Source organism: Streptomyces sp. Je 1-79 (genome assembly GCF_025195125.1).
Lineage (GTDB): Bacteria > Actinomycetota > Actinomycetes > Streptomycetales > Streptomycetaceae > Streptomyces.
On the sequence record NZ_JAMGSL010000007.1, the window covers coordinates 230,687 to 286,544 of the forward strand.

General features: G+C 71.3%; 54 protein-coding genes, 1 tRNA gene and 2 pseudogenes (2 of these 57 cut by a window edge). 20 read left to right on the forward strand and 37 right to left on the reverse strand.

Annotation, left to right across the window (positions count from 1 at the left end):
* Positions 1–129, reverse strand: partial view of an NADP-dependent oxidoreductase gene (locus tag M5362_RS16220; protein ID WP_260228247.1) — the 5' portion only. It extends 813 nt beyond the left edge of the window; only the first 129 of its 942 coding nucleotides appear in the window; the start codon lies at positions 127–129; its stop codon lies beyond the left edge, outside the window.
* Positions 130–345: 216 nt separating this feature from the next.
* On the opposite strand from M5362_RS16220, the gene M5362_RS16225 reads away from it, so the two are divergent.
* Positions 346–1,869 (forward strand): substrate-binding domain-containing protein, encoded by a 1,524-nt coding sequence (locus M5362_RS16225; RefSeq protein WP_260228248.1) that lies wholly within the window; start codon positions 346–348, stop codon positions 1,867–1,869.
* A gap of 38 nt (positions 1,870–1,907) precedes the next feature.
* Positions 1,908–3,779: a serine/threonine-protein kinase gene (locus M5362_RS16230; protein WP_260228249.1), complete on the forward strand. Its 1,872-nt coding sequence runs from the start codon at positions 1,908–1,910 to the stop codon at positions 3,777–3,779.
* Between the two features lie 143 nt (positions 3,780–3,922).
* Here M5362_RS16230 and M5362_RS16235 read toward each other — a convergent pair whose 3' ends face one another.
* Positions 3,923–5,209: an adenylosuccinate synthase gene (locus M5362_RS16235; RefSeq protein WP_260228250.1), complete on the reverse strand. Its 1,287-nt coding sequence runs from the start codon at positions 5,207–5,209 to the stop codon at positions 3,923–3,925.
* 142 nt (positions 5,210–5,351) lie between these two features.
* Here M5362_RS16235 and M5362_RS16240 point away from each other — a divergent pair, with 142 nt between their 5' ends.
* The 3 genes from M5362_RS16240 to M5362_RS16250 all read left to right on the forward strand — a co-directional run bounded on the left by M5362_RS16240 (position 5,352) and on the right by M5362_RS16250 (position 7,060).
* On the forward strand, positions 5,352–6,161 hold the full coding sequence (locus M5362_RS16240) for a diacylglycerol kinase (protein WP_260228251.1): 810 nt from the start codon (positions 5,352–5,354) through the stop codon (positions 6,159–6,161).
* Positions 6,162–6,251: 90 nt separating this feature from the next.
* Positions 6,252–6,743 (forward strand): DUF2975 domain-containing protein, encoded by a 492-nt coding sequence (locus M5362_RS16245; protein ID WP_260228252.1) that lies wholly within the window; start codon positions 6,252–6,254, stop codon positions 6,741–6,743.
* A complete protein-coding gene (locus M5362_RS16250; RefSeq protein WP_260228253.1) occupies positions 6,743–7,060 on the forward strand; it encodes a helix-turn-helix transcriptional regulator in 318 nt (105 codons plus the stop codon). Before M5362_RS16245 ends, M5362_RS16250 begins: the two co-directional genes overlap by 1 nt.
* Before the next feature lie 68 nt (positions 7,061–7,128).
* Here the strand turns inward: M5362_RS16250 and M5362_RS16255 are convergent, their stop codons facing one another.
* Complete coding sequence (locus tag M5362_RS16255) at positions 7,129–7,638, reverse strand: GbsR/MarR family transcriptional regulator (RefSeq protein WP_260228254.1); 510 nt, start codon at positions 7,636–7,638, stop codon at positions 7,129–7,131.
* A gap of 62 nt (positions 7,639–7,700) precedes the next feature.
* Here M5362_RS16255 and M5362_RS16260 point away from each other — a divergent pair, with 62 nt between their 5' ends.
* Entirely contained in the window at positions 7,701–8,606 is a 906-nt protein-coding gene (locus M5362_RS16260; protein WP_260228255.1) for an ABC transporter ATP-binding protein, read from the forward strand.
* The gene (locus tag M5362_RS16265) at positions 8,603–10,189 is read left to right on the forward strand and encodes an ABC transporter permease (RefSeq protein ID WP_260228256.1); all 1,587 of its coding nucleotides are present in this window, start codon (positions 8,603–8,605) and stop codon (positions 10,187–10,189) included. The genes M5362_RS16260 and M5362_RS16265 overlap by 4 nt, the downstream gene beginning before the upstream one ends.
* Before the next feature lie 64 nt (positions 10,190–10,253).
* Here M5362_RS16265 and M5362_RS16270 read toward each other — a convergent pair whose 3' ends face one another.
* The 16 genes from M5362_RS16270 to M5362_RS16345 form a co-directional block, all read right to left on the reverse strand.
* A complete protein-coding gene (locus M5362_RS16270; protein ID WP_260228257.1) occupies positions 10,254–11,456 on the reverse strand; it encodes a cytochrome P450 in 1,203 nt (400 codons plus the stop codon).
* Positions 11,457–11,473: 17 nt separating this feature from the next.
* Positions 11,474–12,133, reverse strand: coding sequence for a response regulator transcription factor (locus M5362_RS16275; protein WP_308354878.1), 660 nt, complete (start codon positions 12,131–12,133; stop codon positions 11,474–11,476).
* On the reverse strand, positions 12,130–13,428 hold the full coding sequence (locus M5362_RS16280) for a sensor histidine kinase (protein ID WP_260228258.1): 1,299 nt from the start codon (positions 13,426–13,428) through the stop codon (positions 12,130–12,132). Before M5362_RS16280 ends, M5362_RS16275 begins: the two co-directional genes overlap by 4 nt.
* Before the next feature lie 197 nt (positions 13,429–13,625).
* Positions 13,626–14,495 (reverse strand): alpha/beta hydrolase, encoded by an 870-nt coding sequence (locus M5362_RS16285; protein ID WP_260228260.1) that lies wholly within the window; start codon positions 14,493–14,495, stop codon positions 13,626–13,628.
* Positions 14,496–14,598: 103 nt separating this feature from the next.
* Complete coding sequence (gene kynU / locus M5362_RS16290; RefSeq protein ID WP_260228261.1) at positions 14,599–15,813, reverse strand: kynureninase; 1,215 nt, start codon at positions 15,811–15,813, stop codon at positions 14,599–14,601.
* Entirely contained in the window at positions 15,806–16,654 is an 849-nt protein-coding gene (locus tag M5362_RS16295) for a tryptophan 2,3-dioxygenase family protein (RefSeq protein WP_260228262.1), read from the reverse strand. Before M5362_RS16295 ends, kynU begins: the two co-directional genes overlap by 8 nt.
* Positions 16,655–16,766: 112 nt before the next feature.
* Positions 16,767–17,672 (reverse strand): DUF3152 domain-containing protein, encoded by a 906-nt coding sequence (locus M5362_RS16300; RefSeq protein WP_260228263.1) that lies wholly within the window; start codon positions 17,670–17,672, stop codon positions 16,767–16,769.
* Positions 17,673–17,858: 186 nt separating this feature from the next.
* Complete coding sequence (locus M5362_RS16305; RefSeq protein ID WP_260228264.1) at positions 17,859–18,272, reverse strand: DUF3151 domain-containing protein; 414 nt, start codon at positions 18,270–18,272, stop codon at positions 17,859–17,861.
* A gap of 14 nt (positions 18,273–18,286) precedes the next feature.
* The gene (locus M5362_RS16310) at positions 18,287–19,741 is read right to left on the reverse strand and encodes an MFS transporter (RefSeq protein WP_260228265.1); all 1,455 of its coding nucleotides are present in this window, start codon (positions 19,739–19,741) and stop codon (positions 18,287–18,289) included.
* Between the two features lie 41 nt (positions 19,742–19,782).
* Positions 19,783–20,949 carry a MalY/PatB family protein gene (locus tag M5362_RS16315; RefSeq protein ID WP_260228266.1) on the reverse strand — a complete coding sequence of 389 codons (1,167 nt, stop codon included), beginning with the start codon at positions 20,947–20,949 and terminating at the stop codon, positions 19,783–19,785.
* Positions 20,950–21,027: 78 nt separating this feature from the next.
* Positions 21,028–22,050 carry a class II fructose-bisphosphate aldolase gene (gene fbaA / locus M5362_RS16320; RefSeq protein WP_260228268.1) on the reverse strand — a complete coding sequence of 341 codons (1,023 nt, stop codon included), beginning with the start codon at positions 22,048–22,050 and terminating at the stop codon, positions 21,028–21,030.
* 212 nt (positions 22,051–22,262) lie between these two features.
* Positions 22,263–22,811, reverse strand: coding sequence for an orotate phosphoribosyltransferase (pyrE, locus tag M5362_RS16325; RefSeq protein ID WP_260228269.1), 549 nt, complete (start codon positions 22,809–22,811; stop codon positions 22,263–22,265).
* A 10-nt stretch (positions 22,812–22,821) separates the two neighbouring features.
* Complete coding sequence (locus tag M5362_RS16330) at positions 22,822–23,619, reverse strand: aldose 1-epimerase (protein WP_260228270.1); 798 nt, start codon at positions 23,617–23,619, stop codon at positions 22,822–22,824.
* 19 nt (positions 23,620–23,638) lie between these two features.
* The gene (locus M5362_RS16335) at positions 23,639–24,610 is read right to left on the reverse strand and encodes an SRPBCC domain-containing protein (protein ID WP_260228271.1); all 972 of its coding nucleotides are present in this window, start codon (positions 24,608–24,610) and stop codon (positions 23,639–23,641) included.
* Between the two features lie 76 nt (positions 24,611–24,686).
* On the reverse strand, positions 24,687–26,375 hold the full coding sequence (locus M5362_RS16340) for a polyamine aminopropyltransferase (protein ID WP_260228272.1): 1,689 nt from the start codon (positions 26,373–26,375) through the stop codon (positions 24,687–24,689).
* A 75-nt stretch (positions 26,376–26,450) separates the two neighbouring features.
* Positions 26,451–26,969: a DUF2617 family protein gene (locus M5362_RS16345; RefSeq protein ID WP_260228273.1), complete on the reverse strand. Its 519-nt coding sequence runs from the start codon at positions 26,967–26,969 to the stop codon at positions 26,451–26,453.
* A gap of 641 nt (positions 26,970–27,610) precedes the next feature.
* Between M5362_RS16345 and M5362_RS16350 the strand changes: the two genes are divergently transcribed.
* Together M5362_RS16350 and M5362_RS16355 are read left to right on the forward strand one after the other, a co-directional pair.
* Positions 27,611–28,816: a pyridoxal phosphate-dependent aminotransferase gene (locus tag M5362_RS16350; protein ID WP_374214477.1), complete on the forward strand. Its 1,206-nt coding sequence runs from the start codon at positions 27,611–27,613 to the stop codon at positions 28,814–28,816.
* 273 nt (positions 28,817–29,089) lie between these two features.
* Complete coding sequence (locus M5362_RS16355; protein ID WP_260228275.1) at positions 29,090–30,142, forward strand: glycosyltransferase family 39 protein; 1,053 nt, start codon at positions 29,090–29,092, stop codon at positions 30,140–30,142.
* Between the two features lie 16 nt (positions 30,143–30,158).
* On the opposite strand, the gene M5362_RS16360 is transcribed toward M5362_RS16355, so the two are convergent.
* Positions 30,159–30,695, reverse strand: a complete 537-nt coding sequence (locus M5362_RS16360) for a YbjN domain-containing protein (protein WP_260228276.1) — start codon at positions 30,693–30,695, stop codon at positions 30,159–30,161.
* 106 nt (positions 30,696–30,801) lie between these two features.
* Between M5362_RS16360 and M5362_RS16365 the strand changes: the two genes are divergently transcribed.
* The gene (locus tag M5362_RS16365; protein WP_260228277.1) at positions 30,802–31,254 is read left to right on the forward strand and encodes a hypothetical protein; all 453 of its coding nucleotides are present in this window, start codon (positions 30,802–30,804) and stop codon (positions 31,252–31,254) included.
* 7 nt (positions 31,255–31,261) lie between these two features.
* Here M5362_RS16365 and clpB read toward each other — a convergent pair whose 3' ends face one another.
* On the reverse strand, positions 31,262–33,847 hold the full coding sequence (clpB, locus tag M5362_RS16370; RefSeq protein ID WP_260228278.1) for an ATP-dependent chaperone ClpB: 2,586 nt from the start codon (positions 33,845–33,847) through the stop codon (positions 31,262–31,264).
* 121 nt (positions 33,848–33,968) lie between these two features.
* On the opposite strand from clpB, the gene M5362_RS16375 reads away from it, so the two are divergent.
* Positions 33,969–34,382: a pyridoxamine 5'-phosphate oxidase family protein gene (locus tag M5362_RS16375; RefSeq protein ID WP_260228279.1), complete on the forward strand. Its 414-nt coding sequence runs from the start codon at positions 33,969–33,971 to the stop codon at positions 34,380–34,382.
* 129 nt (positions 34,383–34,511) lie between these two features.
* Here M5362_RS16375 and M5362_RS16380 read toward each other — a convergent pair whose 3' ends face one another.
* Entirely contained in the window at positions 34,512–34,829 is a 318-nt protein-coding gene (locus tag M5362_RS16380; protein WP_260228280.1) for a (2Fe-2S)-binding protein, read from the reverse strand.
* A 319-nt stretch (positions 34,830–35,148) separates the two neighbouring features.
* Between M5362_RS16380 and M5362_RS16385 the strand changes: the two genes are divergently transcribed.
* Positions 35,149–36,129 (forward strand): helix-turn-helix transcriptional regulator, encoded by a 981-nt coding sequence (locus tag M5362_RS16385; protein ID WP_260228281.1) that lies wholly within the window; start codon positions 35,149–35,151, stop codon positions 36,127–36,129.
* Positions 36,130–36,131: 2 nt separating this feature from the next.
* Positions 36,132–36,605, forward strand: coding sequence for a hypothetical protein (locus M5362_RS16390; protein WP_260228282.1), 474 nt, complete (start codon positions 36,132–36,134; stop codon positions 36,603–36,605).
* Positions 36,606–36,694: 89 nt separating this feature from the next.
* Here M5362_RS16390 and M5362_RS16395 read toward each other — a convergent pair whose 3' ends face one another.
* The 4 genes from M5362_RS16395 to dnaK are packed head-to-tail and all read right to left on the reverse strand — an operon-like array spanning position 36,695 to position 40,861.
* The gene (locus M5362_RS16395; RefSeq protein WP_260228283.1) at positions 36,695–37,144 is read right to left on the reverse strand and encodes a heat shock protein transcriptional repressor HspR; all 450 of its coding nucleotides are present in this window, start codon (positions 37,142–37,144) and stop codon (positions 36,695–36,697) included.
* A 4-nt stretch (positions 37,145–37,148) separates the two neighbouring features.
* Complete coding sequence (gene dnaJ / locus M5362_RS16400; RefSeq protein WP_260228284.1) at positions 37,149–38,336, reverse strand: molecular chaperone DnaJ; 1,188 nt, start codon at positions 38,334–38,336, stop codon at positions 37,149–37,151.
* Positions 38,337–38,366: 30 nt separating this feature from the next.
* A complete protein-coding gene (grpE, locus tag M5362_RS16405) occupies positions 38,367–39,017 on the reverse strand; it encodes a nucleotide exchange factor GrpE (protein WP_260228285.1) in 651 nt (216 codons plus the stop codon).
* Entirely contained in the window at positions 39,017–40,861 is a 1,845-nt protein-coding gene (dnaK, locus tag M5362_RS16410; RefSeq protein WP_260228286.1) for a molecular chaperone DnaK, read from the reverse strand. Before dnaK ends, grpE begins: the two co-directional genes overlap by 1 nt.
* Positions 40,862–41,124: 263 nt before the next feature.
* Between dnaK and M5362_RS16415 the strand changes: the two genes are divergently transcribed.
* From M5362_RS16415 to M5362_RS16425, 3 genes are all read left to right on the forward strand, one after another.
* On the forward strand, positions 41,125–41,622 hold the full coding sequence (locus tag M5362_RS16415; protein WP_260228287.1) for a sugar transferase: 498 nt from the start codon (positions 41,125–41,127) through the stop codon (positions 41,620–41,622).
* Between the two features lie 143 nt (positions 41,623–41,765).
* A complete protein-coding gene (locus tag M5362_RS16420) occupies positions 41,766–44,069 on the forward strand; it encodes a (Fe-S)-binding protein (RefSeq protein WP_260228288.1) in 2,304 nt (767 codons plus the stop codon).
* A 158-nt stretch (positions 44,070–44,227) separates the two neighbouring features.
* Positions 44,228–45,076 (forward strand): Yip1 family protein, encoded by an 849-nt coding sequence (locus M5362_RS16425; RefSeq protein ID WP_260228289.1) that lies wholly within the window; start codon positions 44,228–44,230, stop codon positions 45,074–45,076.
* 70 nt (positions 45,077–45,146) lie between these two features.
* Here the strand turns inward: M5362_RS16425 and M5362_RS16430 are convergent, their stop codons facing one another.
* Positions 45,147–45,644, reverse strand: coding sequence for a phosphoribosyltransferase (locus tag M5362_RS16430; RefSeq protein ID WP_260228290.1), 498 nt, complete (start codon positions 45,642–45,644; stop codon positions 45,147–45,149).
* Positions 45,645–45,657: 13 nt separating this feature from the next.
* Positions 45,658–46,233, reverse strand: coding sequence for a dCTP deaminase (gene dcd, locus M5362_RS16435; protein WP_017240230.1), 576 nt, complete (start codon positions 46,231–46,233; stop codon positions 45,658–45,660).
* A gap of 393 nt (positions 46,234–46,626) precedes the next feature.
* Here dcd and M5362_RS16440 point away from each other — a divergent pair.
* Positions 46,627–46,697 (forward strand) — tRNA-Gly (locus M5362_RS16440).
* A gap of 138 nt (positions 46,698–46,835) precedes the next feature.
* On the opposite strand, the gene M5362_RS16445 is transcribed toward M5362_RS16440, so the two are convergent.
* Entirely contained in the window at positions 46,836–47,549 is a 714-nt protein-coding gene (locus M5362_RS16445) for a cation transporter (RefSeq protein WP_260228291.1), read from the reverse strand.
* Positions 47,549–47,884 carry a helix-turn-helix transcriptional regulator gene (locus tag M5362_RS16450; RefSeq protein ID WP_260228292.1) on the reverse strand — a complete coding sequence of 112 codons (336 nt, stop codon included), beginning with the start codon at positions 47,882–47,884 and terminating at the stop codon, positions 47,549–47,551. Before M5362_RS16450 ends, M5362_RS16445 begins: the two co-directional genes overlap by 1 nt.
* A 189-nt stretch (positions 47,885–48,073) precedes the next feature.
* Between M5362_RS16450 and M5362_RS33310 the strand changes: the two are divergent.
* Together M5362_RS33310 and M5362_RS16455 are read left to right on the forward strand one after the other, a co-directional pair.
* Positions 48,074–48,310 (forward strand): annotated as a pseudogene (locus tag M5362_RS33310) (alpha/beta fold hydrolase); the annotation flags it as partial.
* 34 nt (positions 48,311–48,344) lie between these two features.
* Positions 48,345–48,818 (forward strand): alpha/beta fold hydrolase, encoded by a 474-nt coding sequence (locus M5362_RS16455; protein WP_260228293.1) that lies wholly within the window; start codon positions 48,345–48,347, stop codon positions 48,816–48,818.
* Between the two features lie 49 nt (positions 48,819–48,867).
* Here the strand turns inward: M5362_RS16455 and M5362_RS16460 are convergent, their stop codons facing one another.
* Positions 48,868–49,530, reverse strand: a complete 663-nt coding sequence (locus tag M5362_RS16460) for a response regulator transcription factor (protein ID WP_260228294.1) — start codon at positions 49,528–49,530, stop codon at positions 48,868–48,870.
* Positions 49,527–50,654, reverse strand: coding sequence for a sensor histidine kinase (locus M5362_RS16465; protein ID WP_260228295.1), 1,128 nt, complete (start codon positions 50,652–50,654; stop codon positions 49,527–49,529). The genes M5362_RS16460 and M5362_RS16465 overlap by 4 nt, the downstream gene beginning before the upstream one ends.
* A 197-nt stretch (positions 50,655–50,851) precedes the next feature.
* Here M5362_RS16465 and M5362_RS16470 point away from each other — a divergent pair, with 197 nt between their 5' ends.
* Positions 50,852–51,271, forward strand: a complete 420-nt coding sequence (locus M5362_RS16470) for a DUF6223 family protein (protein WP_260228296.1) — start codon at positions 50,852–50,854, stop codon at positions 51,269–51,271.
* Between the two features lie 160 nt (positions 51,272–51,431).
* On the opposite strand, the gene M5362_RS16475 is transcribed toward M5362_RS16470, so the two are convergent.
* The 5 genes and pseudogenes from M5362_RS16475 to M5362_RS16495 form a co-directional block, all read right to left on the reverse strand.
* Entirely contained in the window at positions 51,432–52,382 is a 951-nt protein-coding gene (locus tag M5362_RS16475; protein WP_260228297.1) for a sigma-70 family RNA polymerase sigma factor, read from the reverse strand.
* A gap of 18 nt (positions 52,383–52,400) precedes the next feature.
* On the reverse strand, positions 52,401–53,627 hold the full coding sequence (locus M5362_RS16480) for an NAD(P)/FAD-dependent oxidoreductase (protein WP_260228298.1): 1,227 nt from the start codon (positions 53,625–53,627) through the stop codon (positions 52,401–52,403).
* A gap of 225 nt (positions 53,628–53,852) precedes the next feature.
* Positions 53,853–55,124, reverse strand: a complete 1,272-nt coding sequence (locus M5362_RS16485) for an APC family permease (RefSeq protein WP_260228299.1) — start codon at positions 55,122–55,124, stop codon at positions 53,853–53,855.
* 120 nt (positions 55,125–55,244) lie between these two features.
* Positions 55,245–55,532 (reverse strand): annotated as a pseudogene (locus M5362_RS16490) (site-specific integrase); the annotation flags it as partial.
* Positions 55,533–55,734: 202 nt separating this feature from the next.
* On the reverse strand, positions 55,735–55,858 hold the final stretch of the coding sequence (locus M5362_RS16495) for an alpha/beta fold hydrolase (protein ID WP_260228300.1). Its footprint extends 680 nt past the window's final position; 124 of the gene's 804 nt are visible here — the last part of the coding sequence; its start codon lies off the right edge, out of view — the gene reads right to left on this strand; the stop codon is at positions 55,735–55,737.

Here is a 55,858-nt window from a genome sequence, read left to right on the forward strand (position 1 = left end):
CTGGTTCACACCGGCTGCCTTCAGCCGCACGCGGACGCGTCCGGGGACGTCACCGGCCTCGGGCTCGGGCCGGCGGGCCATCCTCAGGACCTCAGGGCCGCCGTAGGCGGTCACTTCGACGACACGCATGGGGTTCCTCTCCGACGAGCCCCCTCGTGGCCATTACACCCACGGTCCACACCCCCGGCAACCGATACTCCGCCAACCCGTCGCCACCCGTCGCCGCCCCGTACGCGACCGAACGGGTCGCCACCGAACGGGTCGCGACTGAACGAAGGGAGAACTCCTGGTGGCGAGAAGCAACCTTCCCCACGGAACCGCACACACGTCCGTACCGTCTCGCTCGTGGACTGGGTTACCGCAGAGAACGTCATCGCCGTGGTCACCGCGCTCCTCGGTGTGCTCGTCTCCGCCGGTGTCGTCGCGTACGAGCGCTCCATGCAGCGGGGCCGGCGGCTCGGATACCGCGTGCAGCTGAACACCCCGCTGCACGTGGCGGACGAGTCCGTGGGCGACCTGACCCTGCGCGACGGCGACATCGGTGATGCCAACGGTTCCACCCTCGTCCTGCTCCGGATCGAGAACGACGGCCTTCGCGAGATCAACCACGGGGACTACGCGCAGTCGAGCGAGCCCGAGGGGCTGAAGATCACCTTCGGCGGCCGGACGGTCCAGGCCGTCGTCGCCACCATCCCTCGGGCGTTCGAGCCGGTGCGCAACGACATGGCGGCCGGGCCGGGGCTGCGCAAGGACGGGGAGGCCGTCCTGATGCCCAAGGTGGCGCTGGAGCGCACGCAGTACTTCAAGCTGCTCGTACTGCTCTCCGGCGGCGTGACCGAGCGCGCGATCCGGATCACCGGCACCCGGGACGTGGTGGACATCCACCGCAACGAGAGCATGAGCGTCGACGACAAGGCGCCGACGTTCAGCCCCGCGGCCCGGAACATCACCCTCGTCCTCGCCGCATGCGTGGTCACCCTCGCGACGATCATCGTCCGCAGCGAGACGCCGCCGCCCATCGGCTGCGCCCGGGGCACGCTCACGGTGACCGGCTCCACGGCGTTCGCCCCGGCGGTGCGCGAGCTGGCGCGGAAGTACGAGAAGGACTGCGAGGGGTCCACCGTCGTGGTCGACGCGCACGGCTCGACGGCGGGGATACGGGAGCTGGCCGCGGCCGGCGCCGCCGCAGGCAAGGGCTCCCCGGCGGTCGTCGCGCTCTCCGACGGACGCAAGCCCGGCGGCTACCCGCAGCTGCGGGAGAGCATGGTGGCCGTCTCCCTCTTCACCCTCGTCGTCAACGACGGGATACCGGTCACCAGTCTCACCCTGGATCAGGTCCGCCGCCTCTACCAGGGCCGGATCACCAACTGGAAGGAGATACCCGGCGGCCCGGACAGACCGGTGCGCCTGGTCAGCAGGGACGCCAACTCCGGTACGCGTGAGGTCTTCCAGCGCCGCGTCCTCGGCCGTAACGAGCCCGCGAACTCCTCACGGGACTGCGAGCACCGGGACGACCTGGAGGCCCCTGTGCTGCGCTGCGAACTCGACAGCACGGAGCAGGTGCTGTCCACGGTCGCCAAGCTGCCGGGGGCCGTCGGCTACACCGAACTCCGTGCCGCGAGCGGGCTGAAGGGGCTGCGCCGGGTGGCGATCGACGGCCGGACGGCGAACGTGGACGAGATAGGCGAGTCGACCTACCCGTACCGGGAGATCGAGTACGCCTACACCTGGGGCGAGCCCCCGGCCGACTCGCTGACCTCCAGTTTTCTCACCTATCTGAGCCGGGGCAGCGGCCAGGACGTCATCCGTACCCACGGGCACCTGCCGTGCGCGACCCCCAAGGGACTGCGGATCTGCGGCGAAGGATGACGCCACGCCGACCAGGGCGTCTGGCATTCTCTAGCGACGTGGAGCCATTGAACCCGGAAGACCCGGTCAGCATCGGCCCGTTCCGTCTGCTCGGACGGCTGGGCGCCGGCGGCATGGGCCGGGTGTTCCTGGCCCGTTCGGCCGGTGGGCGGACGGTGGCGGTGAAGGTCGTGCACACGGAGCTCGCGGCGCAGGACGAGTTCCGTCGCCGGTTCGCCCGTGAGGTCGCCTCGCTGGAGCGCGTCGGTGGCACGGGCACGGCGCCGGTCCTCGGTTCGGACACGGCGGCCGAGGCGCCCTGGGTGGCCGTCGGTTATGTTCCGGGGCCGTCGCTGCGGATCGTGGTGGGCGACGAGTTCGGGCCGCTACCGGCCGTGACGGTACGGACCCTCGCCTCCGGGCTCGCCCGGGCGCTCACCCATGTGCACGCCGCCGGGCTGGTCCACCGCGATCTGAAGCCGTCCAACGTCCTGCTCACCTTCGACGGCCCGCGGATCATCGACTTCGGCATCGCCCGCGCCGTCGAGACGATCACCGACGGCGGACTGACCAGCACCGGCGCGGTGGTCGGCTCGCCCGGCTTCATGTCCCCCGAGCAGGTGCGCGGCGAGAAGCTGACCCCGGCCTCGGACATCTTCTGCCTCGGGGCGGTCCTCGTCTACGCGGCGACGGGCCACTCCCCGTTCGGTACGGCGGACAGCGGTGTCCACGCCACGATGTTCCGCATCGCCCACGACGAGCCCGATCTGACGGACCTTCCGGCCGAACTGGCGGGTCTGGTCCGGGCCTGCCTCGCCAAGGACCCGGCCGCCCGGCCGTCGGCCGCCGAGCTGGTGGAGACGATCACGGTCGCCGATCCCTGGCTGCCGGCGGAGGTGCTGGCCCGCCTCGGCAGGCACGCCGCGCGGGTCCTGGAGGCGGAGGCCACCACCGCCGGCGGCTCGGGCGCTACGGGCGGTACGGCCGGTGCGAGGGCCGACGACCCCACGCCCCCGCCGGCCCCGAAGGCGCCCGAGCGGCGGCGCGGCGCACTGGTCGCCGTCGCGACGGCCCTCGTCGTCGCCGCGGCGGCCACGCTCACGTACGTCTTCTGGCCGGACCCGACCAAGGGCCTCGACGATCAGAAGAACCGTGCGCGCGGGCAGACCGGTGACGTGTCCGCCCGGCCGTCGGGGATCGTGCCGGCCGCGTTCCTCGGCGCCTGGGAGGGCGTCCAGCGCGGCTCGGCCGACCACCCCAGGGAGACGAGCCGGATCGAGATCGGCCAGGGGGCGGCGGGCGCCAAGGCCGCCGTCTACGTCCAGGTGAGCGAGGAGCGGCTGTGCATGGGCCGTTCGCGGCTCGTCTCCGCCGACGAGGACAAGGTGGTCCTCGGCGAGTCCGACGTCACCACGAGCGTCCCCGCCCAGCGCTGCACGCCCGCCGCCCACCAGACCCTCACCCTGCGCTCCCCCGACGTCCTGGAGTGGACCTCGGGAGCCGCGAAGACCACCTTCCGCAAGGCCCGGACCGGCACGAACATCGTGCCGACGCAGTTGGTCGGGCGGTGGAAGATGGAGAACGACCGGCTGATCTACGGCGACAACGCCGAGCGCTACAGCGACGAGGTGACCATCACCCAGGGCCCCGTCGGCGCCACGGTCTACCGCCGTGTGCACGTCTACCCACGCCTCGACGACGAGGGCAACCCGAGGCCGGACTCGGTCAGTTGCACCTTCACGGCGATCCTCGCCGGCTCCGGGACGCCCCTGGTCGTCGGCCCGGGCACCACGGACCCGGACGCCTCGGACCGCGACTGCGAGCGGGCCGGGTACGCCGGCTACCTGACGATCGACCGCTTCAAGGGCCGTGAGCGCCTGCTGGTCTTCCCGATGCTGGACGGGGAGCCGGGCGAGTACTACCGCGGCTAGAAGCGCCCGGGCACGCAGCCAGAGGCGTAGCACGGGCAAGGGCCCGCACCCCGGGGTACGGGGTGCGGGCCCTTGGCGCGGCGGCCGCCTCTCGTGCCCTCCGTTCCGCCCGCGGGACGGAGGGCACGACCGGGCCTGTCCGGCTACTTCAGGAACGAGTTGATCTCGATCGTCTCGGTGCGGCCGGGGCCGACGCCGATCGCGGAGATCGGGGCGCCCGACATCTCCTCCAGGGCCTTCACGTACGCCTGCGCGTTCTTCGGCAGGTCCGCGAAGGTCTGGGCCTTGGTGATGTCCTCGGACCAGCCCGGCAGCATCTCGTAGATCGGCTTCGCGTGGTGGAAGTCGCTCTGCGAGTACGGCAGCTCCTCGACGCGCTTGCCGTCGATCTCGTACGCGACGCAGACCGGGATCTGCTCCCAGCCCGTCAGCACGTCGAGCTTGGTGAGGAAGAAGTCCGTCAGGCCGTTGACCCGGGTCGCGTACCGCGCGATGACCGCGTCGAACCAGCCGCAGCGACGGTCACGGCCGGTGGTGACACCGCGCTCGCCGCCGATGCGGCGCAGCGCCTCGCCGTCCGCGTCGAAGAGCTCCGTCGGGAACGGCCCGGCACCGACTCGGGTCGTGTACGCCTTGAGGATGCCGATGACCCGGCTGATCTTCGTCGGACCCACACCGGCACCGGTGCAGGCGCCACCCGCGGTCGGGTTCGAGGAGGTGACGAAGGGGTACGTGCCGTGGTCGACGTCCAGGAGCGTGCCCTGGCCGCCCTCGAAGAGCACGACCTTGTCCTCGTCCAGCGCGTTGTTGAGGATCAGGGTGGTGTCCGCGACGTACGGCTTGATCTGCTCCGCGTACTGGAGCATCTCCTCGACGATCTGCGCGGCGTCGATCGCGCGGCGGTTGTAGAGCTTGGCGAGGAGCTGGTTCTTGCCCTCGAGCGCCGCCTCGACCTTCTGGATGAGGATCGACTCGTCGTACAGGTCCTGGACCCGGATGCCGACGCGGTTGATCTTGTCGGCGTAGGTCGGGCCGATGCCACGGCCCGTCGTGCCGATCTTGCGCTTCCCGAGGAACCGTTCCGTCACCTTGTCGAGGGTGACGTTGTACGGAGTGATCAGATGCGCGTTGCCGCTGATCAGGAGCTTGGACGTGTCGACGCCCCGCTCGTTCAGCCCGCTCAGCTCGGAGAGCAGGACCGCCGGGTCGACGACGACACCGTTTCCGATCACCGGGGTGCACCCCGGGGAGAGGATTCCGGAAGGGAGAAGATGCAGTGCGTACTTCTGGTCGCCGACGACGACCGTGTGGCCGGCGTTGTTGCCGCCCTGGTAGCGCACTACATAATCAACGGATCCACCGAGGAGGTCGGTGGCCTTTCCCTTGCCCTCGTCACCCCACTGAGCACCGAGCAGCACAAGTGCGGGCACAGGCGTACACCCCTTCCGGGTGGGGCATGTCCAAGGTCAGGGGCCGAGGCCGCCTCACCGGTGTGCCCCGGAATAGACGAAGCCCCTGGCGCAATAGCGCAAGGGGCTCTTGCACAAAGATGCTACCCGAGGAAGGACCGAGGTGTCGGCTCACGACCAGCTGCTGGTGGTCATCGACCCGGTCGCCCGCCGAAATGACGGCGAGTCCGTACGGATCGCGAAAGATGTGTTGTGTGCGGGAGCGGAGGCGAAGATCTGCCTCCCGGACAGCCCGGAGGAATTCTCCCGGGCCCTTGCGCGCCGGGGATCCCGGCGCCCTGTGGTGGTCGGTGACGACCGTGCACTGCTACGGACGGTGACGCTGCTGCACCGGGAGCGTGACCTCGCGGACGGGGCGCTGTCGGTCGTCCCGATCGGCGCACCCGACTCGCTGGAAGTGGCGTACGCACTCGGCGTGCCGCAGAGCGCCGTGGCAGCCGCCCGAGCGGTGCTCGACGGGGTGGTGCACCGGCTCGACCTGCTCGTCGACGACAGCGACGGGGTCGTCCTGGGCGATCTGAGCATCCCGGCCGGACGGCGCCCGGCCGCCCCGGCCCCCGCCACGCCGACCGTCTGGGACACCTGCCGGTCCCTGGTCCGCACCCTGGTCCACCCGGTTCCGGCGCAGACCGCGACCCGCGTCCACCGCCTGCGGGTGGAGGCGGACGGCGTCCTGCTGAGCGACGTGAACGCGCCGGTGGAGGGTGTGAGCGTGCGGTCGTCCCTGTCGGGCCTGGCCGCGATCACCATCCATCCGCCGTCCGCTCCCGCGTTCCACACCGACGCCCGCACCCTGACGGTCTCGGGGCCGGACTTCCGCTACCGCGCGGACACGGTGGTGTCGGGCCCGGTCCGGCGGCGGACGTGGACGGTACGGGAATCGGCGTGGGGGCTGACGCTGCCGAGGCAGTAGGACCCCGGCGGTGCGGTTGCGACGCGCCCCGCTTGCCGAACCTATCGTTTTTCAATAGATTCCCATCGTGACTCGATCGAAGGAGCGACGATGGGAAGACTGACGGTGCTCGCCCTGCGCGCCGTGCTCGCGATGGTGCTCACCGGCACCGTGTTCGTACAGGCACTGATGGTGTGGGCGCTGGTGAGCGGGAGCGACCCGGAGGACGGGTCGCTCCCGCTGACCCCGCTGCGCGTGATCACGATCCTGGGCATGGTGTCGGCCCAGGTCGCCCTGGTCTGCGTATGGCGGCTGGTGACGATGGTGCGACGCGGAACCGTGTTCTCCCACACCGCCTTCCGCTACGTGGACACCGTGATCGGCGCCATCGTGGCGGCCGCCCTCGTGTGGTTCGCGGTCACGGCCCTCAACGCACCGGGCCAGCGGGAGGACCCTGGCGTCACGGTCATCATGGGCGGGGTCGGCCTGGCGATCCTGGGGGTCGCGCTGATCGTGCTCGTCCTGCGCACGCTGCTCGCCCAGGCCGTCGCGCGCGACGTCGAGGCGACGCGGATGCGGGCCGAACTCGACGAGGTGATCTGATGCCGATCACCGTCGACATCGACGTGATGATGGCCCGGCGGAAGATGTCCGTGGGCGAGCTCGCGGAACGCGTCGGGATCACGCCGGCCAACCTGGCGGTGCTCAAGAACGGCCGCGCCAAGGCGGTGCGTTTCACGACGCTCGCGGCGCTCTGCGAGGTACTGGACTGCCAGCCGGGAGACCTGCTGCGCTGGGAGCCCGGGCCCGAGGACGACTCCGCGGCCGGATCCGGGCGCGGGTCCGAGGGTGGGTCCGTGGACGGATCCGAGCGCGGGTCCGAAGCCGGCGCCGCCGCCGAGACAGCCCCGGCCGGCTGACGCCGCCCACCCCCGCCGCGCCGAAGACCGGGGCCGAGGACCGCGACCGCGACCGCGACCGCGCGAACCTACGCCTCGGTCCCGGCCCTCGCCTTGGCCGCCTTGCGTTCCCGCCAGCGGTCCATCATCCCGAGCATCTCCTCCTGGAGGAATTCGAAGAACTCCGCCGTCTCCGCCGTCCGCCTGCCCGCCGCCGTGTCCGGACCGAGGCTCTCCGCGCCGTCGCGGAGCACCTTCTCCCAGCGCGTCAGGACCTGGTCGCGGCGGGTGATCGTCTCGTACCAGACCTCGTTGTGGAGGACATAGCGGTCACGGCGCGAGCCCGGGTCGCGTTCCCGGCTGACCATGCCGACCTGGTTGAGGTACCGGACGGCTCCGGAGACGGCGGCCGGGCTGATCCGCAGCCGCTCGACGAGTTCGGCCGAGGTCATGGACGCCGATTCGGAGACGAGCAGCGCCGCGAAGACCCGCGAGGCCATCCGCTGCATCCCGGCCTCGACCAGTTCGCCGGCGAACCGCTCCACGAATCGGGACACGGCCTGGTCGTCGCCGTCGCTGCTCGTCTTCATCTCGCTCATCCCCCAACTTTATACGCTTCCTTAACTTCACAACTTTGTGAAATCAGCGTACGTTCTGAATCATGACGAAGGCAATCACCGTGGCCGGGCTGCACAAGTCGTTCGGCCGCACGCACGCGCTGGACGGCCTCGACCTCGCGGTCGAGACCGGTGAGGTGCACGGCTTCCTCGGCCCCAACGGCGCCGGGAAGTCCACCACCATCCGGGTCCTCCTCGGGCTGCTGCGGGCCGACTCCGGCGCCGCCCAGCTCCTCGGCCGGGACCCGTGGCACGACGCCGTCGACCTGCACCGCCGTATCGCGTACGTCCCCGGCGACGTGACGCTCTGGCGCAACCTCTCGGGCGGCGAGGTCATCGACCTCTACGGACGGCTCCGCGGGGGACTCGACAAGGCCCGGCGGGCCGAACTGATCGAGCGGTTCGAACTCGACCCGACGAAGAAGGGGCGGACGTACTCCAAGGGCAACCGCCAGAAGGTCGCCCTCGTCGCCGCCTTCGCCTCCGACGTGGACCTGCTCGTCCTCGACGAACCCACCAGCGGCCTCGACCCGTTGATGGAGGAGGTCTTCCAGCGCTGCGTGGCGGAGGAGCGCGGACGCGGACGCACGATCCTGCTCTCCTCGCACATCCTCAGCGAGGTCGAGACCCTCTGCGACCGGGTCAGCATCATCCGCAAGGGGCGGACGGTGGAGAGCGGTTCGCTCGCCGAGCTGCGCCATCTCACCCGTACGAGCGTCACCGCCGAACTGGCCGGCGCCCCCAACGGGCTCGCCCACCTCCCCGGAGTCCACGACCTCGCCGTGCAGGGCCACCGGGTCCGGCTCCAGGTCGACACCGACAAGCTCGACGCGGTCCTGCGCTCCCTGACCGAGTCCGGCGTACGGAGCCTGACGAGCACCCCGCCCACGCTGGAGGAGCTGTTCCTCCGGCACTACGCCGACGAGACGGCCGGGGTGACGTCGCGATGAGCGCGCTCGCCGTGCAGCTGACCGGGGCCGGAGCGCTGGCGCGGCTCGCCCTGCGCCGCGACCGGCTGATGATGCCGGTCTGGGCCGTCGTCACCGGCGGGCTGGTCGCCAGTGGGGTCGGCTCCCTGGAGAGCCTGTACGGGACCCAGGAGCGCCGCGCCGAGCTGGCCGCGTCGATGACCGCCAACAGCTCGATGCGCTCGCTGTACGGGCCGGTGTTCGGCGACTCGCTCGGCGGGCTCGTGGCCTGGCGGTTCGGCACCTTCGCCGCCGTCCTGGCCGCCGTGATGAGCCTGATCATCGTCGTGCGGCACACACGGGAGGAGGAGGAGACGGGGCGTCAGGAGATGCTCTCGTCCGCGGTGGTGGGCCGGCGGGCACCGCTGACCGCCGCCCTGCTCGCCGCACTCGCCGCCAACACGGCGGTCGTGCTCCTCATCACGGCCGGGCTGGCAGGCCAGGGCGCGGCCGGGGCGCTCGCGCTCGGGCTGGCGGTCGGCGGCACGGGCATGGTCTTCGCCACGACGGCGGCGATCGCCGCTCAGCTGACGGAGAGCGCCCGGCTCGCGAAGGGCCTGACGTCCGCCGTCCTCGGACTGGCCTTCGTCCTGCGGGCGGCCGGGGACGCGGGGACGGCCGGGGTCGGTTCGTCGGTGCTGACGTGGCTCTCGCCGGTCGGCTGGGCCGAGAACGTCCGTGCCTTCGCGGGCGAGCGGTGGTGGGTGCTGCTGCTGATCGCCGCGGCCGTGCTCGCGCAGGGGGCGGTGGCGTACGGGCTGGCCGGCCGCCGTGACGTGGGCATGAGTTTCCTGCCGACCCGGCCGGGTCCGGCGGAGGGCCGGCTCTCCACGGCCTGGGCGCTGGCCTGGCGGCTGCAGCGCGGGGCCGTGCTCGGCTGGTCGCTGGGGTTCCTGCTCGGCGGCCTCGTCTTCGGCGGGATGGCCGAGGGCGCGGCCGACATCGTCGGGGACAACGAGCAGGCGCGGGAGATCTTCGAGCGGATGGGCGGCCGGAGCGGTCTGACCGACGCGTTCCTCGCGACGATGGTCGGCATGTTCGGGATGGTCGCGGCGCTGTACGCGGTCGGGTCGGTACTGCGGCTGCACGGCGAGGAGACCTCGCAGCGGGCGGAGCCGGTCCTGGCGAACGCGGTGGGCCGGGTCCGCTGGGCGGCCGGTCACCTGGTGATCGCCTTCGCGGGCTCGGCTCTGATCATGGTTCTGAGCGGCCTCGGCCTGTACGTCTCGTACGGCCGAGAGGCAGGCCCGATCCTGGGCGCGTCGCTGGCGCAGCTCCCGGCGGTCTGGGCGCTGGCGGGGCTCGCGGTCCTGCTCTGGGGCGCGTTCCCCGGGGCGGCGGTGGCCGGGTGGGGCGTGGCGGGCCTGTGCCTGGCGCTCGGCTGGATCGGCCCGGCGCTGGATCTCCCGCGATGGGCCTTGAACCTCTCCCCCTTCGGCCACCTGTCGAAGCTGCCGGGCGGGGAGATGTCATGGACCCCGGTCTGGGTCCTGGCGGTCCTGGCGGCGGCTCTGGTGGCCACGGGCCTGTGGCGGCTGCGCCTCCGGGACCTGACGACCTCCTGACCGGCGAGCACCGAAAAGGGGTCCCCGGCCCCAACTCCCGGAACGGGCCCCCTTCGGGCGGCTCTCAGACCTCCACGAGCAGTTCGTGGACGCCCCTGATCACGTACCCCGGCTTCCACCGCGGCTCCGCCGCCAGGCGGAGGTCCGGGGCGGCCCGCAGGACCTCCGCGAACATCGAGGTGAGTTCCAGACGGGCCAGGGGCGCGCCCAGGCAGTAGTGGATGCCCGCGCCGAACGTGATGTGCGGGTTCTCCGTGCGCGAGAGGTCCAGGACGTCCGGGGAGGAGAAGCGCGCCGGGTCGCGGTTGGCCGAGCCGAAGAGGAGCGCGACCTCCGAACCGCGCGGGATGACGACGCCGCCGACCTCGATGTCGTCGAGGACCCAGCGCTCGAACATCTGCAGCGGGGTGTCGTACCGCAGCAGTTCTTCCACAGCTGTGGACAACATTCCGTCCGGGTCGGCCCGCAGCGCCGCCAGCTGCTCCGGGTGCCGCAGCAGCGTCCACCAGCCGTTCACGGTCGTGTTGACCGTCGCCTCGTGGCCCGCGTTCAGGAGCAGCACGCAGGTGGAGACCATCTCCTGCTCGGTCAGCTCCTCCACGGCGATCAGCGACGAGATCAGGTCCTCCCCCGGATCCTTCCGCCGCCGCGCGATCAGCTCCCGCAGGTACGCGGAGAAGTCCAGCGACGCCCGCACCGCCCGCCGCGCCGTCTCCTCCGAGGGGTTCAGCTCGAACATCCCGCAGATGTCGGCCGACCACGGCCGGAGCATCCCGCGCTCCTCGTCCGTCTCCGGAACCCCCAGCATCTCCGCGATCACGGCGACCGGCAGGGGCTCGGCGACCTCGGCGAGGAAGTCCCCGCCGCCCCGCTCGACCAGGCCGCCGACCAGCTCCGCCGCCAGCCTCCGTACCGTCGGCGCCAGGTTCTCCACCGTCCGCGGCGTGAACGCCTTCGACACGAGCCGCCGGATCCGCGTGTGGTCGGCCGCCTCCAGGTCGAGCAGCCCGTGGTCGTTGAGGGTGTGGAACGGTTCGTGCGCGGCGGGCGGAGCCGTGCGCCCGAACTCCTCGTGCGTGAAGCGGTGGGTGTACGTGCGGCCCAGGCGCCGGTCCCGCAGCAGCGCCGACACGTCCTCATGGTGCGGGATCAGCCATTGGCGGGTCGGCCCGTACCAGTGCGCCCGGCCCGTCGCCCGCAGTTCGGCGTAGGCGGGGTACGGGTCCGCGACGAAGTCGGGCGACCACGGTTCGAAGGGAACGTCCATGGCCGGACGCTACCGGCCTACCCGCCGACCTGCACCAGTCTCGCCTCGTACGCGAAGACCGCCGCCTGGGTCCGGTCCCGCAGCCCCAGCTTCACCAGGATGCGGCTCACATGCGTCTTGATCGTCGACTCGGCCACCACCAGGTGGTCGGCGATCTCCGCGTTCGACAGCCCCTGCGCGATCAGCACCAGGACCTCGGTCTCCCGCTCGGTCAACTCCCCGACCTGCGACAGCGCCGGCGCCCTCGGTGCCTCCGCGGCCTTCGCGAACTCGGTGATGAGCCGCTTCGTCACGGTCGGCGCGAGCAGCGCCTCGCCGGCCGCCACCACGCGTACCCCGTCGGCCAGCTGGCGCGCGGAGGCGTCCTTCAGGAGGAAGCCCGAGGCCCCGGCGCGCAGCGCCTGGTACACGTACTCGTCCAGGTCGAAGGTGGTCAGGACCAGGACCTTCGCGTCGGCGTCCGCCGCGACGATCTCGCGGGTCGCCTCGATGCCGTTCAGCTCGGGCATCCGGATGTCCATCAGGACCACGTCCGGGCGCAGCGCCGCGACCTGGGCGATCGCCTCGCGGCCGTTGACGGCCTCGCCGACCACCTCGATGTCCGGCATCGCGCCGAGCAGCACCGAGAAGCCCTCCCGGACCATCATCTGGTCGTCGACGATCAGTACGCGGATCACTGGTCCGTCTCCTCACGCGTCACGGGGATGAAGGCCGTGACCTCGTAGCCGCCGTCCTCGGTCGGCTCGGCCGTCATCTCACCGTTCAGCATCGTCACCCGCTCGCGCATCCCGGTGATGCCGTGCCCGGCGCCCGGGGAGGGCTTGACCAGGCCGCGTGCCGGACCGTTGACGATCCGCAGGCCCAGGCCTCCGAGGACGTACGAGACCTCCACCTTCGCCCCGGCGCCCGGCGCGTGCCGCAGCACGTTGCTCAGGGCCTCCTGGATGATCCGGTACGCGGAGAGTTCCACGCCCTGCGGCAGCTCCCGCACCGCGCCGGTCACCGTCTGCTCGACGTCGAGCCCGGCCTCGCGGACGTTGCCGATCAGCCCGCCGAGGTCGGCGAGCGTGGGCTGCGGGGCGTCGGGAGCCTCGTAGTCCTCCGCCCGTACGACTCCGAGGACGCGCCGCAGCTCGGTCAGGGCGGCGACCGCGTTCTCACGGATGGTGACGAAGGCCTGCTCCAGCTCAGGCGGCGGGTTCTCGACCCGGTAGGGGGCGGCCTCCGCCTGGATGGCGACCACCGACATGTGGTGGGCGACGACGTCGTGCAGCTCGCGGGCGATGGTGGTGCGCTCTTCGAGCAGCGTCCGCCGGGAGCGCTCCACGGCGGTCACGGTCTGCTGCGCGGTGACGGTCTCCTCGGCCTCGCGGCGGACCTGGACGACGGTCACGAAGAGCATCGCGAGCGCGGCCGGGAAGAGGACCGAGGCGGCGTTGTCGCTGCCGCCGCGGAGGGTGGCGGCGAAGAAGGCGTAAGCGAGGGTGATCACCCACATCCAGGCGGCGGTACGGGGCCGGGTGCGGGCGGCCACCACCGTCATGACCACCACCTGGGCGATGCCGGACGTCGGACCCCACGGCCAGCCGTCGCCGTACGAGCCGAGGAAGGCGACGAAGGGGGTGAAGGACAGCGCCGCCCAGAACGCGAGCACCGGGCGGACCAGCGTCAGCAGCACGGCCACGGCCGGCATTCCGGCGAACACGAGGACGAACACGCCGTTGCCGGGCCCGATGTCCAGCCCCACCGCGAAGACGAAGAACGCGAAGGCGGCCACGATCGCATGCGGCGTCCAGCGGGCCTTTCTGCGTATCCGTTCCGGCAGGCGCCGGGTCACGGGGCCGTCGACCGCCATCGGATTCAGCGGCCGGTAGGCGAACGCGTCATGGAAGAGGTCCTGGCGCAGCCCGCCGAGCGCGCCCTGGGCCAGGCGGAACTCGGGGCTGCGGCTCGTTTCACGGGTGTCTGTCACGTCCGCAACGGTACGGGCGGCGACGGACGCGGTCGTCACCAAGACGGCGGATCCTCCCCCGTCCGTCCCAGGTACTACGCGCCGCCGGGACGGGGTGACCCGACCCGCGTCGGCCGGACCCCCGGCGTCGGCCGGATCCGACGCGTCGGCCGGGCCCCCGAGCCGGTCAGGACCCCCGGCACAGGCCCCCGCCCCGGTCAGAACGCCAGCTGGGCGATCTCCTCCGCGACCACCGCGGACGCGTCCGCCGCCGGGTCGATCAGCGGGAAGTGGCCGACGTCCGGGAGGAGGGTGAGGCCGACCGTCTCGCCCGCCTTCGCCGCCGCCTCCACGTAGGCGTCGGCGACGGCCTGCGGGACGACGACGTCGTCCCGGCCCTGCGCGACCACGGTGGCGATCCCGGTCGGCAGCAGCAGCGCCGGGTCGGCGTGCCGGGCCCGTACGTCGAACTCGCCCTCCCCGCCCAGGAACTGGGTCACCGCTCCCCCGCACACCCCGAGCTCCACGGCCCGGTCGAAGTGGGCGATGGGCGCCAGCGCGACCACCCCGCGCAGCTCGGGCGCGGAAGGCAGCCGCCAGGGCGCGTCCGGCGCGAGGACGTGCCGGGCCGCGGCCCACAGGGCGAGGTGACCGCCCGCGGAGTGCCCGGTGAGCACGATCCGGCGGGAGTCCGCCTGCGGCAGGTGCTCGGCGGCCAGCCGCGGGACGGCGTCGAGCGCGGCGGCCACGTCGTCGAAGGTGTCCGGCCAGCGGCCGGCGACCGGTCCCGTACCGCCCTGACGAGGGAGGGCGCCGCCCCGCCGGTACTCGACGTTGGCGACGGCGAACCCCCGGCGGGCCAGAAAGTCCACGAAAGGGGTCAGATGCTGCCGGTCGTACGGCGCCCGCCAGGCACCGCCGTGCAGGGCGACGACGAGCGGGGCCCGCTGCCGGCCGTCACGCGGCGCGTAGAAGTCGACGACCTGGTCGGGGTGGTCGCCGTACGCGGCGGACGCGTCCGGGGCGACGGCCGGGTGCGAGAACGCCGACGCTTCTTCGGCGGCGTCGCGCGCGGCGGGGTCCGGCATGCTGTTCCAACCTCTCGGGGACGGGGCCGAATTGGCCTGACCTGCGGGGACCGTATCAGCACTGACGCCCCCACAGATCAAGCGATCATCGGACCGTCCGACCTCAGCCGTCGAGGTCGGACCCGGCCTCCGCCAGCACCTCGGCGAGGATCCGCGCCGCCCGCTCCGCGTCGGCGAAGCCGACATACAGCGGGGTGAAGCCGAACCGCAGCACGTCGGGGCGGCGCAGATCGCCCACCACCCCGCGCCGGATCAGCTCCGCCATGACGGCGGGCGCGTCGGCGCACCGCAGCGCGACCTGGCTGCCGCGCTCGCCGTGCGCCTCGGGCGTCAGCGACTCCACCCGGCCCGCCGGGACGTACTCCCGCACGCACTCCAGGAAGAAGTCCGTCAACGCGAGGGACTTCGCCCGCACGTCCTCGATGCCGACGCCGTCCCAGACGTCCAGCGCCGACTCCAGGGCCAGCATGGACAGGATGTCGGGCGTGCCGACCCGGCCCCGGAGCGCGCCCTCGGCGGCCGCGTACCCGGGGGTCATCCCGAACGGGTCCGCGTGGGAGTTCCAGCCCGGCAGCGGCGAGTCGAACGCGGCCTGGTGGCGCTCGGCGACATAGAGGTACGCGGGCGAACCGGGGCCGCCGTTCAGGTACTTGTAGGTGCAGCCGACGGCCAGGTCGACGCTGTGCTCGTCCAGGCCGACCGGCAGCGCGCCCGCGCTGTGGCACAGGTCCCAGACCGCGAGGGCGCCCGCCGCGTGCAGCGCGGCCGTGATCCCGGGCAGGTCGTGGAGGCGGCCGGTGCGGTAGTCCACGTGGTTGACGAGGGCGGCGGCCGTGCGCGGGCCCGCCGCCTCCGCCATGGCGGCGGGGTCGACGGCCACGATCCGGCGGCCGGTCATCCGGGCAGCCGACTCGGCGATGTACCCGTCCGTGGGGAACGTCGTGGCGTCGACGAGGATCTCGTCCCGGTCGTCCGCGCTCAGCCGGGTGGCCGCGACGACCGCCTTGAAGACGTTCACACTCGTCGAGTCGCCGACCACGATCCGGCCCGCAGCGGCGCCGACGAGCGGGGCGATCCGGTCGCCGATCCGCTCGGGCGCGGTCCACCAGCCGCTCTCGTCCCAGGAGCGGATGCGCAGCTGCCCCCACTCGCGGGTGATGACGTCGGCCATCCGGTCGGGCACGTGCGCGGGGAGCGCGCCCAGCGAATTCCCGTCGAGGTAGACGGTCGCGTCGTCCAGGGCGAACTTCTCGCGCAGTTTGGCCAGCGGGTCGTCCCCGTCACGGAGCAACGCGGTCTCGCGCAAGCTCTCAGACATGGCTGCGGGCCGTCCACAGCTCGGGGAAGACGTTCTTCTGCGCCCGCTTCTCCAGCCACGCGACACCCGCAGAGCCGCCGGTGCCCGTCTTGGAGCCCATGGCCCGACGGGTGGCGACGAGGTGGTCGTTGCGCCAGCGCCAGATCAGTTCGGCGACATCGCTCAACGCCTCGCCCAGGCGGACGAGCTCGCCGTTCTGGTCGGTGTCGGCGTAGATACCGGCCCAGATCTCCTCGATCTCGGGCGACGGCTCGTACTTCTTCGCCAGATCGCGGCCGAGCACGGCCTCCGGGACGGGGAGCCCGCGGCGGCCGAGGAGCCTGAGCACCTCGTCGTACAGGCTCGGCTCCTGGAGCGCCTTCTCCAGTTCGGCGTGGACCCGGGGCGCCCCGCGGTGCGGCACCAGCATCGACGCGGACTTCTCGCCGAGCAGGAACTCCATCCGCCGGTACATCGCCGACTGGAAGCCGGAGCCCTCGCCGAGGGCGGCGCGGTAGGAGTTGAACTGCGCCGGGGTGAGCTGGGCCAGCGGCCGCCAGGACTGGTTCAGCGCCTCCAGCTCGCGCACGGAGCGCTTGAGCGCGTCCATCGCCACGGGGATGCGGTCCTCGCGCAGCGCGCGGCTCGCGGTCTCCCACTCGTGGACGATGACGGTGAACCACAGCTCCATGACCTGGGTGGTGACCAGGAAGACCATCTCGCCCGGATCGTCGGAGCGGAGGTGCTGGAGGTGGGTGAGTACGTCCGCCTGTACGTAGTCCTCGTACGGCGTCGTGCCCGCGAAGTCGAGGTTCGGGTCTTCGACCGAACCGGCTCCGGAGGCATCGGGGAAGGTGGACATTTCTGTCTCCTCGATACGCAACTACCGGGTAGCGGTCCGCTCCTTCCGTGTGGCAAGTGGAGCCCCGGTCCCCTCGGGTCCGCGCGCTTCGTCGCACGCGGTCCCATGCGCATCATGGCACGATCGGACCCTCGATGTAGCTCCCGTCTTCGTCATACGGATATGCGTTCGAACGACAGCCCTTGAGCCCCTTGATCTGCTGCATCATCACCGGCGCGGGCTTTCCGGCGCCCGGACAGCTCATGTGCGTCCTGATGCCGAGCTCGTGCCCGACCTCGTGGTTGATGATCAGATGCCGGTACTCGGCGGGGGTCCCGGCGAACGTCGGGGAGCCGAGCAGCCAGCGCTTCAGGTTCACCACGACGCCCTGCGTCGTCTCGCAGTTGAGCTCGCCCCGGGTGTTGAGCCCCTGGGCGAGACAGAGCCTGTCGGCGGTCGCCGGGGTGGCGATCCGGATGACGAAGTCGGCGTTCTCGGTGACCAGCTGGAACCGGCCACGGCCGTGTGCGGCCCAGCCGCGCGGATGGTCGAGGATCTGCTGGATCTCGCCGGCGACCTGGCGGGCGGAGAGGTCGATGCCGCCCTCGACCTGGACGCGGTAGCGGCGCAGGGAGCCGCCGGTGCCGACGGCGTCGCCGGAGGACTGGGCGGTGGTGAAGGTGCCCGAGCCGCTGGCGGGCACCTTGGGCTTCTTGGGCGTGGCCGACGCCTTCGGCCTGGCGGACGACTGCTTCGGCTTCGGCGTCGGGGTCGTGGCCTTCGGGGTGACGGGAATCGCCGTGGTCGTGGCGACCGTGGGAGCGGCCGCCTCCACGGCACCGTCGGCGCCGGAGTCCTGGCCGCCGTTGTAGTGGGCGAGTGCGGCTCCGCCGCCGAGGGAGAGCGTGATCAGCGCCAGCGCCGGAAGGGTGAGCCGTGCTGTGGGGCGCCGCCCGGACCTGCCCCGGCCGCGGCCCCGGCCGCGACTTCGGCTCTGCGTTCGTCCCCGGCCCGCGGGTGCGGCGGCGCGCTTGCCCAAGACAGACTTCTCCCCTGCGTAAGCCGGTTGGGGGGAAGAGGAGTGGGGCCTCTGCGCCGGCTGCTCTCGGTACAACGGTCCGAAGGATCGTAACCGTCGCTTCGAACGGCCTCGAACATTCCCGGAACGATGACCGGTTTCCCCCTGTCCCGCGGGACAGGGGGAAGCCCGCGTCGTGGAGCGGCGTCAGCCCAGCGTTTCCGCGGCCGTCTCCGAGGAGTCACGCAGGAACGTCGAGCAGCGCTCGTACTCGTCCTTCTCACCGATGTCCCCGGCCGCCCGCGCCAGCGCGTGCAGGGCCCGCAGGAAGCCGCGGTTCGGCTCGTGCTCCCACGGCACCGGGCCGTGGCCCTTCCAGCCGCTGCGCCGCAGGGCGTCCAGGCCGCGGTGGTAGCCGGTGCGCGCGTACGCGTACGACTCGATGACGCGACCGCCCTCGTACGCCTCGTCGGCGAGCTGGGCCCAGGCCAGCGACGACGTCGGGTACTTCGCGGCGACGTCCGCCGGCGCCGTGCCGGACGCGAGCAGCTCACGCGGCTCCGGGTCGTCGGGCAGATGGGTGGGGGGCGGTCCCCCCAGCAGGTTCTCGTGGATGGCCATGGGGCCAGTCTGCCTCAGCGGCCACCCTCCCGTGCCGAGCGGTCCCCCGGGTCCAGCGGGGGCGACGTGATCCCGCAGTGGACCTTGCACTCGGGATGGCAGTCGGCCTCCCCGACCGGCTTACGCACCGTCGCCCAGGCCAGGACCGCGCCCGCCACCATCAGCCCCGCGCACATCGGCATCGCCCGCTTGAACGTCTCCCCGAACTCCTCCGCCGAGCGGTACGCCTCCGGCCCCATCCCGGCGAGCGTGGGCAGCGCGGCGACCGCGAGCAGACCGGCCGCCCGGGCCGCCGCGTTGTTGATCCCGCTCGCCAGGCCCGCCCGTGCCACGTCCACCGAGGCCAGGACGGTCGCGGTCAGCGGGGCCACCAGGACGGTCAGCCCGAGACCGAGCACCACCACGGCCGGCAGCACGTCCTGTACGTACGAGGCGTCCTCGCCGACCCGCAGCATCAGGACCATGCCGACGGCGCACAGCAGGGGGCCCAGGGTCAGCGGAATCCGGGCCCCGATCCTCTCCCCCAGCTCGCCCGACTTCGCCGAGAACAGCAGCATCAGCACCGTCGTCGGCAGCAGCGCCGTCCCGGCGGCGAGCGCCGAGTAACCGGACACCACCTGGAGCTGGAGCGCGGCGAGGAAGAAGAAGCCGCCGAGCGCCGCGTACACGCACAGCGTCACCAGGTTGATCACGGTGAACTGGCGGGAGGCGAAGATCGACGGGGGCACCATCGGTTCCGCCCGCCGCCGCTCCAGGACGACGAACGCCGCCCCTACGAGGACCCCCAGCGCCCCGGCCCACCACGCCTCGGCGATCAGCGCGTACGTCACGAGGCCGAGCGCGGCCGCCCCCAGGAAGGCGCCGAGCACGTCGAAGCGGCCGTGGGCGGACTCGTCCCGCGACTCGGGCACATGGCGCAGAGCGACCGGCACGCAGAGCGCGGCCAGTGGCACGTTCAGCAGGAACACCCACCGCCATCCCGGCCCGTCCACCAGCCACCCGCCGACGAACGGCCCGATCGCCGCACCGACCCCGCCGAACCCGGACCAGAGTCCGACGGCCTTGGCCCGGTCGTCCGGGTGGAAGCTCGCCTGGATCAGCGCGAGCGACCCGGGGGTGAGCAGGGCGCCGCCCACACCCTGGAGGGCACGGGCGGCGATCAGCACCCCGGCGTTCGGCGCCAGCCCGCACAGCAGCGAGGCGAGCGCGAACCAGACGGTCCCGATCACGAAGACCCGCCGCCGCCCGTACCGGTCGCCCAGCGCCCCGCCGAGCAGGATGAGCCCGGCGAGCGTCAGCATGTAGGCGTTGACCGTCCACTGGAGCGCGGCCATGTCGGTGCCGAGATCCTCGCCGATGTGCGGCAGGGCGACATTGACGACCGTGGAGTCGAGCAGCGCCATCCCGGAGCCGAGCACGGTGGTGAGGACGATCCACCGCCCCGTCCCCGAGGCGAGCCTGATGTCCATGCCTGCCATCGTCCCCGCGACGGCACGGACCTGCACGTTGTTCAGGCGGTACGGAGCCTGGTCGCCGCACGGATCAGGGCCTCCACGCCCCGTTCCGCCTTCTTTCTCGGACAGCCGACGTTCAACCGGACGAAGCCCGGCTCCCCGTACACCCCACCGGGCATGATCGCGACCTTCTCGACCTCCACCAGCTCCCGCTGGAGCGCGCTCTCGTCGATCCCGAGCGGCCGCAGATCGATCCAGGCCAGATACCCGGCCTGCGGGGGCGTCCAGGTCACCCCCGGCAGTCCCTCCGCGAGCCGCTCCTCGATCAGCCGCATCGTGCCCGCCACATACGCCCGCAGCTCGTCCAGCCAGGGCCCGCCCCGGGTGTACGCGGCGACGTGGGCGGTCAGCGAGAGCACGGCCGGAGAGGCGAGCCCCTCGCCCGTCTCCATCCGGCGGACGAACGCCTCGCGCTCGTCGGGGTCGCCGACGATCCCGTACGAGCCGCTCAGCGCCGGGAAGTTGAAGGCCTTCGTGCCCGACGTGATCAGGGCCCAGCGCCGGCCGCGCCCCGCCTCGACGAACCGGGTGAAGGGCAGATGGCGGTGCCCGTCCGCCACCAGGTCCGCGTGGATCTCGTCGCTGACGACCGCGACCCCGTGGCGCTCGGCGAGGAGCGCGAACTCCGCGAGCTCCTCCTCCCGCCAGACCCGGCCGGTCGGGTTGTGCGGCGAGCAGAGCAACAGCATCCGGCTGTCCGGCCGCGCCAGCTCGCCCTCCAGCGCCTCGGTGTCCCCGACCGGTACGCGGCGCAGCTCGCGCCCGAGGCCGGTGACGGCCTTGCGGAAGCCGTCGTACGTCGGGGTGTGCACCACGACCCCGTCGCCGGGCTCGGTCCACATCCGGATCAGCTGCGAGAGCTGGCACAGGACGGACGGGGCGTAGACCAGCGCCCCGATGTCGATCGCGGTGTCGTGGCGCGTCGCGTACCAGTGGCGTATCGCCTCGCGGAACTCGCCCAGGCGCCAGTCCGTGTAGCCGAACACCCCGTGCTCGACCCGCTCGTGCAGGGCGCGGAGCACCTCGGGCGGGGAGGCGAAGTCCATGTCGGAGATGGTGAAGGGGAGCAGTTCGCCGACGCCGAAGCGGTCCGCGATGCCGTCCCACTGGACCGAGCACGTGCCGCGGCGGTCCGTCTCACGGTCGAAGTCGTACGTCGTCACTCAGGCCTCCTGGGGATGCGAAGGGCCCGACACCACGGGTGCCGGGCCCTTCGTTCACATCGTGGCTACGTCAGCCGACTACTTCAGCTTGGTGCCGGTGGAGCGCAGCGCGCCACACGCCTCGGTCACGCGGGTGGCCATGCCCGCCTCGGCGAGCTTGCCCCAGGTGCGCGGGTCGTAGGTGGACTTCTTGCCGACCTCGCCGTCGACCTTCAGGACGCCGTCGTAGTTCTTGAACATGTGGTCGGCGACCGGACGCGTGAAGGCGTACTGCGTGTCGGTGTCGAGGTTCATCTTCACGACGCCGTTCTCCAGCGCGGTGGCGATCTCCTCGGCGGTGGAGCCGGAACCGCCGTGGAAGACGAAGTCGAACGGGTTGGCCTTGCCGAAGCGCTCGGCGACGCCCGCCTGCAGGTCCTTGAGCAGCTCGGGGCGGAGCACGACGTTGCCCGGCTTGTAGACGCCGTGCACGTTGCCGAAGGAGGCGGCCAGCAGGTAGCGGCCCTTCTCACCCAGGCCCAGGGCCTCGGCGGTACGGATCGCGTCGTCGACGGTGGTGTACAGCTCGTCGTTGATCTCGTGGGTGACGCCGTCCTCCTCGCCACCGGTCGGGGTGATCTCGACCTCGAGGATGATCCGGGCGGCGGCGGCCTTCGCCAGCAGCTCCTGGCCGATGGCCAGGTTGTCGGCGAGGGTCTCGGCGGAGCCGTCCCACATGTGCGACTGGAAGAGCGGGTTCTGACCGGCCTTGACGCGCTCGGCGGAGACGTCGAGCAGCGGACGGACGTAGCCGTCCAGCTTGTCCTTCGGGCAGTGGTCCGTGTGCAGGGCCACCGTGATGTCGTACTTGGCGGCGACGATGTGCGCGAACTCGGCCAGGGCGACGGCGCCCGTGACCATGTCCTTGTTGTACTGGCCGCCCAGGAACTCGGCGCCACCGGTCGAAATCTGGATGATGCCGTCGCTCTCGGCCTCCGCGAAGCCGCGCAGCGCGGCGTGCAGAGTCTGGGAGGAGGTCACGTTGATGGCCGGGTAGGCGAACTTGCCTGCCTTCGCCCGGTCGAGCATCTCGTTGTAGACCTCGGGGGTTGCGATGGGCATTCGTCCGCTCCTTGTGATGTGCGGGTGGGTGCGTTACTTGAACCCTGACCTGGGGCGACGTCATCGTCGGGGCCCATCTTTCCAGACTCTTGTGCGGACACCATGACGAAGGGGCGGAGCGTTTCACGTGAAACACTCCGCCCCTGGTCAAAGCCCCAGGTCAGGGATGGCGCCGGGGCGGCTCCGGGACCTAAGTCACGACTTCGCCTCGATCAGCCGAGACCCAGCTCGTCGAGCGCGAAGGCGTAGAGGTACGGCACGCCCGCCGTGGTGCTGATCTTCTCGCCCGCGCCGGTCGCCCGGTCCACGATCGTGGCCACCGCGACCACCTCGGCGCCGGCCGCGCGCGCCGCCTCGACGGCGGTGAGCGGGGAGCCGCCCGTGGTGGAGGTGTCCTCGACGATCAGGACCCGGCGGCCCTTGATGTCCGGACCCTCGACCTGGCGCTGCATGCCGTGGGCCTTGGCGGCCTTGCGGACGACGAAGGCGTCCAGGCGCTTCCCCTGGGCGGCGGACGCGTGGAGCATCGCGGTCGCGACCGGGTCGGCGCCGAGCGTCAGACCGCCCACGGCGTCGAATTCCAGGTCGGCGGTCAGGTCGAGCATGACCTGACCGACGAGCGGCGAGGCGGCGCCGTCCAGCGTGATCCGGCGCAGATCGACGTAGTAGTCGGCCTCCAGACCCGAGGAGAGGGTCACCTTGCCGTGCACCACGGCCTTGTCCTTGATCTGCTGGAGCAGGTCAGCGCGTACGTCAGTCATGCTCATGAGCTTAGAGCCGCCGCCAGGCGAACGTGGCCGCGATCTCCAGCGGCTCGATCGGGGTCACGTACTGCGGCAGCGTGTTGAGCCCGTTCGGGGGGCCGGACTGCGGCTCCACACAGACCGCCGCCTCCTGCTCGTCGTAGATCACGACCCACTCGGCGCGGCTGGTCACCTTCAGCTCCAGCTGCTCCGGCCAGGTGAGGGTCACGTCGACACCGTCGGGCATGCCGAAGCAGTCGTCCCAGGGGCCGGGGGCGGGGCCGATCCGCCGTCCGGTGGGGAGGTGGTCCTCGCCGCGCTCCTCCTGCCAGTCGGGCGTGAAGTCGAGGCGCACGGGAGCACCGCCGTCGAGGCTCCGGTTGAACCAGGGGTGCCAGCCGGCCTGCGCCGGGAAGGAGTCGGCCAGGGTCTCGACACCGAGCTGGAGCGTGAGGCTCTCCTCGGTGAGTGCGAAGGTCTGGGTGACGCGGCCGGCGTACGGCCAGGGGTCACCGAGCTCACAGGTGAACGCCGCCGTGGCTCCGTCGGTCTCCGCCGTCCGGGCGGCCTTCCACACGGTGTCGCGGCTGGTGCCGTGGATGGCGTGCGGCGGCGCGTTGAGGGGCATCTGGTGCTTCACCCCGCCGCTGCGGAACTGCCCCAGCTCGATCCGCCCGCACCAGGGCACCATCGGGAAGACGCCGTACCGCTCGCCCTGGCGCAGCAGCTCCGTGCCGCCGATGCGCAGGCTCTCGATACGGCAGCCGTTGTCGGGGTTGATGGTCAACTCGGCGTCGCCCGCCGTCAGTCGCGTCTGCTTGCTCACGCCCCGACAGTAGACGGGATCAGCGCCGGCGGCGCAGCGCCCGGCCGACGACCACCGCGGAGGCGAGCGCGAGTGCCGCGGCGGGGGCGATCCAGCGCAGTGTGGCGCCCGCGCTGGTGGACTCGGGGGCGGGGACGGGGGCGTACCGGCCGCGCGGCGGGGCGTGGTCGACCTCCTCGGCGCTGCGGCCGATCATCGTGCGCCGGGCGTGGGCGGCCTCGGCGGCCGGAGGCTCCGCGGGGTACTCGACGGGGGCGTCCTCGAAGTCGCTGCCCTGGAAGGGGTCGAGCGAGGGCGGGGGAACGGGCGTCTCGAAGACCGACGGGCGGTGCGGCTCCTCGACCCCGTCGTCGACGCCGTCGCTGTCGCTGTCGGCCTCGTCCTCGATCCGGGACCCGGTCCCGTCGTCGACCGGGGACTCCGTCCCGCCGTCGATCCGGGACCCAACCCTGTCGTCGGGCCCGTCCTCGGTCTCGGGCCCGGACCCGTCGACGGCCGCCGTCTCCTTCGCCGCACGGCCGTTCATCGCACGACCGTTCACCGCACGGCCGTTCTCCGCGTCAGGCTCCGCGGCGGCGGCCACCGAGGCCACGAACTTCTCGATCAGCCGCTGGGCCGCCGACTCCCGCGCCTCCGGTGAGAGCTCCGCGAGCCGGCCCGCGGACTTCACGGTGCCGGTGAACGTGAGCGTCGTACCGTCCGCCAGCGGGGTGAGCGCGATCGCCAGGGAGAGCTTCACGGAGCCCTTGCCGCGGACCTCGCTGCCCTTGCCCTCGACGGCGAGGACACCGCCCCGTTCAGCCATCCGCAGCGCGCCCCGGTAGGTGATCGTGTTGCCGCCGGCCCGGATCTTGAGCCGGCCGGAGAGCGGGCCCGCCTCCGCGTCGGCGTCCTGCTGGAGGCCGGGCACGCAGCGCGCCACCCGTACGGGGTCCGTCAGGGTCTTGTAAAGGACCTCGGCCGGTACCGGAACGAACACCTCATGCTCCATGGAAACCGAGCCTACTCAGACCGGGCGTCGGCGTCGCCTGTTTGTCCCGGGTCCGTGGCCGGCGACCCCCGCGCGGTCAGCCGCCGTAGCGCGGGTGGACCAGCGTCGAGGGCGGCGGCGGGGCACCCCGGCCGTCCCGGGTCCGCTCGGCCGCCCGCGCCCCCGAGACCAGGACGCCGGCCGTCAGGGACCGCAGCGGGGGCGCGTCCGGAGCGAGGCTCAGCTCGGGCGGGTAGGTGCCGGGGGCGGCGAGCAGATATCCCCAGTCGCCCGCCGCTGTGTCCGTACCGTCCGAGCGGCCGGCCCGGTCCGGGCCCGCGGCGAGGTGTGCCCCGCGGCCGTGCGCGCTGTAGGGCCGGGTCGCGAAGCCGGCCGCGCGCAGGGTGGAGTCCACCGTCCAGAAGGTGCGGGGCCGGGCCGAGGCCGAGCCGGCGTGGACGACCAGCCGTCCGCCATCGGTCAGGACCCGGGCCGCCAGCCCGTAGAACTCCTCGGAGTAGAGCTTGGCGCCGGCCGAGATCCCCGGGTCGGGCAGGTCCGAGATCACCACGTCGTACCGCTCGCGCGGCCCCTCACCCGCCCCCGCCGGCCCGGTCGTCGCGCTCTCGCGCAGCCAGCGGAACGCGTCCGCGAAGGCGACGCGGACGCGTGGATCCCGCAGGGCGTGGCCGTTGAGATCGGCGAGCTCGGGCTGGTGCCGGGCGAGCCGTACGACCCCGGGGTCGAGCTCGACGACGGTGACCGAGCGGACTCCGGGGTAGCGCAGGACCTCACGCGCGGCGAGGCCGTCCCCGCCGCCGATGACCAGGACGCGTGCGTGCGGCCCGTTCATCGCGGGGTGCACCAGCGATTCGTGGTAGCGCGACGCGTCCTCACCGCCGGCCCGCAGCCGGCCGTCGACGAAGAGGTCCGGCGGGCTGCCCTTCTCCCCGGTGACCACCACTTCCTGGAGGTCGGTCTGTACGGCGACGCGCACCTGGTCGCCGTACACCGCGCGGCGCGCGGCCCGTTCGAAGTCGTCGACGAGGACGGTGGCGGTGGCGAGGACGGCGAGCACAGCCAGATTCGTACCGATGAGCAGCGCGCGGGACCGGCCGGTGAGGTCGCGCCGGAAGAGCCACAGCACCAGCCCGCCGCCCGCCACCGCGTTCACCGCGCCGGTGACGAGCGCGCCGGTGAGCTGGCCGAGCCAGGGCAGCAGCAGGAACGGAAAGGCGAGGCCGCCGACCAGCGCGCCGACATAGTCGGCGGCGAACAGGTCGGCGACGGTCCCGGCCGGATCCGCGGTGCTCTCCTTCTCCCGTACGCCGGGGGAACGCGCCGACTCCGCCCGTTGGATCAGCGACATGAGCAGCGGGATCTCCGCCCCGATGAGCACCCCGATGGCGAGGGAGAAGCCCACCAGGACGTACCGCGCCTCGCCCAGCCAGGCGAAGGCCGCGTACAGCACGAGGGCGGAGCAGCCTCCGATCAGCGCGAGTCCGCCCTCGACCAGACCGAAGCCGACGGCGGCGCGACAGCGCAACCGCTTGGCGAGCAGCGAGCCGACGCCCATCGCGAAGACCATGACGGACAGCACGACGGAGGCGTGGGTGACCGAGTCGCCGATCAAGTACGAGGCGAGCGCGACCAGTTCCAGCTCGTAGACGAGGCCGCACGCGGCGCAGACGAAGACGACGACGAGGACCGGAAACCGCACCGCACTCGGCCGCACGGGCAGCCGCGTCACCCTCTTGGGTGGCATGGTCAGGGGCGGCTCGATCATGTTCGTAACGCTACGTCACACATCTGTAGCTGCTTGTCACCCACACGAGTGCACATGATGCTCCGGGGCGGCGCATTACAGCGTGACGGGCATACGGTCGCCGATCCGGGTCCTGGTGACGACCAACTGCCCTTCCTGCGGGTACGCGTGCCAGGTGCGCCACCACACCTGGCCCTCGTGGCGCTGCGCCAGCATCGCCGTGAAGGCGTACGGGGAGCCGGGGAACGTCCCCGCGAGGCCGTTGGGATGGTCGGTGACAAGGGCGAGCAACTCCTGCGCGCGGCCCGCGAAGGAGCCGTGCGAGAGCTTCTCGACGCGGGCGGCGAATTCGTACTCCCATCCGCCGATGCGCTTGGAGACGCCCAGCGGCAGCGGTGTACTGCTGCCGGGCATACAGGCGACGGTCTCCGAGCAGCTGTGCTGCTCTTGCTCCAGAAGCACCTGATGGGAGGCGCCGAGGAGCCGCAACTGCAGCTTGGCGCCCGTCAGTTCGAGGTCGAGTACGGCGAGGGCGGGCAGCGGCTCGCGCCCGAGTGCCCAGGCCAGATCGGCCGCGCGGGTATCGGTGTAGGAGGTCTTCAGGGTCGTGAGCATGGGTCGGCTCCGCAAACACGGTTTGACGGGTGGGCCGGGGGCGCCCCGGAGAAGGGTTCAACGGGATGGGGGGATCGCCGGCTCGGGTCCACACACGGTCCGAGGGCTGTCTCTATCAAGAGCGAGGGAATCACGGACTTCGAGCGACACGCAGCGCTTTTACCCAACTTGCCGTGGTTTCCATCCCCTTCGGGGACCCCACAGTTCACTTGTTCAATCGGATTCGGTCCGTGGCTCCAACACGAAGGTGCCCGGCGGATGTTGGACGGCCGGGCACCTGGTCGAACGCGGAGTCGACCGCCCCGTGCCGGTCGACCCCGCGTCAGTCTCCCCCGCCTCCTCCGCCGCAGCCGCCACCCCCGCCGCCGCCTCCGCCTCCGCCTCCGCAGGACGACCCGCCGCCGCACGCCGAGCCTCCGCCGCACGACGAGCCCCCGTCCGACCAGCCGCCGCGGCGCCGCCTTCCCCCGCGACGCTCGCCGGCGACGGCCGACCCGATGCTCACCGCCACGACCAGGACGACGACCGCGATGATCAGAGCTTCCATGTGTGACACCCCCGTAGGTCTTGTGTGACAGGGGGATGCCCCTCGCCGCTCCGGCCCAAAGCGCACTTGAGGAAGTCCAGAGCTTCGACCGAGGATGGCGGGTATGACACGACCGCTGCTCAACCGCCGGCTCGCCGACTTCGGGACGACGATCTTCGCCGAGATGTCCGCACTGGCCGCCCGGACCGGGGCGATCAACCTCGGGCAGGGCTTCCCCGACACCGACGGCCCGGAGGAGATCCGGGAGGCGGCGGTCCGCGCGCTGCGCGACGGGCGCGGCAACCAGTACCCGCCCGGCCCCGGCGTCCCCGAGCTGCGCACGGCCGTCGCCGAGCACCAGCTGAAGCGGTACGGCCTCACGTACGACCCCGACACCGAGGTCCTGGTCACGGTGGGCGCGACGGAGGCGATCGCGGCCGCGCTGCTCGCCCTCGTCGAGCCCGGCGACGAGGTGATCGCCCTGGAGCCGTACTACGACTCGTACGCCGCCTGCATCGCCATGGCGGGCGGCACCCGCGTCCCGGTCACCCTCCGCCCCCACGAGGTACCGCGCGGCGGAGCCTCCGACGGACGCTTCCGCCTCGACCTGGACGAGCTGCGGGCAGCCGTCACCGACCGGACCCGGCTGATCCTCCTCAACACCCCGCACAACCCGACCGGCACGGTCCTCACCTGCGCCGAACTGACCGCGATCGCCGAGCTCGCCGTCGAGCGCGACCTGCTCGTCGTCACCGACGAGGTGTACGAGCACCTGGTCTTCGACGGAGTCGAGCACCTGCCGATCGCGAGCCTGCCGGGGATGCGGGAGCGCACGGTCACCATCGGATCGGCCGGGAAGACCTTCTCCTTCACCGGCTGGAAGGTCGGCTGGATCACCGCGAGCCCGGAGCTCGTGGCCGCCGTCCGGTCCGCCAAGCAGTTCCTCACGTACGTGGCGTCGGGGCCGTTCCAGTACGCCGTCGCCGAGGCGCTGCGCCTGCCCGACACGTTCTTCGACACCCTGCGCGCCGACATGACGGCCAAGCGCGACCTGCTGTGCGACGGGCTGACGCGGGCGGGCTTCGAGGTCTACCGCCCGGCCGGCACCTACTTCGTCACCACCGACATCCGCCCCCTCGGCGAGACCGACGGCTTCGCCTTCTGCCGCTCTCTCCCCGAGCGCGCGGGCGTGGTCGCCATCCCGAACGCCGTCTTCTACGACGACCGGTCGGCGGGCGAGCCCTTCGTCCGCTTCGCGTTCTGCAAGCGGACCGACGTCCTGGAGGAGGCGGTCTCCCGGCTGAAGGGCCTGGCACGCTGACCCGCGCCGGGCAGGGGCCCAGCGCGGTGGGGATTTTTTCACCCGGACGGGCCCCTCGCTCGCGCGCGCCACCTCCGTGCCACGTCGATGGTCGGGTAGACCGATTTATCGGGCCGATCCCGATTCCCGTGCGCACGGAGGTGCACCCTGTCCGCCGAGACTCTCGACCGCCCGGCCCGGACCGCCGGAGTCCGGAGCGTCCCCCGCCGGCGGGCCTCGCTCTACCGGGCCGCCCCCGCGCTCGGTCTCTTCGCCGCCGCCCGGCTGACCGGGATGCTCGTGCTCGCGGCCTGGTCCTGGCACGTCGGACGCTCGCCGCGCGCCCTGCTCGCCCAGTCGTGGGACTCCGACTGGTACACCCGGATCGCCGCGCACGGCTACGGGCACACGCTCCACTGGCCGGACGGCGTCGTCCAGTCCGACCTGGCGTTCTTCCCGCTCTACCCCGCCCTGATCCGAGCCGTCACCACCGTCCTGCCCGTCGAGGGCGGCACGGCCGGGCTGCTGCTGTCCTGGCTCTCCGCCGGCGTCGCGGCCTGGGGGATCTATCTGATCGGCGAACGGCTGTACGGACGGCCCACCGCCGTCCTGCTCGTCCTGCTCTGGGGCCTGCTGCCGCACTCGATCGTGCTGTCGATGGCGTACACCGAGCCGCTGATGACGGCCCTGTCCGCCTGGTCGCTGTACGCGCTCCTCACCGGCCGCTGGCTGTGGGCCGGGAGCCTGGCCGCCCTGGCGGGCCTGTCCCGCCCCAACGGGGTCGCCATCGCGGCGGCGGTCCTGGCCGCGGCGGCGTACGCGCTGTGGCGCGGCCGCGGCCGGGTCGGTCCGCGGGTGTGGGCCGGAGCCTGTCTCGCGCCGGCCGGGTGGCTCTCGTACCTGCTCTGGGTGGGCGCCGGGCGCGGCGATCTCCTCGGCGGCTACTTCGCCGTCCAGGACGGCTGGACCTCGCGCTTCGACTTCGGGGCCGGCGCGCTGCGCTTCGTACGGGACATGCTGCGGGGGCCGACCCAGTTCGGCTTCGGGGCCGCGCTGCTGATCACGGCCGCCGGGGTGCTCCTCTTCGCGCTGCTCGCGCTGGTGGAGCGGCCGCCGCTGCCGGTCCTGGTCTACACGGCCGTCCTGGTGGTCATCACCGTCGGCGGCTCCGGCTTCTTCGAGTCCAAGCCGCGCTTCCTGCTGCCCGCGTTCCCGCTGCTCCTCCCGCTGGCGCAGGCACTGACGAAAGCCCGGCCGAGGGCCGCGATCGTGGTGATCGCGGCGCTGGCCGGGCTGTCGTTCAGCTTCGGGGTGTACGCGCTGACGTTCGCACGCATGGCCCTGTGAGGGGGCCCGTGAGGGCTCAGGCCTCGTCGCCGTCGGAGGACTTGTCCTCCGGGGACTCCAGGCCGAACTGCTCCACGAGCCACTTGTCGAACTCGATCGAGGCGCGGACCCAGCTGACGGTGGAGGACACGAAGTGCTCCAGCGCGACGCCGGTGCCGATCAGCATCTGCGCCTCACCGATGAGGCGGAGGGTGGCGGAACCGTCCTCCTCCTCGTGCAGGTGCGTGTAGACCTTGGGCCACAGCGTGCGGCGGTTCCAGTCGTCGATCGCGTCGAGGATCCTGACGCGGTCGTCGGCCGAGTGCGGGCGGTCGTAGAACGTCCGCACCGAGAAGACACGCTGGTCCTCCTCGCCGCGGAACATGAAGTACGTCCGGAATTCCTCCCACGGCGCCGCGAGGTCACCCTCGTCGTCGACGACGTACTTCAGCTCCATCTGGTCCAGGAGCTGCTTGACCAGGTCCTGGTCGGGGACGACGGGGCCCGCCGGTCCTGCGGCCTGAGGCTGGGGCTGGCCCCCGAAATTCGGAATCGAGGACGGGTCGATGCTCACCGTGAATATCCCTTCGTACGGTTGCCGCCATCCTCCCCCATGCCGGGCGGTGCCGCGCAAGCCCGGACTGCCGCGATCCGCTGCGGGCTGACAAGATCTCGTTCCCATGGGGGACGAAACGAAGCCGGCGAAACCGCGTGCGCGCACCTGGATCTGGGTGACAGTGCTGGTCACACTGGTGTGCGGGGGCCCGCTCGCCCTGCTCGGGTGGGGAGCCCTGGTCTGGGACGAGATCGGGGAAGGGCAGGAGATGCCCTGCGCGGCCGCGCTCTCGTTCGCCGAGGCCACGCTGCCCCGGAGCGCCCGGGACGCGACGTGCCGGGGGTGGAACTGGCAGGACGACCAGGTCGCCGCCGACTTCCGGATGCCGTCCGGTGAGGTCGCGGGCTGGCTGGCCGGCACCTACCCGGGCGCCACGGTCCGGACCGTCGGCTCCTGCGGAGCCGATCTGTGCCTGGACGCCTCGTACGACAGCGCGGGCCTGGCCTCGGTCGCCGTCGAGGTGACGTACGAGGGCCGCCGCCCGGCCCTCGTCCATCTCGTCGCCACCTCGTGGTGAACGGCGCCTACTGCGCCGCGCCCACGATCAGACCGTCCTCGAAGCGGTCCACGCGGACCGTGTCGCCGTCGCGGACCTCGCCCGCGAGGATCTCCTTGGCGAGCCGGTCGCCGATCGCCGTCTGGATCAGACGGCGCAGCGGCCGGGCGCCGTACGCCGGGTCGTTGCCCTCCTCGGCCAGCCAGGCCAGCGCCGCCGGGGTGACGTCCAGCGTCAGCCGCCGTTCGGCGAGGCGCTGGGCGAGCCGGTCGATCTGGAGCTGTGCGATACGGCCCAGCTCGGCCTCGTCCAGGGCCGAGAAGACCACCAGGTCGTCGAGCCGGTTGAGGAACTCCGGCTTGAAGGAGGCCCGGACGACGTCCAGGACCTGTCGCTTCTTCTCCTCTTCGCCGGTCAGCGGCTCGACCAGGTACTGGCTGCCCAGGTTGGAGGTCAGGATCAGGATGGTGTTGCGGAAGTCCACCGTCCGGCCCTGGCCGTCGGTGAGCCGGCCGTCGTCGAGAACCTGGAGCAGGATGTCGAAGACCTCCGGGTGGGCCTTCTCCACCTCGTCGAGCAGCACCACGCTGTACGGGCGGCGGCGCACCGCCTCCGTGAGCTGGCCGCCCTCCTCGTACCCGACGTAGCCGGGGGGCGCGCCGACCAGCCGGGCGACGGAGTGCTTCTCGCCGTACTCCGACATGTCGATGCGGACCATGGCCCGCTCGTCGTCGAAGAGGAAGTCCGCGAGCGCCTTCGCCAGCTCGGTCTTGCCGACGCCGGTGGGGCCGAGGAAGAGGAACGAGCCGGTGGGGCGGTCGGGGTCGGCGATCCCGGCGCGCGTACGGCGTACGGCGTCGGAGACGGCCCGGACGGCCTCGGTCTGGCCGATGAGCCGCTTGCCGAGCTCGTCCTCCATGCGCAGCAGCTTCTGCGTCTCGCCCTCCAGGAGGCGGCCGGCGGGGATGCCGGTCCAGGCGCCGACCACGTCCGCGATGTCGTCCGGGCCGACCTCCTCCTTGACCATCGTGTCCTTGGCGACCTCCTGCTCGGCCTCGGACGCCTCCTCCAGCTCGCGTTCGAGCGTCGGGATCTCGCCGTAGAGCAGCTTGGAGGCGGTGTCGAAGTCGCCGTCGCGCTGTGCCCGCTCGGCGCGGCCGCGCAGCTCGTCGAGCCGCTCCTTGAGCTCGCCGACGCGGTTGAGGGACTGCTTCTCCTTCTCCCAGCGGGCGGTCAGGCCGCGCAGCTCCTCCTCGCGGTCGGCGAGGTCGCGGCGGAGCTTCTCCAGGCGTTGCTTGCTCGCCTCGTCGGTCTCGTTCTTGAGTGCGAGCTCCTCCATGCGCAGCCGGTCCACGGAGCGCTGGAGCTCGTCGATCTCCAGGGGCGAGGAGTCGATCTCCATCCGGAGCCGGGAGGCCGCCTCGTCGACCAGGTCGATGGCCTTGTCGGGGAGGAAGCGGGAGGTGATGTACCGGTCGGAGAGGGTGGCGGCGGCCACGAGGGCGGAGTCGGCGATCTGGACCTTGTGGTGCGCCTCGTACCGGCCCTTGAGTCCGCGCAGGATCGCGATGGTGTCCTCGACGCTCGGCTCGGCGACCAGGACCTGCTGGAAGCGGCGCTCCAGGGCGGGGTCCTTCTCGATCCGCTCGCGGTACTCGTCCAGGGTCGTCGCGCCGACCATGCGCAGCTCGCCGCGGGCCAGCATCGGCTTGAGCATGTTGCCGGCGTCCATGGCGGAGTCGCCGCCGGCGCCCGCGCCGACGACCGTGTGCAGCTCGTCGATGAAGGTGATGATCTGGCCGTCGCTGGCCTTGATCTCGGAGAGGACGGTCTTCAGCCGCTCCTCGAACTCGCCGCGGTACTTGGCGCCCGCGACCATGGCGCCGAGGTCGAGCGAGACCAGGCGCTTGTTGCGGAGGGACTCGGGGACGTCGCCCTTCACGATCCGCTGCGCCAGTCCCTCGACGACGGCGGTCTTGCCGACGCCGGGCTCGCCGATGAGGACCGGGTTGTTCTTGGTGCGGCGGGAGAGGACCTGGACGACGCGCCGGATCTCCTGGTCGCGCCCGATGACGGGGTCCAGCTTCCCTTCGCGCGCCGCGGCCGTGAAGTCCGTGCCGAACTTCTCCAGTGCCTTGTACTGACCCTCCGGGTCGGGTGTGGTCACCCGGCGTCCTCCCCTGCTCTTCTCGAACGCGTCGAGCAACTGCCTCGCGCCGGCCCCCTGCTGGGTCAGCACCTTGCCGGCCTGTCCGCCCTTCATCGCGATCCCGATGAGCAGATGCTCGGTGGAGAGGTACTCGTCCCCGAGCTCCTTGGCCTGCTTGTCGGCCTCGGCGATCACGGCGAGCAGCTCACGGTCGGGCTGCGGCGGCGCGACCGTGGAGCCGGTCACGCTGGGCTCGGCGGCCAGCAGCCGCTCCGCTCCGGACCGTACAGCGGCCTGGTCGGCCTCGACGGCGGCGAGCAGGTCGACGATGTTCTCGTTGTCCTGACCGGCGAGCAGCGCCAGAAGCAGATGCGCGGGGGTCAGGTCGGGGTGTCCCTCGGACACGGCACGGCTGCTCGCCGCGTTGATCGCGTCCCGGCTCCTGTTGGTCAGTTCGGCGTCCACGTGCGCTGTCTCCTCCTCGACGTCCGGCTACACACGGTCCATGACTCATCCAGCGTACACAAAGTTGAGTCTATTCCGCTCAAGGTGTCGCGCAGGGCTCTGCCGCGGGTAGGTTCCGGGCATGGCGACTGACCCGCGGAACCCCGACGACTCGTATCTCAGCTTCTGGCGCGAGTACCACATGTCCACCCTGACGACCCCGCGCGCGGACGGCACCCCGCACGTCGTGGCGGTGGGTGTGACGTACGACCCCGAGGGGGGCGAGAACGGGCTGGCACGGGTCATCACCAACAAGCACAGCCACAAGGTCGCCAACGTCCTGGCGGCGGGCGCGGAGGGCGCGCGCGTGGCGGTCTGCCAGGTGGACAAGGGCCGCTGGGCGACCCTGGAGGGCGTGGCCCGCATCCGTACGGAGCCGGACGTCGTCCAGGACGCGGTGGACCGCTACGCGACGCGCTACGGCCGGGTCCCGGCGCCCAACCCCGACCGGGTGGTCATCGAGATCGCGCTGACGCGGGCGATGGGCCGGGCCTGAGGCGCCGGTCCGGTGAGCCCCGCGTCGGGGTTACGGGGACAGCACAACGGCGCCATCGCGTTTCAGGTCCGCGATGGCGCCGCTGTGTGGGGGAAGCACCTGAGCGATCTACAACGACGGGGGAACCGCTCAGGCACTGCGGGGGGTGGCGGTGATGGTCTCGGGCTCGACGAGCTGGTGGTCACGCTGGTCGAGATTGACGAAGATCATGCCGTACCGGATGGCACAGCGGACGGGCTGCGGAGCGCCACGGGGCTTCCGGAGACATCGGTAGGCGCGAATATCCTCATCGTCTCCGCGTGTGATGATGATCGGCTCACCGAAGAGGGTGACCATCAACGAATCGCCACCGTGCGGCACGGCTGTGACGAGGTCGATGAAATGCCACCCGGAGCGGTAAGCAGCCGCCATCTCACGGCGGAATCGAGGATCTTCGGGAACCGTCATGCCCGCACGGACTCCCAACCAGGGTCGGAATCGGCCGCCGGCGCTGCGCCCCAGCCCGGGTCGCTCACCTTGGCGACAGCCTGCTGCGGAGCGAGGCCCCAGCCCGGATCCTCGGCAGCTGCCACCGCGCCGACCGCGGCTGCAGCTATGAACGCGACACCAACTACGGTGCGTATGAGCTTCTTGGCCATGACCGAGCAACCTCACTTGGTGTGTATCTCCTGCTCCCCCGCAGGCACGACGATGGCTCACTCCTCACGTTTCCACCACTGGCTCAATGCATCATGTTCCTGTATCGGAAAAGCCTGGGGGTGTACATATGCAAATAGAACCGGATAAAACGGGGCATCCTCATACGCACGCCGAGCTGTGCGAAGCGGGCACACGGGTCTATAAAGAGGCCCTGCGAACGGGGCGTGTCGCACGGTCGGACATCGAGTCGACGCCCTGTCTGATGGACCTCGACCTCCTTCGGCCCGACCCGGACGACGTCCAGTGGCTCCGGCCGGTTCCCCCCTCGGCCGCCCTGGCCCGGCTCCTGCTCCCGATCGAGAAGGAGATCCAGGAGCGTAGGCGCCTGAGCATCGAACTCTCCGACGCGTTCGAGCCATTCATGTCGATCAGCACCCAGGACCCCTCCACGACGCACGCCATCACGGTCCTGGAAGGCCTGACGAGGATCAACACCTCGCTGGACCGCGTCGTGGCCGAATGCTCCTCGGAACTGCTCACCGTGCAGCCCGGCAGCGGCCGCAGCGCGCACACCTTCGGCGAGGCCCTGCGCCGCGTCCGGCCCCTGCTCGGCCGCGGCATCCGGATGCGGACGCTCTATCAGCACACGGCCCGGCACCAGCCCATCACGCTGGCCTACCTCGAACGCATCGGCCCCGAGGTCGAGGTCCGCACCCTCGAGGAGATCATCGACCGGCTCATCATCGTGGACCGCAAGGTCGCCTTCGTGCCCGCCAGCCGGGACCGCCAGGTCGCCCTCGAACTGCGCCACACCGGCCTGGTCGAGTATCTCGTCGGCGTCTTCGAGCAGTTCTGGCTCCAGGCGATCCCGCTGGACAACCCGGTCACCTACGAGCCGCCGCTGGACGGCATCAGCGGCATCCAGCGCTCCATCGCCAAACTCCTCGTCGAGGGCCACGTCGACGAGGCCATCGCCCGCCGGCTCGGAATGAACGTCAGGACGTGCCGGGCCCACATCGCCAAGCTCGCCTCCGCCCTCGGAAGCGGCAGCCGCGCCCAGCTCGGCTACCTCATCGCCCAGTCCGGAATCCTGGAGCAGGAACACTGATCGTGTACGTACAGATCGACCTGGACGGCCCCGCGGGGACCCTGCGCGTCTCCGGGCACGGAATGCCCACCGTGGAGCTCGTACGGGCGCTGGGCGACGCACCCGAGCCGCTGATCCCCATCGGCACCCGGCGCGCGTCCCGGCTCACCCTGACCGTCGACGGCGCGCCCGCGCGCATCCGGCCCGGCCGGGGGCGGCTGCTGCGGCGCTCGTACCGGGTCGACGCCACGGTCGCCGGCACGCGCTACCGGCTCGTCCCCTGCTCGTACGCCGAGAGCCGGCTGCTCCGCGACGGCCGCCCCCTGGGCGCCCTGGAGTCCTCCGGCGACGGCACGGTGGACGCGGAGTGGGCGCCCGGCACCGGGCCCGAGCCGCTGGACCGGGCCGTCGGGACCGCGCTCGCCGCCGCGTTCGGCACGGGCGCGGCGCCCTGGTGGGACACGGCCACGAACATCGTCGCCGAACTCATCCCGTAGGACCGACGGCCGCCGGAGAGCCGCCCGTACGTACGACGAGACCCCCTCCCCGGAGGACCGGAACGGAGGGGGTCTCGTCGTACGGAGCTCTACTCGCCGCGCTTCGGGCGCCACACCACCAGCGCGCTCGCCTGCTGCACATCGGTGTACGGCACCAGGTCGCGCCGGTAGGAGGCGTGCACCTGCGCCTCGCGCTGGCGCATGGCCGACGCCGCGCCCTCCACCGCCGCCGACAGCTCGGCGACCCGCTGCTGCAGCGCCGCGACCTGGTTCTCCAGCTCGATGATGCGCTTGATGCCCGCCAGGTTGATGCCCTCGTCCTGCGACAACGCCTGCACCGTGCGGAGCAGTTCGATGTCACGGGCCGAGTAGCGCCGGCCCCGGCCCGCCGTGCGGTCGGGCGAGACCAGACCGAGGCGGTCGTACTGACGCAGCGTCTGCGGGTGCAGGCCCGACAGCTGGGCCGCCACCGAGATGACGTAGACCGGTGTCTCGTCGGTCAGTTCGTAAGGGTTTCGGCTGCGTCCCGGTCTGTCCATCGGGTCAAGCTCCCTTCGCGGCCTGGAACAACTCTGCCCTGGGGTCCTCGCCCGCCGTCGCCTCACGGTAGGTCTCGAGGGCCTCGCGGGCCTTGTCGTCGAGCTCCTGGGGCACCGCGACCTCCACCGTCACCAGCAGGTCGCCGCGCGTCCCGTCCTTGCGGACCGCGCCCTTGCCCCGGGCTCGCATCGTCCGGCCGTTGGGGGTGCCGGCCGGAAGCTTCAGCGTCACCGCCGGGCCGCCCAGCGTCGGCACCTTGATCTCGCCGCCGAGCGCCGCCTCGACGAAGGTGACCGGCACGGTGACAGTCAGGTTGTCGTCCTTGCGGCCGAAGACCGGGTGCGCGTCGACGTGGACCACGACGTACAGATCGCCGCTCGGCCCGCCGCGCTCGCCCGGGGTGCCCTTGCCGCGCAGCCGGATCCGCTGCCCGTCGGAGACCCCGGCGGGGATGCGGACCTGCATGGTGCGGGAGGACTTGGCCCGCCCGCTGCCCTTGCAGACCTCGCAGGGGGTCTCCGCGATCAGGCCGCGCCCCTTGCAGTCCACGCACGGGTCGGTGAGCGAGAACGAGCCGCTGCCGCCGCGCGAGACCTGGCCGGTGCCGACACAGGTCGGACAGACGCGGGGCGTGCCGTTCTTGTCGCCGGTGCCCGAACAGGCCTTGCAGGGCGCCTGGGAGGACATCCGCAGGGGCACCGTGGCGCCGTCCACGGCCTCGGTGAAGCTGAGCGTCACCTCGGACTCGATGTCCTGACCGCGGCGCGGCTGCGTACGCGTGCCCGCGCCGCCGCCCGCGCCCCGGTTGAACAGGCCGCCGAAGACGTCGCCGAGACCACCGCCGAAGCCGCCGGCCCCGGCCGTTCCGCCGGGACCCTGGGCGCCGCCGAAGAGGTCGCCCAGGTCGAAGTTGAAGTTGCCGCCGCCCGGGCCTCCGGCACGGAAGCCTCCGTTGCCGAAGAGCGCGCGGGCGTCGTCGTACTCCTTGCGCTTCTTGGGGTCGCCGAGGACGTCGTTCGCCTCGGAGATCTCCTTGAAGCGCGCCTCGGCGCTGGTGTCGTTCTTGTTGGCGTCCGGGTGGTTCTCGCGGGCGAGCTTCCGGTACGCCTTCTTGATCTCGGCGTCGGTGGCGTCCTTGGGGACGCCGAGAACCTTGTAGTAGTCCTTCTCGACGAAGTCCTTCGTACTCATCGACGTCCCTCCTCTCGGACGATCCTCGCGCTAGCCCTCCTCGGGGCCACCGCTCTCCTCGTCTGCCGACTTCTCTTCCTTCGCGGCCGGCGTCGCCCCGGGCTGGGGCTCGGCCACCGCGACGCGCGCGGGCCGGATGGTCCGCTCGCCGATCCGGTACCCCGGCTGCAGGATCGCCACGCAGGTCGTCTCGGTGACGTCCGGTGCGTAGCTGTGCATCAGGGCCTCGTGGATCGTCGGGTCGAAGGGCTCGCCCTCCTTGCCGAACTGCTGCAGCCCCATCTTGGCGGCCACCGTCTCCAGCGACTCGGCCACCGACTTGAAGCCGCCCACGAGCTCGCCGTGGTCCCGGGCCCGGCCGATGTCGTCGAGCACGGGCAGCAGCTCCGTCAGGAGACCCGCGACCGCGATCTCCTTGACGGTGACCCGGTCACGCTCCACCCGGCGGCGGTAGTTCTGGTACTCGGCCTGGAGCCGCTGGAGGTCCGCCGTGCGCTCGCCGAGCGCGCTGCGCAGCTGGTCCAGCTGGGCCGTCAGACCGGCCGTCTGTGCGGCGTCCCCGGCCGGGGCCGCCGGACCCTCCTCCGTGGAGGGGGTCTCGGCGGCCTCGGCGACGTCGTCGGTGCCGGCGCCGGAGGGGACGTCGGGCTTCTCCTCGAAGCCCGGGGTCTCCTCCGTCATCAGGCAGCGCCACCCTTCTTGGGCTCGTCGTCGACGATCTCGGCGTCGACGACGTCGTCGTCGGCCCTGGCCTCGCCCTGCGGGGCGTCGCCGCCGGCGGCCTGCGCGGCCTGCGCGTCGGCGTACATGGCCTGGCCGAGCTTCTGGGAGACGGCCGCGACCTTCTCCGTGGCCGTACGGATCTCCGCGGTGTCCTCGCCCTTGAGCTTCTCCTTCAGCTCGGCGACGGCGGCCTCGACCTCGGTCTTGACCTCACCGGGGACCTTGTCCTCGTTGTCCTTGAGGAACTTCTCCGTCTGGTAGACGAGCTGCTCGCCCTGGTTACGGGACTCGGCGGCCTCGCGACGGGCGTGGTCCTCGTCCGCGTACTTCTCGGCCTCTTCGCGCATCCGGTTGACCTCGTCCTTCGGCAGCGAGGAGCCACCGGTGACGGTCATCTTCTGCTCCTTGCCCGTGCCCAGGTCCTTCGCGGTCACGTGCATGATGCCGTTGGCGTCGATGTCGAACGCGACCTCGATCTGCGGGACGCCACGCGGGGCCGGCGGCAGACCGGTCAGCTCGAACATGCCGAGCTTCTTGTTGTACGCCGCGATCTCGCGCTCGCCCTGGTAGACCTGGATCTGCACCGACGGCTGGTTGTCCTCGGCCGTCGTGAAGATCTCGGACCGCTTGGTCGGGATCGTCGTGTTGCGCTCGATGAGCTTGGTCATGATGCCGCCCTTGGTCTCGATACCAAGCGACAGCGGGGTCACGTCGAGGAGCAGGACGTCCTTGACCTCACCCTTGAGGACACCGGCCTGCAGGGCGGCGCCGATGGCGACGACCTCGTCCGGGTTCACGCCCTTGTTGGCCTCCTGGCCACCGGTCAGCTCCTTGACGAGCTCGGCGACGGCCGGCATACGGGTGGAGCCACCGACGAGAACGACGTGGTCGATCTCGGACAGGTTGATGCCCGCGTCCTTGATGACGTTGTGGAACGGCGTCTTGCACCGGTCCAGCAGGTCGGCGGTCAGCTGCTGGAACTGAGCCCGGGTGAGCTTCTCCTCCAGGTGCAGCGGACCCTCGGCGGAGGCGGTGATGTACGGCAGGTTGATCGACGTCTCGGTGGAGGACGACAGCTCGATCTTCGCCTTCTCCGCGGCCTCGCGGAGACGCTGGAGAGCCATCTTGTCCTTGGCCAGGTCGACACCGTGACCGTTGGCGAACTGCTTCACCAGGTAGTCGACGACGCGCTGGTCCCAGTCGTCACCACCGAGGTGGTTGTCACCGTTGGTGGCCTTCACCTCGACGACGCCGTCGCCGATCTCCAGGAGGGACACGTCGAAGGTGCCGCCACCGAGGTCGAAGACGAGGATCGTCTGGTCGTCCTTGTCCAGGCCGTAGGCCAGGGCGGCCGCGGTCGGCTCGTTGACGATGCGCAGGACGTTGAGGCCCGCGATCTCACCGGCCTCCTTGGTGGCCTGACGCTCGGAGTCGTTGAAGTACGCCGGGACGGTGATGACCGCGTCGACGACCTTCTCGCCCAGGTACGCCTCGGCGTCGCGCTTCAGCTTCTGCAGGATGAAGGCGCTCATCTGCTGCGGGTTGAAGTTCTTGCCGTCGATCTCGATCTTCCAGTCGGTGCCCATGTGGCGCTTGACCGACCGGATGGTCCTGTCGACGTTGGTGACCGCCTGGCGCTTGGCGACCTCGCCGACGAGCACCTCACCGTTCTTCGCGAAGGCGACGACGGACGGCGTGGTCCTGGCGCCCTCGGCGTTGGTGATGACGGTGGGCTCGCCGCCTTCCAGAACGCTGACGACGGAGTTAGTCGTGCCCAGGTCGATGCCGACCGCACGTGCCATTTCAATTCCTCCAGCTGACTGACTTGAGTGGATCTCACTCAAGGATGCACGACGAGGTCGAGTGCGTCAACAGACCTGAGTGGAGGTGACTCAACTCTTCACCCTGAGAGGCGCTCAAAGAGCCGCGGATGGCGCGTCATTCCCCGGATCGGACCCCTGACCCGTGAGAGAGTCCGGGATACCCCTGCCGGGCAAAGCGGGAGTACCGGGCATATCCCACGAATATCCCATGAACGTCACTCGAAAGGGTGTGGGGAAGCGTCATGACGGCCAAGCGCGCACTCGACCTCCTCGGCGGGCTCGCCCTGCTGGCCGTCCTCGCCCCCCTGCTCGCCGCCGTCGCCCTCTCCCTCGCACTCGCCACGGCCGGTGCCGGCGGGGTGATGCGCCGCAGGACCGTCGCGGGCCGGGGCGGGCAGGCCTTCACCATGCTCACGTTCCGCACGAAGGGCCCGCTGGCCGGACTGCCCCTCCTGCTGCACGTCGTACGGGGGGAGATGTCCCTGGTCGGCCCGTGTCCGCTCACGCCCGGACACCGCGAGTGCGTGGGCGAGTCCCGGCGCCGCCTCTCGGTGCACCCCGGCATGACCGGGCTGTGGCAGATCAGCGGGCGCTCGGAGCTGCCCTGGGAGGAGCGCGAGCTGCTCGACCTCCACTATGTGGACCACCACTGGCTGGGAATGGACCTGGCCATCCTGGCGCGTACGCTTCCAGCAGTCCGTCGGCGTCGCGCGGCACGGCCCTCGGCAAGGCTTGCCTGAGCGACACAGATCACCGCAGGCGCCGCTACAGCGCGGAGCCGTGAAGGGGTAATCTCAGCACGGACTGAATAAGTTACCGCTTAGTAGCGCCACACTGGAGAGTGCAGGCGCTCCGCCTCGCAGGCCCGCCCGAGGAGCCCCTCATGCAACTCGCCGCGATCATCGTGTCGATCGCCATCACGGTGGTGGCCGTCGCGCTGTTCGGCCGCGCCATCGCGCAGATCTACCGCTTCGTGAAGCTCGGCCAGCCCGTGCCCGCGGGAACGCGCACCGGCGATCCCACCCAGCGCACCATCACGTTGGTCAAGGAGTTCCTCGGCCACACCCGTATGAACCGCTGGGGCATCGTCGGCGTGGCGCACTGGTTCGTGGCGGTCGGCTTCTTCTCGCTGCTGCTCACGATCGTCAACGCCTTCGGCCAGCTCTTCCAGGCCGACTGGCTGATCCCGATCATCGGCGACTGGCTGCCGTACGAGATCTTCACCGAGTTCCTCGGTCTGATGACCGTGCTCGGCATCGTCACCCTGATCGTGATCCGGCAGCTGAACCGGCCGGGCGGGGCGGGCCGCAAGTCCCGCTTCACGGGCTCCAAGACCGGCCAGGCGTACTTCGTCGAGGCCGTCATCCTGATCGTCGGCGTCTGCATCATGACGCTGCGCGCCCTGGAAGGCGTCCAGCACCACGTGACGAGCTGGGAGCCGGGCTTCTTCGCCTCGTACCCGCTGATCGCGCTGCTCGACGGGCTGGACCTGAGCACGATCCAGCACCTCACCTACTTCTTCGCGGCGCTCAAGATCGTCACGTCCTTCACCTGGATGATCACGGTCTCGCTGAACACCAACATGGGTGTCGCGTGGCACCGCTTCCTCGGTTTCCCGAACATCTGGTTCAAGCGGAACTCCGACGGCTCCACCGCGCTGGGCGCGCTCCAGCCGATGACGACCGCGGGCAAGGAGATCGACTGGGAGGACCCGGCCGAGGACGCCGTCTTCGGTGTCTCCCAGGTCGAGCAGTTCTCCTGGAAGGGCATCCTCGACTTCTCCACCTGCACCGAGTGCGGCCGCTGCCAGTCGCAGTGCCCCGCCTGGAACACGGGCAAGCCGCTCTCCCCCAAGCTCCTGATCATGTCCCTGCGCGACCACGCGCACGCCAAGGCCCCGTACCTGCTGGCCGGCGGCGGCAAGGACATGGAGGGCAACGAGCAGGCCTCCGCCGAGCAGCTCAAGGACGTCCCCGCCGCCGCCCTCGCGGAGGCCGAGCGCCCGCTGATCGGCACCGCCGAGGAGAACGGCGTCATCGACCCGGACGTGCTGTGGTCCTGCACCACCTGCGGCGCCTGTGTCGAGCAGTGCCCGGTCGACATCGAGCACATCGACCACATCGTCGACATGCGCCGCTACCAGGTGATGATCGAGTCCGCCTTCCCCTCGGAGGCCGGCACGATGCTCAAGAACCTGGAGAAGAAGGGCAACCCCTGGGGCCTGGCCAAGAAGCAGCGCGTCGAGTGGACCAAGGAGGTCGACTTCGAGGTCCCGATCGTCGGCAAGGACGTCGAGGACCTCACCGAGGTCGACTACCTCTACTGGGTCGGCTGCGCCGGCGCCCTGGAGGACCGGGCCAAGAAGACCACCAAGGCCTTCGCCGAGCTGCTGCACATGGCGGGCGTCAAGTTCGCGATCATGGGCGGCGAGGAGAAGTGCACCGGTGACTCGCCGCGCCGCCTGGGCAACGAGCCGCTGTTCCAGCAGCTCGGCCAGGAGAACGTCGCGATGCTGAACATGGCGTTCGGCGAGGACGACGAGGACGAGTCGACCCGTAAGCCCAAGTCCGCGAAGAAGATCGTCGCGACCTGCCCGCACTGCTTCAACACGATCGCGAACGAGTACCCGCAGCTGGGCGGCGAGTTCGAGGTCATCCACCACACGCAGCTGCTCCAGCACCTCATCGACGAGGGCAAGCTGATCCCGGTGACGCCGGTCGAGGGTCTGATCACCTACCACGACCCCTGCTACCTGGGCCGCCACAACAAGGTCTACACGCCGCCGCGCGAGATCATGGACAAGGTCCCGGGCCTGCGTCAGCAGGAGATGCACCGCCACAAGGAGCGCGGCTTCTGCTGCGGCGCCGGCGGCGCGCGGATGTGGATGGAGGAGCGGATCGGCAAGCGCATCAACAACGAGCGCGTCGACGAGGCCCTCTCCCTCAACCCGGACATCGTCTCCACCGCCTGCCCGTTCTGCCTGGTCATGCTGACCGACTCGGTCAACGGCAAGAAGAACGAGGGCAAGGCGAAGGAGTCCGTCCAGGTCGTGGACGTGGCGCAGCTGCTCCTCGACTCGGTGAAGACCCCGGCGGAGCCCGAGGCCGACCCCGAGTCGGACCCCTCCGGCTCCTCCAGCTCCTCCAGCTCCTCCGGCGCCGAGGCGGAGTCGGTGTCGGCCGAGTAGTCGGTTCCGTACGTACGAAGGGCCGCCCCGCGCATGCAGCGGGGCGGCCCTTCGCCGTGTCCGGCCTCCCCTGAGGACCTCCTGGGAGACCCCTAGGGGATGTCACAGCTCAGTGGCAAAGGAGCGCCCTCACAGCGGAAGCGGGTACGTTCATTGACGTGGCTGGATTCAGGAACGGACGCGGCCGGGACAACCGCCCCCCGCAACAACAACCGCAGCAGGCGCCGTACGGGTACCCCGCGGCCCCGCCGCCCCACCCGCAGCAGCAGTGGCCTCAGCAGGCCCCTCAGAGCGGCAACGGCGGGTACGGGGAGCCGGAGTACTTCGGCGACCCGCACGGCGGGCAGCAGCAACAGCAGCACTACGCGGCGAACACGCCGGGGCACACGCAGATGTTCAGCGTGAACGACGACCCCTACGGCGACGCGGCGACGTACGACGCCGGCGCGGCCCCGGTCCCGACGGGCCCGCGCCTGCCGTGGAAGGCCCTGCTGAGCGGCATCGTGATGCGCCCGGCGCCGACGTTCCTGCAGATGCGGGACCACGCGGTGTGGGGCCCCGCGCTGGTCGTCACGTTCCTCTACGGGCTGCTCGCGATCTTCGGCTTCGACCAGGCGCGTGAAGAGGCGATCAACGCGACGCTGTCGACGGCGATCCCCTACGTCCTGATGACGGGCGCCGGCTTCGTCGTCGGCGGTCTGATCCTCGGCGCGGTCACGCACACCATGGCGCGCCAGCTGGGCGGCGACGGCAGCTGGCAGCCGACGGTGGGCCTGTCGATGCTGATCATGTCCATCACGGACGCGCCCCGGCTGATCTTCGCGCTCTTCCTGGGCGGCGAGAACGGCCTGGTGCAGGTCCTCGGCTGGATCACCTGGCTGGCGGCGGGCGCACTGTTCACGCTGATGGTGAGCCGCTCGCACGACCTGCCGTGGCCGAAGGCACTGGGCGCGTCGGCGATCCAGCTGGTCGCCCTGCTGTCGCTGATCAAGCTCGGCACGCTGTAACCACGTACGGACATACGAGAGGGCCCCCACCGCGAGCGGTGGGGGCCCTTCTCATGAGCTCACGCGGGCCTCAGGCGTCGAGGACCTGACCCTCACGCCGCACGACGGGCGGCTCGACCGACCACGGGAAGTTGATCCACTCGTCGGTCTTCTTCCACACGTACTCGCACTTCACGAGGGAGTGCGACTTCTCGTAGATGACGGCGGAGCGGACCTCGGCGACGTGGTCGACGCAGAAGTCGTGGACGAGCTTGAGGGTCTTGCCGGTGTCGGCGACGTCGTCGGCGATCAGGACCTTCTTGTCGGAGAAGTCGATCGCGTTCGGGACGGGCGCGAGCATGACCGGCATCTCGAGCGTGGTGCCCACACCGGTGTAGAACTCCACGTTCACGAGGTGGATGTTCTTGCAGTCGAGGGCGTAGGCCAGACCGCCGGCGACGAAGACGCCGCCGCGGGCGATGGAGAGGACGACGTCGGGCTCGTAGCCGTCGTCGGCGACGGTCTGCGCGAGCTCGCGGACGGCGCGCCCGAAGCCCTCGTACGTCAGGTTCTCGCGTACTTCACTCATGCCGGCCGCCGCCTCACACCTGGGTCCGATGGAAGTTCATGAAGGAGCGGGAGGCCGTCGGCCCCCGCTGCCCCTGGTAGCGCGAGCCGTACCGCTCGCTGCCGTACGGGAACTCGGCGGGCGAGCTCAGCCGGAACATGCACAGCTGCCCGATCTTCATCCCCGGCCACAGCTTGATCGGCAGGGTGGCGAGGTTCGACAGCTCCAGGGTCACGTGCCCGGAGAACCCGGGGTCGATGAACCCGGCGGTGGAGTGGGTGACGAGACCCAGCCGCCCGAGCGAACTCTTGCCTTCGAGCCTGGACGCGATGTCGTCCGGCAGCGTGATGACCTCGTAGGTCGAGGCGAGCACGAACTCGCCGGGGTGCAGGATGAACGCCTCGTCACCCTCCGGCTCGACCTCACGCGTCAGGTCGAGCTGCTCGACGGCGGGGTCGATGTGGGGGTAGCGGTGGTTCTCGAACACCCGGAAGAAGCGGTCAAGCCTCACGTCGATGCTCGAGGGCTGCACCATGGATTCGTCGTACGGGTCGATGCGGACCCGCCCGGCGTCGATCTCGGCCCGGATGTCCTTGTCTGAGAGAAGCACGCCCCCACGATACGCAGAGGGCGCGGACCTGCCCCAATCGGGAACACTCCGCGCCCCTCCGGCCGTCAGCGCCGCTCAAGCTCCACGGGCACCGCGTGCCGCAGCCGCGCACAGCGCGGACACCGAACGAGCCGCCCCGGCCCGATCCGCCCGGCCCCGAGCTGCTGCAACGGGAACGAAGCGGTACTGAACACGTGCCCTTCGGCACAACGGACGACGGTGCGCTCCATCGAACCCATCAAGTCCCTTCCCCGACAAGTGGTGGACGAGACAGCCACATTAGAGCTCCCGAGCACGAGGCTCCAGACGCCGCTCCGTGACGGCGACGTACGCCGTGGACCAGGCCATGGGGTACAGTGTCCGAGTCTGCGGTACCGATCAACGGTCCGCGAGGCGGATGTAGTTTAATGGTAGAACATGAGCTTCCCAAGCTTATAGCGCGGGTTCGATTCCCGTCATCCGCTCTTGAACGAAGCCCCAGGTCAGCGACCTGGGGCTTCGTTGTTGTCTAGACCTCTCAGCCCGTGCCGTGCCCTCCGCGTGCCCCAACTCGCGGGAATGCCCTGGCTGGAGGCCCTTTCGTGCACCGCGTAGCGCTCGGTTCAGCCGCAGCAGTCGCACCCGGGGCGGCAGCCGCAGGCGTCCGTGGTGGCAGCGACGGGCGGTGCGGCCACGGCGGCAGGTGTCGCGCAGCAGCCCTTGCCCTGCCAGGCGTCGCGGCCTTCCTTCACCGCGATGGCAGCGATGACGAGGGCCGCGATCGGGTCGGCCCACGTCCAGCTGAGGGTCGCGTTGAGGACCAGGCCCACCAAGAGGACGGCGGAGAGGTACGCGCAGAGCAGCGTCTGCTTGGAGTCGGCTACCGCGCTCGCGGAGCCGAGTTCGCGGCCGGCCCTGCGCTGGGCAGCGGACAGGAACGGCATGACCGCCAGGGAGAGGGCGGCGATGACGATGCCGGGAACTGAGGCCTCCGCTTCGCCGGATCCGGTGAGTGCGCGGACGGCGTCGAAGGTGACGTAGGCGGCGAGGGCGAAGAAGGAGACGGCGATGATCCGCAGCGTGGTCTTCTCGCGGGCGTCGCGTACCGCGTGGTCGCGGGCGGAGAACTGCCAGGCGACGGCGGTGGCGGAGGAGACCTCGATGACGGAGTCGAGGCCGAAGCCGATCAGCGCAGTGGAGGAGGCGAGCGTCCCGGCGGTGAGGGCGACGGCCGCCTCGACGACGTTGTAGGTGATCGTCGCGGCGACCAGCAGGCGTATTCGCCTGGCGAGCGCATCACGGCGGGCCGGCGAGGGCCCGATGGATATGGAGGCCATCAGCAGCAGCCCTTCGTCTCCGCGTCCGGGCAGGTCTTGTCGTTCTCGACGGCCACGACGACGGAGCGCAGGTCGTCGAGAGCGTGGCCGAGACGTGCGTCGGCGAGCTCGTAGCGCGTGCGCCGACCGTCGGGGACGGCGACGACCAGGCCGCAGTCGCGCAGGCAGGCCAGGTGGTTGGACAGGCGGGTCCGGGAGACACCGATCGCGTCGGCGAGGTCGGAGGGGTAGGCCGGCGTCTCCCGCAGGGCGAGGAGGATGCGGCAGCGGATCGGGTCGGCGAGCGCGCGGCCGAAGCGGGCCAGCACCTCGATGTCAGGGGCGACGGTGAGCACGCTTCGACAGTACAGTGAACCGTGAATTCACGAAACCATGGACTTTCCGGTCATCGGCGGGCATCATGCCCACGGAATCGGAGCGTGGACCAGGGGGCGGGCATGGATTCGGTGGTCGTGGGCGGGGTGCGGATCGCGTACGAGCGGACGGGGCGGGGCCGGCCGGTGATCCTGTCGGGCGGTACGGGGATGCCGCCGGTGACGTGGGAGCTGTGCGGGCTGCGCGGTGCGCTGGTGGCGGCGGGGTTCGAGGTGGTGACGTACGCGACACGGGGCGTGGCGCCGTCGGACGCTCCGCCCGCGCCGTACTCGATGGCCGATCTGGCCGGTGATCTCGCGGGGTTGCTGGATCACCTGGGCATCGCGGACGCCGCCGTGGTCGGGTACTCGCTGGGCAGTTTCACCGCCGAACTCCTCGCCCGTACGCGGCCCGACCTGGTCGGCTCGCTGGTGCTGATGGGTGGGGCGGGCCCGCTACGGGGGCTGCTGGACGCGGTGGTGGAGGCGGAGGCGGAGCTGGTCGGGTTGCTGGGGCACCTGCCCGCCCGCGTACGCGGCGCTGCAGACGCTGCAGAGCACGCTGCCGCCGCTGGTCCTGCGCGACGACGCCGAGCAGGTGGCCGCCTGGCGGGAGCTGCTGGGCGGGCAGGCGTCGGTGTGGGCCTCCCCCGCCGGCGAGGCCGGCCAGGCCGCCGCGTCGTGGGGGTGGCTGCGCGGTTCGGACCGGATGGCGGCGCTCGCCGGGATCCGGGTGCCGGCGCTGGTCCTGGCGTTCGAGCACGACCTGTACTTCCCGCCGCACACGGGCCGCACGGCGGCCGACGCCCTACCGGACGGACGGTTCACGCAGGTGGACAGTGCCGCACACGGCGGGCCGCTCACCCACCCGAAGGAGACCGCCGACGCCGTGCTGAGGTTCCTCGCCGCACAGTGATCCTCCAACAGTTCGACGTCGGGGCGGGTGTGTACCGGGGCCGTGGACATCAAGAGCTGCGGGGGACCACCAGGCCGGACTCGTAGGCCAGGACCACGAGCTGGGCGCGGTCGCGGGCGTGGAGCTTGGTCATGGCCCGGTTGATGTGGGTTTTCGCGGTCAGTGGGCTGATCACCATGCGGTCCGCGATCTCCCCGTTGGAGAGGCCCTGCGCGACTAGGGCGACGGCTTCGCGTTCGCGGCCGGTCAGTTCTTCCAGCCCCGTGCCGGTGGAGGTGGGCGGCGGCTGGGTGACGTACCGATTGATCAGCTTGCGGGTGATCGAGGGCGCGAGGAGGGCGTCGCCGCGCGCTGCGACGCGAACGGCGTGCAGGAAGTCCTCCGGCACGATGTCCTTGACCAGGAATCCGGCGGCGCCGGCACGCAGGGCGTCGAAGACGTACTCGTCCAGACCGTAGTTGGTCAGGATGACGACGTGCACTGCGGTCAGGGCCGGGTCAGCGGCGATGCGCCGGGTCGTCTCAATGCCGTCGAGGACCGGCATCTGGATGTCGATGAGTGCGATATCGGGGAGGTGCTTCCTGGCGAGTTCCAGGCCCTCCTGCCCGTTGGCGGCTTCGGCCACGACCTCGATGTCGTCTTCGAGGTCGAGGAGCGCGCGGAATCCGCTGCGGATGAGGGGCTGGTCGTCGACCAGCAGGACCCGGATCACGATGCTCTTTCCAGGGGGAGTTCGGCCAGGACGGTGAAGCCGCCCTCGCTCCTCGGTTCGGCGCGGAGCCGGCCGCCGAGGGCGGTGACGCGTTCGCGCATCCCCAGGAGCCCGATGCCCGGCTGGGGCGCACTGTCCGGAGTGGCCTTGCCGTCGTCGTCGATGCGGAGGGCGAGGGTGTCCGGCCGGTAGTCGATGTGCACCGACGCCGTGCCGGCGCCGGCGTGACGGGCGATGTTGGTCAGTGATTCCTGAACGACCCGGTAGACGGTCCGGCCCACCGCGGCCGGTACGTCTTGGCACCGGCCCTCGATCGTCAGCGTCGCCTGCAGGCCGCTCTTACCGGCCCGTTCGACGAGGTCGGGTACGTGGTCGAGTCCGTGCGGCGGGGTGGTGTCATCGTCGCGCAGGGCCTCCAGGGTCGCGCGGAGTTCCCGGGACGCTTCCCGGCCGGCTTCCCGGATGGCCAGCAGGGACTCGGGGACGTGTTCGCCGCGTTTGCGGGCCACATGGACGGCGGCCTCGGATTGGACCTTGATGACCGAGATCTGGTGGGTGAGCGAATCGTGCAGCTCGCGCGCGATGTGCAGGCGCTCCTCGTCGGCGCGACGCCGCGCGGTCTCCTCGCGGGTGCGTTCGGCTTCGTCGGCCCGCCGCTCGGCCTGCCGGAGTGCCTCGCCTGCGGAGCCGGCCGCGATCAGCCAAGCGATTTCGAGGGCGCTCCGGGCCTGTGCGAACGCCTCGCCCGTGTCGTGGAGGCCCGAGACGAGGGCCGCGAGGGGGAGCGCGGCCAGTACGGCCACGCTCACCACGACCGTGAAGAGCCGGTGCCCCGCCCGCATCGCGGCGTACACCGCGAAAAGGTAGGCGACGGCGGCCACCTCTAAACCGGCCGCCTGGTAGCCCACCGCGCACACCCCGGTGACGACCAGTACGGGGACGGGCGCCCGGCGTCCGGCCGCGAGCGCCAGGCCACCGACCGTGAGCAGCACGTAGCCGAGCAGGTCCAGGCCGGAGGCAGAGTGCTGCCCGGACAACCCAGCGACCAGCAGCGCCGCCGCCACGCCAACGGCGATCACCCAGTCCCTGACACCGGCCGGGACTTCGAACCGTCGTTTGCTCATGCGCGCACCCTAGCCACGTGCTCCCGCGGGCGAATCCCGCCTGCGGACGAGCGGCCGACTACCGCGCACGCAGTACCTGCGCCGCGCCTGCCGCCGCTGTCGTAGCGGCAAGTGACTGCGACTGCGGGACGACCAGCGGTGGGTCCGGCCGACATGCTCGGACGAGATCCAGTCGTGGGAGAACAAGGAGCACCGTGATGTCTGTTCGTCGCCTGTCCGCCGCCGCGGCCGCCCTGTTGGGAAGTCTCGGGCTTGCCGCACCGGCGGCGCACGCCTCGGCCCAGCCGCTGGCCGCTGCCGTCACCGACTTCAGCCTCGGGAGGCTCGGAGCCACCACTGGCGGGCTGCTGGGGCTGACCGCCGTGATCATCGCCGGGCTGGCGCTTGCCCGCCCCGCCAGTCGCCTCGGCACTGCCAACGGGCCACTCGGGGCCGTCACATCCATGGCGGCGGCGCTGATGGCCATGGCCCTCGGGTCACTGGTCGCGGCCACCGCCGACGGTGGCCTCGGCACCGGCAACGGGTTGGGCGGGGCCTACGTCGCCCTACTCCTGGGGCTGACCGGGACGGTGCTCGGCGGGCGGGCTCTGGCACGCTCCCGCCGCCGCACCGGCTGACCGGCACGGTCACGCCTTGCGGGCGGTCACCGCACGGCCTGCCCTGTGGGCAGCGCCACGAGCGAGCGGCCCACGGTGCGAACTGACTGTGCCGCCCGAGACGCTGCGGACATGGCAGCAGGGCAGTACGTACGACCGGAGGCCTGGTCAGCCGTTCTGGTCACCAAGCGGCGATGACCGGTGCGTCCGGCTCGTGCTGCCGCCAGGCTTCGTTGATGCGCCCGAGCCGGACCGCTGCGCCGATGCCTCGCAGGGAAGCGACCTTGCCGTCACGGACTTCGAACGCCACGGCGCCGACGACCCGGTGGTCGACCACGGCAACGACGGCCGGGGAGCCGTTGACCAGCGCGAAATGGAACGCGGGCGAGCCGCCGGCCAACCGCCGCTTCGCCGGTGTCGGCTTGAAACCGGCCCGCACGTAGGAGGCGACCTGCTGGGGCGTCGTGTACTGCAAGAGCCGCTTGGCCAGCCCGTTGCCGTCCGAGAGTGCCATCACGTCGTCGGTGAGCAGCGCCACCAGCCGTTCGGTGCGCCCGGACGTGGCGGCGGCGAGGAATTCCTCGACGATCCGGCGAGCGGCTGCGGGGTCGGGCTCGCCGCTGCGGCGGCGCTCGTCGGCGACCCGGGTCCGGGCCCGGTGGACGTGCTGCTGGCTGGCGGACTCGGTGATGTCGAGGATCTGGGCGATCTCGGCGTGGCTGTAGGAGAAGGCCTCGCGCAGGACGTAGACGGCCCGCTCGACCGGTGAGAGGCGCTCCATCAGGGTCAGTACGGCCAGGGACACCGATTCGCGCTGCTCGAAGGTGTCGGCCGGGCCGAGCATCGGGTCGCCCTCCAGAAGCGGTTCGGGCAGCCAGGCGCCGGCCGTTCGCTCGTGGCGTGCCTGTGCCGAGCGGAGCCGGTCGAGGCACAGGTTGGTGACGACCTTGGTCAGCCATGCTTCCGGCACGTCGATCCGTTCCCGGTCGGCGGCCTGCCAGCGCAGGAACGCGTCCTGCACGGCGTCCTCCGCGTCGGAGGCCGAGCCGAGCAGACGGTACGCGAGCGAGGCCAGCCGGGTCCGGCTTGCCTCGAACCGACTGGTGCCGAAGCGCTCACTGACGGTGTCCATGTGAATCACCCTAGGCGGCTACGCAACCGCCTTGCCGGCCTGGGCATCCGACGCGTACGAAGGTGTCTTGGCGGCCAACTCATCGGGCGCAGTGGCCAGGTGGCGCTTGCGCTTGGGCATGCAGAAGGTCGGGTGCGAGTTGGTCCACAGCGACATCCTGAGGATGCCTGCCTTGATCCGCGCGGCTTTGCGGCCGCCCATGTACTTCGGCTTCGCCTGCGCCTCGTGGTCGACCATCTGCAGGATCCCGTCGTGGCGCCCGAGGCTGATGTGGTTGCCCGGGTACTCCAGCTTGACGTGTCCGATCTTGCTGCCGGTGAGGCTGCCCACGATGGCCTTCATGGCCTGCATGCCGGTGTAGCCGGCCGTGGCGCAGGACATCGGCAGCGGCAGGCCGTTGTCGCCGATCGTGAAGACGCTGTCGCCGGCGGCGTAGACGTTGGGGTGCGAGACCGATCGCATGGTGCGGTCGACGACGATCCGGCCGGTGTCGGTGACCTCCAGTCCGGCAGCGGCGGCGATCGGATCGACCGCGAACCCGGCCGTCCACACAGTGGCGTCGGACGCCAGGGCGGTGCCGTCGGTGCACAGCACCCGCGTCGCCTCGACGGCTTCGACGCTGGTGTGCTCCAGGACGGTAATGCCCAGCCGGTCGCAGACCCGGCGCAAGTGGCCGCGAGCTCCGTTGGAGAGGTGGGCGCCGAGCTCGCCGCGGGCGACCAGCGTCACCAACAGGCCGGGCCGGGACTCGGCGATCTCGGTCACGGTCTCGATGCCGGTCAGACCGTCGCCGACGACCAGAACGGTCCCGCCTTCCGGCAGGTCGTCCAGGCGCTCGCGCAGACGCAGCGCCGAAGGCCGGGCCGCGACATCGAAGGCGTGCTCGGCCACGCCCGGGACGCCGCGGTCGTCACCGTGGCTGCCGAGCGCGTAGAGGAGCGTGTCGTAGCCGAGTTCCTCACCGCCGTCGGCGTCGGCCACGGCGACGGCCTGGCGCTCGGGGTCGACGGCGACGACGCGGGCCAGGCGCAGCCGTATCCCCGTGCCCGCGAAGATGTCGGAGAGCTTCTGGGTTTCGATCTCCTGACCGGCCGCGACCTGGTGGAGCCGCAGCCGCTCGACGAAGTCCGGCTCGGCGTTGACCACCGTGATCTCGGTGTCGGCCGGGGAGAGTCGGCGGGCCAGGTTCCCGGCCACGTAGGTCCCGGCGTAGCCGGCCCCGAGGACGACGATGCGGTGCTTCATAGGATGCTCCTGTCGGTTGCTCCGCTGGGCTCTCGGTGACTTGAGCGGGACAGCGACCCGATTCCTGACAGGCACCCGATGTGACGTGAGTCACACATCGACAGGGCCGTCGCGGGCGACGATCGGACGCCGAGGCAGCGCGGCTGGAGTCTGGCCCGGGACTACCGGGCCGGCTTCAGGGGGCCGGTGGCGTACAGGACCACCCGCGCGGCGGCCGGTGCCCGGTCAGGCCTTGCGTGCGGTCACCGCGCGGCGTACCCCGTAGGCCGCGGCTCCGATGGCCAGAACCGCCGCGCCGCCCATCACCGAGGAGGCCGGGAGGGCGAAGGCGAGTACGAGGCACCCGGCCAGCCCGACGACCGGGATGGTCCGTGCCGGTCGACCCTCGTCCGGGGCGAGGGTCCATGCGGAGGCGTTGGCGACGGCGTAGTAGGCAAGCACCCCGAAGGAGGAGAAGCCGATCGCCCCGCGTACGTCGGTGGTCGCCGCGAGTACGGCGACGACGGCGCCGACCACGAGTTCGGCGCGGTGCGGAACCTGGAACTTCGGGTGGACGGCGGCCAGGGCGTGCGGGAGGTGCCGGTCGCGGGCCATGGCCAGGGTCGTGCGCGAGACGCCGAGGATCAGGGCGAGGAGCGAGCCGAGCGCGGCCACCGCGGCGCCTACCCGCACGACCGGTGCCAGCCAGTCCGCGCCTGAGGCCCGTACGGCGTCCGACAACGGAGCCGTGGCATCCGCCAGCCTCTGCGGGCCCAGCACGACCAGGACGGAGACGGCCACGGCCGCGTAGACGGCGAGGGCGATGCCCAGAGCGATCGGGATGGCCCGCGGGATGGTGCGGGCGGGGTCGCGGACCTCCTCGCCGAGCGTGGCGATGCGGGCGTAGCCGGCGAAGGCGAAGAACAGCAGGCCCGCGGCCTGGAGCACCCCGCCGAAGGTCGCGTCGTCACCGATACCGAGTCGGGCGGTGTCCGCATCGCCGGAGGTGACTGCGGCGACCACCACTGCGGCCAGCACCGCCAGGACCACGGCGACGATGGCCCGGGTGAGCCAGGCGGATTTCTGCACCCCGGCGTAGTTGACAGCGGTCAGCGCGACCACGGCCGCGACGGCGACCGCGTGCGCCTGGCCGGGCCACACGTAGGAGCCGACCGTCAGCGCCATGGCCGCGCAGGAGGCGGTCTTGCCGACCACGAAGGCCCATCCGGCGAGGTAGCCCCAGAACTCGCCCAGCCGCTCCCGCCCGTAGACGTAGGTACCTCCGGAGGCGGGGTAGCGGGCGGCCAGGCGGGCCGAGGACGTCGCGTTGCAGTACGCCACCACGGCGGCCAGCGCCAAGCCCAGCAGCAACCCCGACCCGGCCGCACCGGCCGCCGGGGCCAGAGCCGCGAAGATCCCCGCCCCGATCATCGACCCCAGGCCGATCACCACGGCGTCGAACACACCCAGGTGCCGCTTCAACTCGCCCGTGCCCGCAGGCCCCGACACCGCGCCCATCGCTTGCTCCCCAGCCCCATTCCGGCAGACGTACCGGCGCACGGTATAGGAACAAGGTGACGGTGCGGGGCAGGAGCCGGACGGGTGGGGTGGCAGACCTGCCGCCCCACCCATCGAGGATCAGGGTTCGCGCGCCAGTCTCGGCGCGGCCACCGCCTTCTGGCGGGCTGCTCGAACCCGCGCGTCGATGCCTCCGGCGACCTCCTGCTGGCGTTCGTCGTCGGAGTGCTGGTAGATCATCGCGGCCTTCTCCGAGGACTGGCCGGCGCGGACCATCGTGTCCTTGAGGGTCGCGCCGGACTGCGTGGAGAGGGTGTGGCCGGTGTGGCGCAGGTCGTAGAAGCGGAAGTCCTTCGGCAGGCCGACCTTCGCTCGGGCCTTGGCCCACTTGCGGCCGAAGGGGCGTCGGCACGGGCGAAGTCGCCCTGGACGATGTCGTCGTCCTGGTTGGTCTGCCCACCGCCGATACTCTGGCGCTCCCGCCAGCTCTCGACGCCGAAGACCCATTCGTGGATGCGCATTCCGCCGTCGCCGAGCGGGTTGTCGGGACCGGAGTCGGGGCTGGCGACGAAACCGTCCAGGGACATCCCCAGGCTCGCGAAGACCTTGCTCATGCCCGCTCCTTGGCGGTGAGGAAGGCGGCCAGGGCCGGGGCGAGGAGGCCGGGGGCGATGGTGTGCTCCTGGCCGGGGAAGATCTGGAGGGTGAAGTTGTCGGCCAGGCCGGCGAGTTCG

Excerpts from the sequence above, each read along its gene's own strand:
- M5362_RS16245 (WP_260228252.1), top strand. The coding sequence starts at position 6,252 with ATGGGAAGACTGACGGTGCTCGCCCTGCGCGCCGTGCTCGCGATGGTG.
- M5362_RS16250 (WP_260228253.1), top strand. The coding sequence starts at position 6,743 with ATGCCGATCACCGTCGACATCGACGTGATGATGGCCCGGCGGAAGATG.
- M5362_RS16255 (WP_260228254.1), bottom strand. The coding sequence starts at position 7,638 with ATGAGCGAGATGAAGACGAGCAGCGACGGCGACGACCAGGCCGTGTCC.
- M5362_RS16260 (WP_260228255.1), top strand. The coding sequence starts at position 7,701 with ATGACGAAGGCAATCACCGTGGCCGGGCTGCACAAGTCGTTCGGCCGC.
- M5362_RS16265 (WP_260228256.1), top strand. The coding sequence starts at position 8,603 with ATGAGCGCGCTCGCCGTGCAGCTGACCGGGGCCGGAGCGCTGGCGCGG.
- M5362_RS16270 (WP_260228257.1), bottom strand. The coding sequence starts at position 11,456 with ATGGACGTTCCCTTCGAACCGTGGTCGCCCGACTTCGTCGCGGACCCG.
- M5362_RS16285 (WP_260228260.1), bottom strand. The coding sequence starts at position 14,495 with ATGCCGGACCCCGCCGCGCGCGACGCCGCCGAAGAAGCGTCGGCGTTC.
- kynU (WP_260228261.1), bottom strand. The coding sequence starts at position 15,813 with ATGTCTGAGAGCTTGCGCGAGACCGCGTTGCTCCGTGACGGGGACGAC.
- M5362_RS16295 (WP_260228262.1), bottom strand. The coding sequence starts at position 16,654 with ATGTCCACCTTCCCCGATGCCTCCGGAGCCGGTTCGGTCGAAGACCCG.
- M5362_RS16305 (WP_260228264.1), bottom strand. The coding sequence starts at position 18,272 with ATGGCCATCCACGAGAACCTGCTGGGGGGACCGCCCCCCACCCATCTG.
- M5362_RS16310 (WP_260228265.1), bottom strand. The coding sequence starts at position 19,741 with ATGGACATCAGGCTCGCCTCGGGGACGGGGCGGTGGATCGTCCTCACC.
- fbaA (WP_260228268.1), bottom strand. The coding sequence starts at position 22,050 with ATGCCCATCGCAACCCCCGAGGTCTACAACGAGATGCTCGACCGGGCG.
- pyrE (WP_260228269.1), bottom strand. The coding sequence starts at position 22,811 with ATGACTGACGTACGCGCTGACCTGCTCCAGCAGATCAAGGACAAGGCC.
- M5362_RS16335 (WP_260228271.1), bottom strand. The coding sequence starts at position 24,610 with ATGGAGCATGAGGTGTTCGTTCCGGTACCGGCCGAGGTCCTTTACAAG.
- M5362_RS16340 (WP_260228272.1), bottom strand. The coding sequence starts at position 26,375 with ATGATCGAGCCGCCCCTGACCATGCCACCCAAGAGGGTGACGCGGCTG.
- M5362_RS16345 (WP_260228273.1), bottom strand. The coding sequence starts at position 26,969 with ATGCTCACGACCCTGAAGACCTCCTACACCGATACCCGCGCGGCCGAT.
- M5362_RS16350 (WP_374214477.1), top strand. The coding sequence starts at position 27,611 with ATGGCGGGTATGACACGACCGCTGCTCAACCGCCGGCTCGCCGACTTC.
- M5362_RS16355 (WP_260228275.1), top strand. The coding sequence starts at position 29,090 with ATGCTCGTGCTCGCGGCCTGGTCCTGGCACGTCGGACGCTCGCCGCGC.
- M5362_RS16365 (WP_260228277.1), top strand. The coding sequence starts at position 30,802 with ATGGGGGACGAAACGAAGCCGGCGAAACCGCGTGCGCGCACCTGGATC.
- M5362_RS16375 (WP_260228279.1), top strand. The coding sequence starts at position 33,969 with ATGGCGACTGACCCGCGGAACCCCGACGACTCGTATCTCAGCTTCTGG.
- M5362_RS16380 (WP_260228280.1), bottom strand. The coding sequence starts at position 34,829 with ATGACGGTTCCCGAAGATCCTCGATTCCGCCGTGAGATGGCGGCTGCT.
- M5362_RS16385 (WP_260228281.1), top strand. The coding sequence starts at position 35,149 with ATGCAAATAGAACCGGATAAAACGGGGCATCCTCATACGCACGCCGAG.
- M5362_RS16395 (WP_260228283.1), bottom strand. The coding sequence starts at position 37,144 with ATGGACAGACCGGGACGCAGCCGAAACCCTTACGAACTGACCGACGAG.
- dnaJ (WP_260228284.1), bottom strand. The coding sequence starts at position 38,336 with ATGAGTACGAAGGACTTCGTCGAGAAGGACTACTACAAGGTTCTCGGC.
- grpE (WP_260228285.1), bottom strand. The coding sequence starts at position 39,017 with ATGACGGAGGAGACCCCGGGCTTCGAGGAGAAGCCCGACGTCCCCTCC.
- dnaK (WP_260228286.1), bottom strand. The coding sequence starts at position 40,861 with ATGGCACGTGCGGTCGGCATCGACCTGGGCACGACTAACTCCGTCGTC.
- M5362_RS16415 (WP_260228287.1), top strand. The coding sequence starts at position 41,125 with ATGACGGCCAAGCGCGCACTCGACCTCCTCGGCGGGCTCGCCCTGCTG.
- M5362_RS16420 (WP_260228288.1), top strand. The coding sequence starts at position 41,766 with ATGCAACTCGCCGCGATCATCGTGTCGATCGCCATCACGGTGGTGGCC.
- M5362_RS16430 (WP_260228290.1), bottom strand. The coding sequence starts at position 45,644 with ATGAGTGAAGTACGCGAGAACCTGACGTACGAGGGCTTCGGGCGCGCC.
- M5362_RS16445 (WP_260228291.1), bottom strand. The coding sequence starts at position 47,549 with ATGGCCTCCATATCCATCGGGCCCTCGCCGGCCCGCCGTGATGCGCTC.
- M5362_RS16465 (WP_260228295.1), bottom strand. The coding sequence starts at position 50,654 with ATGAGCAAACGACGGTTCGAAGTCCCGGCCGGTGTCAGGGACTGGGTG.
- M5362_RS16470 (WP_260228296.1), top strand. The coding sequence starts at position 50,852 with ATGTCTGTTCGTCGCCTGTCCGCCGCCGCGGCCGCCCTGTTGGGAAGT.
- M5362_RS16475 (WP_260228297.1), bottom strand. The coding sequence starts at position 52,382 with ATGGACACCGTCAGTGAGCGCTTCGGCACCAGTCGGTTCGAGGCAAGC.
- M5362_RS16480 (WP_260228298.1), bottom strand. The coding sequence starts at position 53,627 with ATGAAGCACCGCATCGTCGTCCTCGGGGCCGGCTACGCCGGGACCTAC.
- M5362_RS16485 (WP_260228299.1), bottom strand. The coding sequence starts at position 55,124 with ATGGGCGCGGTGTCGGGGCCTGCGGGCACGGGCGAGTTGAAGCGGCAC.